Genomic DNA, 57,671 nt, shown 5'->3' with positions numbered 1-57,671 from the left:
TATTTTAAAAGAAGAAATTGGTAAAAAGCTATGCATGAAATATGGCGTTACTGGTTTTCCAACTTTTTTATTGATGAATTCTGATGGAAAAATAATTGACATTGCAGGTGGTTTTCATGACGTAGAGCAATTTACAACCTTGCTTCAAAATGCAAAAGCAGCGGCTAAAAAAGGAATCTTCAAAAAGTACAGTCCAGAAATTCAAGAAAAAGAGTATCCTGATTTTTACAAACAAGCCTATTTAGACGGAAAAAGAAACGTACCATTTGAAGTTATCGATACGTATTTGAAATCTGCAGCCGCTTCTGAAGAGGTTTCTTTTGTAATCATTACCGGATTAAGAGTAGGGAAACAATATGACGATCCATTTCTTTTTGCCAGTAAAAAATTAGCGACAGATTACGGAAAATGGAGCGTTAACAGCCATGTATTTACCATATTACAGCGTAAGAAAAAAGAGTTTGAAAAAAAGAATGATTTAAAAGGATTTACAGCATTAGTAAATGATTCAAAAGAACTGTACACGCCAGAAGAATTTACAAAATATTCAGGTATTTTATTGAAAGATTTCGGAGTAGAAAAAGTGGTAGTGAAACCAAATACGGCACAAAAGTAAACCGAAATGAAAAAGATAATCCTGTTTTTAATATTGATTTTTGGAAGCTCAATTTATGCTCAAAACAGTATTCAGAAATCTATTAAAACTTTCGAAAAAGCCTTTCAGAATAAAAGTTATGTTGAAATGAAAGATCTTCTAGCGCCGCAGTTTACTGTGGGCGTTGGAGATTCTTCTTCAAACGAATTTTATCTGAATGGTATTTTTAAAGCATTTCCAGCTTTAGATTCCATTCAGATTGGAAAATCTGTGGCGATTAAAAATGAAACTTTCGTCTTGGTAGATTTCTGTTTTAAAGGAAAGGAGAAAAAGCCGTCTCAAATTGTTTTCAATTCAGAAAATAAAATGCTATACGTGACTTTTTTTGATGGTTTGTATAAAGTGGATCGACACGCGCAAGTAAAAGAAGTAGCAAGTATTCCATTTGAAATTATCGAAAACGGAATCGCCATTAAAATAAAATTAAATAAAGCCGATCGCGAGTTTTTAATGCTTTTTGATACTGGCGCCGACGGAATGGCGCTCAATCCAGACAGCGCGTACAAAGCGGGAGTTGTGGTTACCAAAAGTAAATCGGCTTCTGTAGTTGGTGGAAGTCAGCAAGTGCAGTATTCGGCAGATAATACGATTTATATTGGCGATCAGGTTCTAAAAAATCAAGGCTTGGTTATTTTTCCGAAACATGGCGTTTACGACGGATTGTTTGGTGCGAATTTGCTTCGCAATTTTATCACTTCTGTCAATTTTGATACGATGACGATTGACTTGTACAATTTTGGAAATTTTACGTATTGGGGAAAAGCAAAGCCATTGGTTTTTGATTATAAATCGGGACTTCCGGTAGTAAAAATGAATCTGACTTTTGAAGATAAAAAAACAGTCGAAGGCAGTTTCACTTTTGATACTGGAGCGGGTTATGATTTAATTGCTTATGAACCTTTCAATCATAAAAATAATCTAGAGGCAAGCTTAAAAACCGAATATACGTCTGTGAATTACAGTCTGGGAAAACAAACTAAAATTGTAGGAGGAGCCATTCCAAATGTTGCTATAAATGGGAATAGTTTTCCAAACGTAACAATTGCTTTGCAGGAATATGACGAAGCTAATAAAAACTGGGCTTTCGCCGATGGTTCTCTCGGAATTGACTTGATCAGACGATTCAATTTTACAATTAATTTATTGGATAAAACCGTTTATCTCGAACCAAATAAAAGTTTCAAAAAAGCTTCTTCTATCTATTTAGGCGGACTTATTTTAGATTTTGACGAAAACCAGAATCTTCTAATAAAAAGAATTATCGATCAGCAGAATGAAGATTTGAAGAAAGTGAAAGTTGGCGCAAAAGTCACGCAAATCAATGATTTTGAAGCCAAAGATTTATTGAATTCTGAAAATCTTAAAAAGCTGAAAGAAACCAAAGAAAGCAAAGATTTTATTATAGAACAAGGCGATCAATCGATGCGAATTTCAATTTAAAATATCAATCCAAAAACAAAGAAACAATGAAAAAACACATTTTTTATTTCATTTTGACCTTTATCACGGTTCAAATGAGTTTTGCTGCAAACCTTTCAGAATATGCAGTAATTAAAGGGACAATTTCAATTCCAGATTTCAAGGCAAAAGAAGTTACGCTTTATAGTGTCGAAGAAGGAAAGCCAGCCGTTGCCGCTACCGCAAAAGTCAATTCGCTGGGGGAATTCGGCTTTATGACACCAGTTTCAGCTGCTGGCTTTTATTATATCGATTACGGACAATTTAAAAGTAGAAACCAATTAATCCGTTTGTATTTAGAACCAAAATTAGACATCAATCTTGTAATCAATAAAACGAATTATGTTTTGAGCGGGAAGAATGTCGGACAGAACGCTTTGGTACAAAAAGCAAATGAAATATACAACGATTTTGCGCCTTTCGCAAGATTGGGAGGAAATGAAACCTATGTAGAATTTTATCCCTTCATTGATAAAGGTGTGGCCAAAGCAGAAGAATTTTCGAAATCAATAAAAACGAAAGATGCTAACTTTAATAAGTTATTAAAATTGGCCGTTGCAACAGATGTTGAAGAATTGACTTATACTTTTTTTAGAATGCCAAGAACAGCATTTCCAGACAAAGACGATCGTCCAGCAGTAATCAAAACATGGCAGACAGACAAAAAGTTTACAGATCCAGATTTACTAAAATTGCAAAACGGCGTTTCTTTAATGTCAAATTATTTCTTTTATGTAACTATGAATTCTGGTGATGCGCCAAAACGTTTAGATTTAACTGAAGCAATTACCCATATTACAGATCCTGCTTTAAAAGATGTTTATTTACGTGATGCAGTTGCAAATTCAAGAATGAAAATTGAAGAATACGAAAAAATCGCACCAAGCATAAAACCGTTTATGATTTCTGATAATAGCAAAGCATTTTTGTTAGAATATGAAAAAGTATTGCATAAAAACGTTGGTCAGAAAGGATTAGATTTTACATATAAAGACATTAACGATAAAGCGGTTTCGTTTTCAGATTTTAAAGGTAAATTTGTTTACATCGATTTATGGGCAACTTGGTGCGAACCTTGTAAAGCAGAGATTCCTCACATGAAAAAAATCGAAGAAGATTATCACGGAAAAAATATTGTTTTTGTAAGCCTTTCGTTAGATAAACCAAAAGATGCTCAAAAATGGAAAGATTATGTTACCAAAGAACAATTAAAAGGAATTCAGTTAATGGCCGATAAAGATTTTGGTTCTGATGTGGCAAAAAATTATGATGTAAATGCCATTCCGAGATTTTTATTGTTTGATACAAAAGGAAACATTATCAATGCAGATGCACTTCGTCCTTCAAATCCAGAGTTGCGAGTGCAATTGGATAAATTATTGAAAGGTTAATTAATAGCTTTATGAAATACAGCAAAAAAATATCAGTTTTACTCCTTTTTATCGGAAGTTTAACTTTCGCGCAAGCGCAAAACTTTAAAGCAACAGATCCAATTGCAGTCAACCAAAAAATAAAAAAAGGAGTGCTGCCAAACGGAATGACATATTACATTTATCCGACAGATGTCAATAAAAATACGGCAAGTTATTATATCATTCAAAACGTTGGTTCAATTTTAGAAAACGACCAGCAGAAAGGTCTGGCGCATTTTCTGGAGCACATGGCGTTTAACGGAACGAAAAATTTTGAAGGAAAAGGAATCCTGAATACGCTTCAAAAACAAGGTGCTGTTTTCGGCAGAAATATCAACGCGTATACAAGCACAGACGAAACGGTTTACAACTTAGATAATATTCCGTCAAAAGATGGCGGAGTAGTAGATACCTGTTTACTGGTTTTGCACGATTGGTCTAATTTTTTATCTCTGACGAATGAAGAAATCGATGCCGAACGTGGTGTAATTACCGAAGAATGGCGTACGCGACAAAATGCTAGAGCTAGAATTTACAATCAGTTGGCGCCTTATTATTACAACAATTCGCTTTATGCAGACCGCATGCCGATTGGTGATATGGAAATCGTTAAAAACTTTAAATATCAGGTTTTAAAAGATTTTTATAAAGATTGGTATCGTCCAGATTTGCAGGCAATCGCAATTGTAGGAGATATTAACGCAGATGAAATTGAAGCCAAAATCAAAAAACTTTTTGCTGATATTCCGACACCAGTAAATCCTAAAAAACGTTTTGAAATTGCCATTCCAGAAAGAACAGAACCAATTTTTAAACTGGCTTTAGATAAAGAAATTTCGGCTTCAAATATTAGTTATATGATTCGCCATACGGCTGAAAAATCAACTAATACCTATGCCGAATTAGAAAAATCTACCCAAAGAAGCCTTGCTTTTTCTATCTTAAATAATCGTTTGGTAGAAATGGCGCAGAAACAAGAATGCCCATTTAAAAGTGCCTCAATTGGTTATCAAAACTATACTCGTTTGAATGATATCTGGATTTTGAACGTTTCTCCAAAACCAGAAAAACAAGCCGAAGCTTTTGCAATGGTGATGAATGAATGGGTTAGAGCTTATAAATTTGGTTTTTCTAAAGGAGAAATTGAAAGGGCTGTTGCAGAAAACATTTCGGGTTACGAAAATTATTTAGAAAAACTAAATGAGATTTCGCATAAGGATGTTATTGGAATGGTGAAAGATGATTACCTAAATCACGAAGTTATTTCCGATCCAAAAGCTGAATTTGAAATGGTAAAAAGCATTTTGAAAAATGTTGACACTAAAATTCTTCAAGAGCAAATCGGTAAATTATATACAGCACAAAATCGTGTTGTAGCGGTTACAGGTGTACAAAACGAGAATAATTTAACTCAGGAAAAAGCTTTTGATATTATTCAGAAAGCCGAAAACGATGCTTCGTTACAACCTTATGTGGATACTTTTGAAGGAAAAACACTTTTAGGAAATCTGAAAATCAATTCAGGAAAAATTATTTCAGAGAAAAAAGAAACAGCAATTGATGCTACCACTTTTGTATTGAGCAATGGCGTAAAAGTGCATTATAAATTTGCCGATAAAAATAAGAAGCAAGTAGATCTGAAAGGTGAAAGTTTTGGAGGATCTTCTCTGTATGAACCTCAAGATTTACCATCAGTTAGTCGCGCAACCGAATTAGCACTAATGTCTGGGGTGGGTGAGTTGTCAAATGTTGATTTGACAAAAGTTTTAAAAGGAAAAATTGCTGGCTCTTCTGTAGATGTAGGCTCGTTGAAAGAGACAGTTACGGCATGGGCAAATGCAAAAGATCTCGAAACAATGATGCAATTGGTTCATTTGCGTTTTGTGCAGCCAAGATTTGATAATCAGATGTATGCACTTATGAAGCAAAGATTAGAAAATTCACTTAAAAACAGAGCAAATGATATCAATGCAAAAATGGGAGACAGTTTAACAGATGTCGTTTATGGAAAAAACAACCCAAGAATACAGCCATTGAATCAAAAATTTATCGACGGTTTATCTTTTGATAAAATGAAAGCTTTCTATTTGGATCGTTTTGCAGATGTTTCAAACTTTGAATTTTATATTGTTGGAGATGTTACGCCAGAAGTTTTAAAACCTTTGTTAGAAAAATATATTGCGAGTATAAACGGAATTAAACGTAAAGAAAAGTTTAAAACAGAGATTCCGAAATGGACATCAAATAAAATTGATAGAGATGTTTTTATCAAAATGGAAACACCAAAAAGTTCTGTTCGTATTGCCTTTTTAAAAGATATTGCTTTTTCTCAAAGAAACAGAATCTTGGTTTCGTATTTAAGCGATGTGCTGACTTTGCGTTATACTGAAAGTCTTCGCGAAAAAGAAGGCGGAACTTACGGTGCACAAGTAAGAGGAACTATTGATAAACTTCCGATTTCTAAAGCAAATCTTCAGATTAATTTTGATTGCGATGCTGATAAAGTGGAACATTTACTGCCAATTGTGTATCAGGAAATTGATAAAATCAAAAAAGGAGAAATCGCTGCTGAAGACATTGAAAAAACAAGAACAAACTATTTGAAATCTAGAGAAGACAGCAAAAACTTCAATAGTTATAGCATGAACTTGATTTATAATTATTTTGAGAATGCTTACGATATGAATGACCCTGCAACTTATGTTGATATTGTAAAAAGCATCACAGCCAAAGATATTCAGGAATTTGCTAATTCATTTTTGAACAAAGCAGATTCTTATGAAGTAGTTTTTAAACCATTAAAATAATCTGACCCCTTTATTTACTAGAGTTTAATTTGTATTTCCCTATCAAATAGTTATTTTGAATTAGTAAGCAATTTAGTTTGTATAGCGGATTACTTAGAGGGTTGTTTTTTGCTATTCAACCCTCTTTTTAAAGATTTTCACCCATGAAAAAGAATATTTTTTTACTGGGCTTTTTCCTGCTGTTTTCCATATTCGTAAAGGCTCAGATATACAATCCCATAAAATGGAAAACCAGTGTCGAGAAAATTTCTGATACTGAATACGAATTGCAGGCAAAAGCCATTATAGAGTCAGGTTGGCATTTGTACAGCCAAGAAGTTGCAGACGGAGAGCCGATTCCAACGCGTTTTAATTTTATAAAAAGCGCAGATTTTCAGTTGACTGATGCTGTAAAAGAAGAAAAAGGAAAAACGGTTAATGATCCTGTCTTTAAAATGCAGATTAAGTTTTTTGAAAAAGAGACTACTTTTAGACAGCGTGTTAAAATACTTTCATCTAAACCTTTTAAAATCAAGGCTGAAGTTGAATTTATGGTTTGTAATGATGAAAACTGCCTTCCACCAAGTTCAGACGAATTGGAGTTTGCCGTTAGCTCTTCCGCGAAAGCGAAAACTTTAATAGAAACGGCAGCTAAAACAGAAGCTAAAACTGTTGAAATAGATTCTTCGGTTACCGAAATAAAAGAAAAAACAGAAGAAATTGTTCCTGCTGAAGCTGTAAAAACACCTCAGAAAGAAATCAAAAAAAGAGAACCAAAAACCGAATCTAGAAGTTTATGGACAATTTTTCTATTGTCTTTTTTCTCTGGATTTGCAGCATTATTAACACCTTGCGTTTTTCCGATGATTCCAATGACGGTGAGTTTTTTTACCAAACAAAGCAAAACCAAATCGCAGGGAATACGAAAAGCCGTTTTTTACGGAATTGCGATTATTGCCATTTATATCTTTTTGGGAGCTGTTGTAACTTGGATTTTTGGAGCAGATTCGCTTAATGCGCTTTCTACAAATGTTTGGTTCAATCTGGTGTTTTTTGTCCTTTTAATGATTTTTGCGTTTTCATTTTTGGGCGCATTCGAAATCATGCTTCCCAATGCATGGGCAAACAAAGTCGATTCGCAGGCTGATAGAGGTGGAATTGTCGGAATATTATTTATGGCTTTGGCGCTTGCAATTGTTTCCTTTTCTTGTACGGGCCAATTGTTGGCACTTTATTGGTCGAAGCTGCTTCACGAGGCGGAATTGCGCCCTTTGTCGGAATGTTTGGTTTTTCTCTGGCTTTGGCTTTGCCCTTTACTTTATTTGCCGCTTTTCCGGGTTGGCTCAATTCGCTTCCAAAATCGGGAGGATGGTTAAATTCGGTTAAAGTATTTTTGGGATTTCTTGAAATGGCTCTTGCTTTCAAATTCCTTTCCAATGCCGATTTGGTTCTGCAATTGCATTGGCTGGAAAGAGAAACTTTTTTAGCAATTTGGATTGCCATTTTTGGAACGCTGGCTTTTTATTTGTTCGGAAAAATTCAGTTGCCGCATGACAGTCCGGTTTCAAATATAAGCGTTGGAAGATTAGGATTAGGGGTTTTGGTTTTGGCTTTTACCATTTATCTGATTCCTGGTATTTGGGGCGCACCACTTAAAATGATCAGCGGTTTTCCTCCGCCGATGCATTACAGCGAAATTCCAAATGGATTGAATAATTCCAGTTCAAAAGAAATAACGCAAAATCTGCCAGAAGGAGCAGAACTTGTCCTCATAACATTATGGCTTTTACTGACTATGATTTAGGAATGCAATATGCCAAAAAAATCGGAAAACCAGTTATGATAGATTTCACAGGTCACGCGTGCGTAAATTGCCGTAAAATGGAGGACAATGTTTGGTCTGATGAAAAAGTGCAGAAGATCTTAAAAGGCGATTTGGTTTTAATTTCACTTTATGTAGACGATAAACGAGAACTGAATCCGCACGAACAGATTACCTCTAAACTGACAGGGAAAAAACTAAAATACATTGGTCAGAAATGGAGCGAATTTCAAACACTGACTTACAAAACCAATGCGCAACCATTTTATGTTTTGGTAGATCATAATGGAGAAACGCTAAATGAAACGTCTGCTTATAATCCAGATATCGAAGAATATTTGAACTGGCTTAAAAAAGGGGTTTCTAATTTTGAAAAAAGCTAAAGTTCAGGATTTGTACTTTATTTATAATTATGTTGTTAATCAAAAAGGGAATAGTTTACGAGCTATTCCCTTTTTTGTCCTAAGAATATTAAGAAAGTACTGTGTCTGGCAGGACACTAGTTTTTTGTGTAAAATTTAAAGTCAGCTGATCCAGATGTCCGAAGAAAAAAGTATCTAGAATTTCCTGAAAAACAGGATGTGCATTTTCTACCTGAACAAATAAACTCATAGAAGAATGCAGTTTTCTTGCGCCAAGTTCTCCTAAAATTCCTTCGGCAGACTTCTTTTTTAAGGTCAACAGCAATTTAGAGATCTCAATTAAATGTTTCGATAAAATCGGATGCTTTAAAAATTCAGTAGCTTCTTTAAGATCTGCAACGGCATAATATTCAGAAAGAGCACTTTTGCCAAGTCCTTTGATCTGCGGAAAAATGAACCACATCCAATGGGTTTCTTTTTTACCTTTTTTTATTTCAGATAATGCTGTCAGATAAAGTTTATTTTGCGCATCTAAAAATCGGGTCAAATCATTTTTTGCGTAAGTCATCTCTTGATTCTGTATTAAATGGTTAGTAAATCTAATTTGTTTAATCGGTAACACTTGTAATATATTTTTTTAAAGAATTGTATTAAATTTTTCGAACATCAAAATTAGAATGCTGATAGCCTTTTGAGTTATAGAATTGTAGTCGGTCTTTACATAATTCCGATAGGCCTGTAAGAATGCCTTGTTAATATAATTTTAAAGTTTTGAATGATTCTAAATTCTAATGTTATTTTAATGTTCTACAAAAAAAATGGCTCTAAATTGCGCGCTCAGAAAAATTATAATAAACGCCTTAAATCACTGGGGTTTTGAATCAAAACGATGTGATGCAATTAAACTTTTAGCCTTTTTTTAAAGTATGTTGAACAAAATTAAAAATAGCTTTTTATGTAAATGCCTTCAGGCATTGCTTGTCGGCTATTTTCTAATTAGCAGTTTAAATATTTCTAATAGTGTTGGAAGAATCTTAAGCGATAACGCTGAAACCTACACAGTAAAAGGCATTACCTGCAACTTTCTGAAAAAAATCTTCAAGTGTGATGGAATCCCAGAAGAACTGGACGACTACAAAACGAAAGACACTAAAACGGCCAAATTAGCAAAAGGCATTCCTTTAATGGAATATTTGATTTCATCAGAATCTTTGATGCCTAATTTTTGTTTTCTAATAGAATCAGAAGGGAAAAAATATATTGATAATACGATCTTTTCGTTTGGTTTTCATGGTAAAATAGACATACCGCCTCCAAGGGTGAATTCATAAATACTTGTTTTTTAAGGATTGGGATAAAAAATCTTAATCCAGAATTGCGGTTTTTGCCGTATATTTATTCTATGTAATAATCCTGTATTTATACTTAAATTCATGACACCATTTAAACGTTTTTATAACTTATTGCAGCTCGATAAGCGCGATGTGTATCAAATTATCTTCTATGCTGCATTTGCAGGGTTAGTCAATCTTTCTCTGCCTTTGGGAATCCAAGCTATTATTAATTTTATTCAAAGCGGACAGCTGAGCGTCTCATGGATTATTCTCGTGATTCTAGTGACGGTTGGTGTTGGTTTTGGCGGAGTTCTAACGATTTTGCAGTTGCGAATTGTAGAGAATCTGCAGCAGCGAATTTTTGTACGCTCTTCTTTTGAGTTTGCGTACAGAATGCCTTTAATAAAATTTAAAGAAATGTACTCGGAGTATGCTCCCGAAAAAGCCAATCGTTTTTTTGATACTTTAATGGTACAAAAAGGCACTGCAAAACTATTGCTTGATTTCTGCACCGCATTCCTTCAGGTTGGTCTGGGGATTATTCTATTGGTTCTTTATCATTCTTTCTTTATGGTAATTGGACTTTTATTTATCGTCATTTTATATGTCATTTTTAAATTTTCGTATAAAGACGGTCTCGAAACCAGTTTGAACGAATCAAAATTTAAATATAAAGTGGCAGCATGGCTTCAGGAAATTGCTAGAAATAGAGAAAGTTTCCGCAGAAAAGGAGCTTTTGAATATGCTTTGGAAAGAAATGACCAATACGCAACCAGCTACGTAAATTACCGTGAAAAGCACTTTCAGGTAATGAAGAAACAATATATTCAGCTGACTATTTTTAAAGTAATTGTTACTGCTGCCTTATTATCGATCGGTGGTTTTCTGGTAATTCACCACCAAATGAACATAGGGCAGTTTGTAGCAGCTGAAATCGTAATTGTATTATTAATCAACTCGGTAGAAAAAATCATCTTCGGATTAGAGTCTTTCTACGATGTATTGACTTCTGTTGAAAAAATTGGTCAGGTGACTGACATGGAAATTTCATGCATTCCTCAAACTTCAGATAAAACGGAAAAAGGAATCAATATTGAGACCGAAAGCATCAATTACCATTATCCAGAACACAACAAAAAATCACTGAAGAATATCAATTTAAAAATCTCTCAAGGAGAAAAAATTATTCTTACAGGAACAAATGGTGCAGGAAAAAGTACTTTGCTAAGATTGCTTTCGGGTGTTTTAGAACCAGAAAGCGGAGCGATGTACGTAACTGACAATTATATGAATCGTCTTAACGAAGATACATATAGAGCGCAGGCAGGGACATTCTTGCAAGGCGATACACTTTTTGCAGGAACAATTCGCGAGAATATTGTTTTTGGAAATGAAGAATTAAACAGCGATGATTTAAAATGGGCTTTAGATAATGTTGGCCTTACTCCATATATTAAAACTTTTGAAAACGGGTTGGAGAATCAAATTCATCCTGGAGGTCGTGAACTATCTGCTTCTGATGTTCAAAAAATTCTTTTGGCAAGAAGTATTGTGGGTAAACCGAATATCTTATTCTTAGAAGATCCAGTTGACAAAATGGACGATTTGACTTCGAGTAAAATTGTAGATTTTTTACTTTCTGAAGAAAATGACTGGACTGTTATTGTGACTTCTAAAAATGATATTTGGAAAAGCAAATGCAGTCGTATGATTACGATTGATGACGGAAAAATTATTAACGACATAAAGCTTTAATCATGCTCAACCTATCTAAAGATAACAACGTACTTATAACGCCGGGCAAATACAAATCGATTACAAGTGTTGCTCGTAGACCACATTACGCAATTTTAAATAAAGTCATAATCGGATTTTTGATTTTTGCTGTCTTATGCCTTTTCTTGCCTTGGACACAGAATATTTCAGGAACAGGTTCTGTAACTACTTTAAAACCAGATCAAAGACCACAGACTGTTCATAATGCCATTGCAGGACGTATAGAAAAATGGTTTGTAAAAGAAGGAGATTACGTAAAAAAAGGAGATACAATTCTTTTTATTTCGGAGATCAAAGAAGATTATCTAGATCCTAATTTGGTTAATAATACCAAACAGCAAGTAGATGCCAAAAAAATGGCAGTAGAATCGTATGGCGATAAAGTAAACTCTCTTGACGTGCAGGCGCAGTCGCTTAACACGGAAAGACAATTGAAATTGCAGCAAGCGCAAAACAAAATTCGTCAGTCACAATTGAAAATAAAAAGCGACAGTATGGATCTTGTAGCAGTAAAAACTCAGCTTCGAATTGCAAAAACACAATTTGACCGTTCGACAGCTTTAAACAAAGAAGGTCTTAAACCGCTGACTGATGTCGAGCAGAAAAGATTAAAACTGCAAGAGTCAGAAGCGTATGTGATTACGCAGGAAAATAAATTGTTAAGCAGCAAAAACGAATTGATAAATGCAAAAGTAGAAATCAATAGAATTACTGCTGAATATGCTGAAAAAATATCAAAATCAAGAAGCGATAAATTTACGGCTTTAAGTACGCAATACGATACAGAAGCTCAGGTAAATAAATTAGAGAACCAATATACTAATTACAGACTTAGAAACGGTTTGTATTATATTACAGCGCCACAGAGCGGTTATGTAAACCGAGCTTTACTGGCTGGTCTTGGAGAAACGATTAAAGAAGGAACTCCTGTTGTGAGCATTATGCCGTCTAAATATGATATTGCGGTAGAAACTTACGTAGATCCAATCGATTTGCCGCTGGTGCATCGAGGTGCAAAAGTTCGTGTTTGGTTTGACGGATGGCCTAGAATCGTATTTTCTGGATGGCCTGGATTGTCTTATGGAACTTACGGAGGTAAAGTTGTAGCGATAGAAAACTTTATAAGTCCGAACGGGAAATACAGAATTTTGGTCTCACCAGATGGAGAAGATCGCCACTGGCCAAAAGAATTGAGTATTGGTGCAGGTGCGCAAAGTATTGCATTGCTAGAAACCGTTTCGGTATGGTACGAGATTTGGCGAAACTTGAATGGTTTTCCGCCAAACTATTATAATTCAGGAGAAAAAGAAGATAAAGGAAAGGAGAAAAAGTAAAATGAGAAATCTTGTAAAATTGTTTTCTTTCTTAATACTATTTTGTTTTTCTACACTTCATAGCCAGAATTTTAATCAAGAGGAACTTACTTTTATCGAGTACTTGGGATATGTGAAAAAATATCATCCGTTGGTAAAACAAGCCAATCTTGAAGTGACAAATGCTCAGGCAAAATTGATGATGGCTCGAGGCGGATTTGATCCAAAATTGGAAGTAGATTACAATAAGAAAGAATTTAAAGGCACAGAATATTATTCGTTGTTAAACAGCAGTTTCAAAATTCCGACTTGGTATGGAATTGAAGTAAAAGCAGGTTTTGACGATACAAGTGGAGAATATTACAATCCGCAGAACAAAACTCCAGAAGCAGGTTTAACTTCGCTCGGAATTAATGTTGCTCTAGGACAGGGAATGTTTATTAACCAAAGAATGGCCGATGTTCGCGAAGGAAAACTTCAAGTAAAACTGAGCGATGCACAGCGAAAACTAAGAGCAATTGAAGTTTTATATCAAGCAAGTGAAGCTTATTTTGAATGGAGAAGAAGTTATAACGAAGCAGAATTGTATAAAAACTATTTAGGCTTTGCGAGCACTCGTTTTGAAGGGGTTAAAAAACTAATTGCAGCAGGAGATGCGCCAGCAATTGACAGCGTTGAAGCTAAAATAACCGTTCGAAACAGAGAATTGAATGTTGAAAATGGAAATTTGAAATTAGCGAAAGCGAAACTGAAATTGGCCAATTTTTTATGGATTGAAAATGTTCCGGTTGAATTGGGAGATTTGGTAAAACCAGAACAAAACCTAATTCAGACGATTGAGGAAACTTTAAAAACGGATGCCATGATGGTCGATGTTGAATCATTAGACTCTCATCCAAAAATTCAATCTTTAGAAACTAAAATGGATATTTTGGAAGTCAACCGCCAGCTGAAAGCCAATTCGTTGCTTCCGAAAATAAATGTGGGCTATAACTACATTTCAGAACCCAATTACTGGAATAATTTCAACGCCGATGATTATAAGTTTAATATCGATTTCAGTTTCCCGATTTTCTTAAGAAAAGAACGTGGAAGTTTAAAAATGGCTAAACTGAAAATTCAGGATATGCAATATGATATTGGACAGCAGCGATTGGAACTTAAAAATAAAATCAAAGCGCAGCAGACAGAAATTGCTTCGTTAAGAAAACAGAAAATCGTAATCGACAATCTTGTACAAGATTATATGACGATGCTGAATTCAGAAGAAAAATTATTCTCATTTGGCGAGAGTTCGATTTTCTTAATCAATTCGAGAGAAAATAATCTCGTAAGCGCAAAATTGTCGCAAATAAGTTTAGAGAATCAGTTTTATCTGTCGAATGCCGAATTGTACAAAATATTAGCAAATCCAGATTAATAATTTTCGATGTATAATCGAATAGTTGAAATGGCAGTGATTTAATATGTCGTTCCGCCGGAGCTTTTGAATTTAGGGACGTAGATTTAGTTATAAATATTTCGCTCTTCCAGAGCTGTAAAATGTCCCAGCGGGACGAAATATTTATAGGAATGTATTTTTGATTTATAAAATAGCCCTGTAAGGGCGAAAGATATTGTATGTACACAAAAATAACAGTCAGCTTTGTACCTGTCTGCATTATATTAATTTTTTCAGAATTTGAGTTAAAAAAGCTTTAGATATTTTCTAAAGCTTTTTTTATTTGGCAGAAATCTTTTAAAAAAGCGGTTTCAAATTATAACATGAAACCGCTTTTTAAAAAAGTTAAAAACTTCTTTATTTAAATTTGATAGACTTTCTTATTTTGAAGCCGTGTAATTTAAACTGACGAATTATGAGTTTATTAAAAAAGAGTTTCCTTTTATTCTGTTGCATCATTCTTTCTCAAGTTTTAAAAGCCCAAGACGCTCCTTACACAATGGGATTTATCCCAGCATCTATAAGTGAAGTTGATGTTGCTTTTCCTTTAATAGAAAAATGGAATTTGAGCGGCCAGGCAGATATGCAGCTCGTTACACAAGGCGCTTATACAAACGGAAATCCTTTTGAATACACACAACGAAAAGTAATACGACCTTGGATTATTTATTCTGGTTTTAAAAATATGAAGCTTTGGTTAGGATATGCACACAATCAGAAATATGCGATAGAAGAAGCGGGGAATTACAAAACTTTAGAAAATAGACTTATCGTAATGGGAACCTATACACAGGAAATGCCTAAAGGGTCTCTTTTTGAGCAAGTGCGTTTTGAAACCAAGTTTTTTGATGACAGAAATGGCAATCATCAAACAGTTCCCAGAATAAGAGCACGTTTTGGAGTTAATCATTATTTGAGACAAAGTAAGGAAAAACCAATTTTTTTGGCACCAAATATTGGGTATTACACAGAACTCATGCTAAAGTTTGCTTCTAAAGATTATGCCGACGAACATTTTGATATTTTCAGACTATCGGTTTATTATACTGCTGGAATTACCCCGAATATTCATTTTTTGGCAGGCGTAATAGGACAAATGCAGTTGCGTGCAAACGGAACTCAGTTTGACGTTTACTACGGGCCAATGGTTTCATTAAAATATAGCGTAAAACCAAAAGAACGCGAAACATTTGATAGTGTTGATGGGGGTGCAGATTAACCAAATTATTTCTGCAGATTTTAAAAGAGTTTATTTTGCTTAAAACTTATAATATTTAACTTTGGAACGTTATAAGAATAAACAAAATGAAACAAGCGATTATAAATGCTGTCGTACACACAGGAGAAGAAATAATAGAAAACGGAGTTGTAATTGTAGAAAACGGAACTATTATTTCAGTACAAAAAGAAATTCCAAACGATATCAAGACAATTGATTTAAAAGGAAATCACCTTGCGGCAGGATTTATAGATATCCAGATCAATGGCGGAGAAAAGTATTATTTCAGCCAGACACCAAACGAAGAAACCATTCAGGATATTTACGATGCCAGTATGAAATATGGCACAACGCATGTTTTACCTTGTTTAATATCTTCATCAAAAGAAACTATTTTAGAAGGAATTGAAGCGGTTCGCAATTACATGAAAAAGCATCAGAATGGTGTGATCGGAATGCATTTGGAAGGACCGATTTTTAAATCCGCAAAGGCGTGGAGCACATAGTATCGATCAGGTTCGAAAACCAACTGACGAAGAACTTCAAGAAATTATCAGCAAAGGAAAAGACGTTATAAAAGTCATTACCATAGCTCCAGAATGTTTTACAGAAAAACAGCTTACTATGCTGATCGAAAGCGGTATTACAATTTCGATCGGACATTCTACTATTACGCATAAAGAAGCCCAGCCTTATTTTGCAAAAGGAATTAATCTAGTTACACACTTGTTTAATGCCATGACACAATTCGGACATCGCGAACCGGGTTTGGTTGGAGCTGTTTTTGAAAACGAAGAAGTCTACGCTCCTGTTATTCTCGATGGAGTGCATTGTGATTATGCAGCAGCAAAAATAGCGTACAAACTAAAACAGGATAAATTCTTCTTAATTAGTGATGCTACCTTTTTAGGGCGTAAAGTAGCCAATTTTAAATGGGATAACTTTGACGCTCATTTGGTTGATGGTTTCTATAGAAATGATGATGGCAATCTTGCTGGTGCTTCAATCTCAATGACAGAAGCAGTGCAAAATGCCTATAATCATTTGAATGTTTCGGCAGATGAAGCTATAAAAATGGCGACTACAAGAGTGGCTGCTGCAATTGGCATGCAAAATAAAATAGGAAAAATACGTGCAGATTTTCCGGCAAGCTTTGTTGAGTTCAATTCTGATTTAACTGTAATCAAGACTTTAGATTTTAGGGAATAGAAACTTTAAAACCTGACCTTTAAGTATAGTAGTCGTTTATAAAAACTTACTATTAGTATATTTTATATTCATATTTTTCTTGCATTTAACTTGCTTATACAAAGTATATTGATAGTTTTGCACCATATTTAACCCCAAACCTACTTACTTACTGATGAGAAAAAACACTCACTTTTTCGTATTTGCCCTATTGGCAAGTATTATTTTTGGATGTAGTGACGATGGCGAAAACTACAAGCCAAATTACCTACCGAGCATAGATGCTTCGGCTTTACCAGCAGAAAATAAACCAATGACCATGTTTGAGGATAACGAAGATCCTTCTATTATGTACAATAAAGCAGATCGCTGGTTTAGAGTAAACGAACCGTTTCAAATTATTCAAAAAGGAAAAGATTCTGCACAAATTTCGCTTTATTCTCCAGTTGGATTGACGGACGTAAAAGTGTATGCTAAATTACCTAATTACGATAAAAAGTTTTTGCTTTATAGTTTTTCTAAAGTTCCTGCTTTTCACCGCTCTTTTCATAAAATTCCTTTGACAGAGCAAAAAAACGATTATTTGCTAGAAACTGGAAACACCGTAACAATCGATAAAATTGAAGGATTTTCATCTGGAGCGATCGAATTTTCTGTAGAATCAGATGATCCTTTGTTTAAAAAATTCAAAAAAATAAAATCAAATCATTTAGTTCAGTTTCATGACGGATACCATATTAATGAGCTGGGTAAATTTCTTCCGATGAATCCTGCATTGGCAAAAGAAGCAATTACCATGATTATTAATTATTCTTATGCTTTAAGCCATCCTATGTATTATGACACTTTTACCAATTTTGACAAATACAAACAAGAACAGGCAGCGACAGCAGGAACCGCTATAAACGGCGCATTAAACTGGCATGGAAATGCTGATGATGTAGAGGGTGTTTACGATTATTATTCTAAAGAAGAAATCGAAAAAATATATTGGAATTATCTAGATAAAAGAACCGTTTGGATGGCAATGGTTGGAGGAGATTCTGCTTGGGGCGGAGGAAATCTGGCATCGCAATGGGAATCGGGTTATGTAACTGGACATTGGGTTGGAGAAATGTCGGTTTGGTCTCACGAATATTCGCATCATATTGGTTTTAACCACAGCAGTAATTTGGCGAATAGCGGCGAAGGCGGCGGTCAGCAGGAAATGCTTACTCATTTTTATAAATACTTAATTTACTTAAATGATCTTCCGTTTACGGATCCAGACGTTTTAAAAACGTATTCAAAAACGGCTTACGTAAAAGGAACTTATAAGAAACCAGTATTTACTGTTAATCCTAAAAATCCATTTTTGCTCAAATATAAAGGCGAAGGAAAATGGAACTAAAATATAAACTACACATGAAACATATTCTGCCCCTAATTTTAGCAATTTGTTTGTTTACAAGTTGCAGTAAAGACGATCCAGCATCTAAAGATTATACCTATTATTATCCGACTGATGAAGCTTCTATTACAAACGAAAATATTCCAGGAAGCACAGAAGCATTTGATCCAAAAGGAATTACTATTGCAAATGAGAAATTGTATGTGATTAACGGAAATGTACTAGAGATTTTTAATGCTCTGACTTTAGAACATATTAAAACAATAAAAGAATATAAAAAAGGAAATACGACTATTGCGCTAACAAGTTTAACATCGGTTTCTGTTGATGCTGGCCGCATTTATGTTGGCAGTACAGAATCGAGATTATTTGTTTTTGATGAGATTACAAATGCTGGAATTAGTACTGTTGGAAATGGTCAGTGGTGGCAGACTTTTGTTCACGTTTTTGGCGTAGTAGCAAAAGACGGATTGGTGTTTGTAAAAGAAAAAGAAAAGAGCATAAAAGTTCTTGACGCTACTCAAATTACAGAAACAAGCGATTGGAATTTAAAGCCTATTGCAAAATTGAATACGCTAAACGGATATACAGAAGTATATTCATTGGATGTTTTTGATGGAAATTTGGTTGTAGGAGGAAGAGATGCCAAAAGCTATTTATACTATAATATTGCCAATATTAAAGCCAATGCCGCAGCTTCGTTAACCACTCCTATTGAGCCAGAAAAAGTGCAATTTGTAGACATTAAACCAGTTGCAGTATCTTTTAGCAAAGATTGGGCAGTTACTTCAGAAAATGTTGGAAGTGCCTCTTATTTAAAATTATATCCAAAAGACGAATTCATTAAAAAGAATTATAAAGCGGCTTTAAGCGTTTCTGATATTCTAGGGCAAAATGCTTTTGGAACTATTGTTGGAACAGCACAACTTGACGATCGTATTTTCTTATCTGATAATACCAATAAAAAAATCAGAGTAATAAAATTGAATAAGTCGGTAATTGCAGAACAGAACAACTAGTTTTTTTTAAATTCCAATACTTGAAATTTCAAATTCCAAAGAATAAAAATTCCAAATTCCAATCTCGAAGTCTCGGGCAAATTGGAATTTGGATTTTTTTTGAATTGAAATAAAATTTGGATTTTGAATTTAGATTTTGGAATTTCGATTCTCAAGATTGGAATTTGGAATTTGAAATATTGGAATTTTAAAAAAAAGCCTACTAGATTGATAGGGTAATAAAAGTTTTAACAATTTATAGCTTAAAATTGAAAATAACTATTTAAATTTGCACTCGCTATGAAGAAACAGAACCAGAAAATGAATAATTATTATCGTCGCAGTATGATGTGCTGTGGTGCTGTTATGGTGTTTATTGATCTGGCTTAATATATAAAATGATAAAATTTATTTCGAAAACGCCTTTCAACTCATTAATGGAAGGCTTTTTTGTTTTTTAAACTGTAAAGAATGATTGAATTAAAAAATGTAACCAAAACTTTTCATCAGAAAGACAGAATTGTAGCTGCTTTGTCTGATGTTTCTCTAAGGGTTCCTCAGGGGAAAATTTTTGGGGTAATTGGAACTTCCGGAGCAGGAAAAAGTACTTTGATTCGCTGTGTGAATTTGTTGGAAAGACCAACTTCTGGCGAAATTATCGTTGACGGAAAAGCTTTGATGCAGTTGTCAAATGCTGAATTGGCGATTGAAAGAAGACAAATCGGAATGATTTTTCAGCATTTCAATTTACTTTCTTCGAGAACGGTTTTTGAAAATGTGGCTTTTCCGCTAGAATTGGCTGGAACGCCAAAAACGGAAATCAAAACACGCGTTTTAGAATTATTGCAATTGGTTGGATTGGCAGAAAAAGCCAATGATTATCCAGCAAGTCTTTCGGGAGGACAAAAACAAAGAGTTGCCATTGCAAGAACTTTGGCTAATAATCCGAAAGTTTTACTGTGCGATGAAGCGACAAGCGCATTGGATCCTGCAACAACGAGATCGATTTTAAATTTACTGAAGGACATTAACAAACGTCTTAACATTACGGTTCTGCTGATCACACACCAAATGGAAGTGGTAAAATCGATTTGCGATGAAGTAGCGGTAATCAGTCACGGAAAATTAATCGAGCAGGGAAGTGTGGGCGAAATCTTTGCAGACCCAAAACATGAACTAACAAGAGAATTTATTTCTTCTTCGCTTCATATCGAAGTTCCGTCTGTTTATCAGGAAAAATTACAGAAAGAAGACAACGGAAATCTGAATCCGTTATTAAAACTGGAAATGACAGGAAAATCGGTTAACGAGCCTGTTATCTCAGAAGTTTCAAGACTTTTTGATACCGATTTCAAAATCGTTAGCGCGCAAATGGATCAGGCTGGCGAAGTAAATTTTGGTGTAATGCTGATTGAACTTTCAGGGAAACGCGAAAATTACGACGCAGCAATTCAATATTTTAATTCAAAACATATTAAAACAGAAATTATAGGTTATGTCTGATTCTCTTATAGATTTATTGTTAAAAGGAACATGGGAAACCATTGTTATGACTTTTGTATCGGGCTTTTTCGGTTTTTTGTTAGGACTTCCAACAGGAATTTTATTATTCTTAACTCGTAAAAACCAGATTCTGGAACAGCCAGTTTTAAACAGAACATTATCGGTTGTGGTAAACGTTTTTCGTTCTATTCCATTCATTATTTTAATCGTTTGGATGATTCCGTTTACACGTGCTATTGTCGGAACTTCTATTGGTGTGAGTGCCGCTTTGGTTCCGTTAAGTATTGGTGCAGCGCCGTTTATTGCCCGTTTGGTAGAAAATAGTTTGCTAGGTCTACCATCAGGATTAATCGAAGCAGCGAGAGCATTGGGTGCGACTCCTTTGCAAATTGTATACAAAGTATTATTGCCAGAAGCTTTGCCTTCTTTAATCAATGCAGCATCAATAACTTTAATTACCCTTGTCGGATATTCTGCAATGGGAGGAGCTGTTGGAGCAGGTGGTTTAGGACAAGTTGGGTATCAATACGGATATATTGGTTATGATGCCGTAACAATGAACTCGGTTTTGGCTTTATTGGTTATTTTGGTATTCGTAATTCAGTTTGCTGGAGACAGATTATCAAAACGATTCGATCATAGATAATCCTCAATTAACAATTAACAATTTACAATTAGAAATATATGAAACTTAATATTTTAAAAACGGCTGGAATTTTGGCTTTGGCGCTTGTTTTATCCAATTGCGGAAACAAAAAAAATAACGATCCTCATTTTATAAAAGTAGGTGTAGCTTCTGGTCCAGAACTAAAAGTGGCGGAAGCGGCTAAAAAAGTAGCTAAAGAAAAATACGGATTGGAAGTAGAACTAGTTTCTTTCAACGATTACGTGATTCCAAATGAAGCTTTAAGCCAAGGTGATATCGATGCAAATGCATTTCAGCACAAACCTTATTTAGACGAGCAATCGAAACAAAGAGGTTACAAATTAGCCATTATCGGAAATACATTTGTGTATCCAATTGCTGGGTATTCTAAAAAAATAAAAAGCCTTTCTGAATTGAAAAACGAAAGCACAATTATTATCCCAAATGATCCAACAAACGGTGGACGTTCTTTGTTGCTTTTACAGAAAAACGGATTATTGAAGTTGAAAGATGGTGTTGGTTTATTGCCAAAAGTAACAGACATTGTGAGTAATCCTAAAAACTTAAAAATCTTAGAATTAGAAGCACCTCAATTGCCTCGTGCCTTAGACGACCAAAATGTGTCTATTGCGATCATCAACAATACTTTTGCTTCTACAGCAGGATTGGTTCCATCTCGTGATGCTTTGTTTGTTGAAGACAAAGATTCTCCTTATGTAAATTTGGTGGTAAGCCGCGAAGACAATAAAAAAGAAGAAAAAGTAAAACAGTTTTTACAGGCTTTTCAATCTCCAGAAGTAGAAAAAGCTGCTGAACAAGAATTTAAAGGAGGAGCAGTTAAAGGCTGGTAATTTTTTTAAGTTAAAAGTTAAAAGTTAAAAGTTAAAAGTTAAAAGTTATGAGTTAGGAGTTATAATTTAGGAGTGTTGCCTAACTTATAATTCATAACTCATTTTTTTTGTACTATACGTACATTTATTCAAACATAGCCCGTGGTTTCAACCACGGGAATACGCGGTTAGTATAACCCTTAACCCTTAACCCTTAACCCTTAACCCTTAACCCTTAACAATTATATAAAACAATCTGTTGATTTTGTAATGCTTACGTTTTTTTATTGAATTAAATTAGAGTTCAATTTTTAAAACAAAAATTATGAGATCGATTTGGACAGGTTCGGTAAGTTTTGGATTGATTAACATTCCGATAAAAATGTTTTCGGCTGTAGAGGAAAGCAGTCTAGATATGGATATGTTGGATGCAAAAGATCATGCCAATATCAAATTTAAACGTGTTAATGAAAATACGGGCAAAGAAGTAGATTACGCCAATATAGTAAAAGGATATAATTTGGATGGCAAATATATTATTCTGGAAGATTCTGATTTTGAAGCCGCAGACGCCATTAAAACCAAAACAATCGATATTGAAAGTTTTGCTTTCGAAAAAGAAATCCAAAGTATTTATTACGAACAGCCGTATTATCTAGAACCCGATAAAGGCGCCATGAATGCCTACGGATTGCTTCGCGATGCACTTGAAGCTTCAGGAAAAGTGGGTATTACAAGATTTGTACTGCGAAACAAAGAAAGTTTGGCAATTTTAAAACCGTACAAAAATGTGATTGTTTTAAACCGAATTCGATTTGAACAGGAGATTAGAAGTACAGCAGAATTAAAATTGCCTCCAATGTCTAAAAAATCGACAAAAGAAATGGACATGGCCGAAAAACTAATCGATCAGCTAACGGAGAAATTTGATATTTCTGGCTTTAAAGACGAATATACCGCCAAGCTTTTGGATATCATTAAAAAGAAAGCCAAAGGAAAACCACAAAAAGCGGCTCCAAAACTAAAAGTCGTGCACAAACAAAGCGACGATTTAATGGAAATGCTGAAAGCAAGTCTGGAAAACAAAAAGAAAAAATCTTCTTAAACGTTTTGACTATTTTCTAGTTTGTGAATAATCTTTTTAATATTGGCACCTTTCGATAAAACAGGTTTCCATAAATCGCCTTTTTTCTCAAATCTTTTCAATACATTTTTAATGGTAAATTGCGACGGATGCAGTTTTTCAGTCACTTCACTCCATTCTAAAGGTGTAGAAACTGTTGCATCAGGTTTTGGACGAACAGAATACGGCGCTGCCAAGGTTTGTCCTCGTCGGTTTTGTAAAAAATCGATATACAGTTTATTTTTCCTTTTTTTGATGCTTCTGTCAATCGAAGTAATATCGGGCAGTCTGGAATGTACTTCTTTAGCAATTAATTCGGCTAAAATTTTAATAGAATCATAATCGTATTGCGCGCCAAGCGGAATGTAGATATGAAGCCCAGAAGCACCCGAAGTTTTGCATAAACATTCGGTTTCCAATTCGTCTAAAACTTCTTTTACAACCAAAGCAGTTTGAACCACTAGTTTAAAGTCGTCTTTTGCGGGATCTAAATCAATTACGAGCCAATCTGGATTCTGAATATGTTTGATGGTAGAATTCCACGGATTCATTTCGATACAGCCTAAATTGGCCATATAGAGTAGTGTTTCTTTATTATTGCAAATAAGATAATCAATGTTGGCATTGTTGGATTCTGAGAAGATTTTCTTGGTTTTAAGCCATTTCGGAATTTTATCGACATCAACATCTTTCTGATAAAAACTAGGAGAATCAATTCCGTTTGGGAAACGGTTCATCGATTCTGGCCGATCTTTTAAATACGGCAAAATCAATTCTGAAACCTCATTATAATATTGCACAATATCACCTTTAGTAATGCCATCTTTTGGAAAGTAAACTTTATTCTGATTGGTGAGATGTAAGGTCGTTTTACCAATTTTTAAATCGTAATCGTTCTCAGTTTTGTGTTTATTTGATTTTTCCATTTCAATTAAATTAGAACTCCCATTAACATCGTCTCTCAAATTGATTTTGCCATTTTCATTGATATTGCCATTGCCATTGCCATTAAAATTAACTTCCCCAGCTTTTTTATCAACCCTTAATCCTAGATAAACAGGATGTCGCAAATGCTGATCCTGCGTCCATTCGGAAAATTTTACCTGACAAACGACTTTTGGTTTTGCCCATTGAATGGGATCGCGCAAAGAGATTTTTTCGTCAAGCGGAGATTTTTCTATGAAGTAAGGCTCGAGTTGAGTATATAAATCTTTCAGTACAGCTTCGGTAAAACCCGTTCCGCATTTGCCAATATATTGCAGTTTTTTACCATTATATTGACCTAGAAGAAGCGCGCCAAAATACTTTCTCGAATTTTTAGGTTCGGTGATTCCGATAATTATGGCTTCTTCTTCGTTTGCTGTTTTTATTTTGAGCCAGTTTGTACTTCTTCTGTTTGCTGTATAAGTGCTATCGGCTCTTTTGGCAATTATACCTTCCGTTTTATTTTTAACCGCTTTCTCAAATTGTTTTATTCCGTCGCCAACGGTATGTTCAGAATAAAAAACATTCGAAAAAGGATATTTATTGAAGAGAATTTTCAGCAGTTCTTTTCGTTCCAAAAGCGATAATTCGGTAATCAGATTTCCATCCAAATTCAATAAATCAAAGACGTAATATTTGAGATTCCCAATTCCGGTTTTCATGTAATTTTGAAGCAGTTGGAAATCGGCTTTTCCTGCATCATTTTCCACCACAACTTCGCCATCCAAAACTACGTTATGATCTATTTGTTGTAATTCGTCAGCAATGGGTTTAAAATTATCAGTAAAAGAAAGTTCGTTTCTGCTGTACAAATCGACTTGTTGTGCATTAATAACGGCAATCGTCCTATAGCCATCGTATTTATTTTCGAAAACCCATTCATCATCATCAAATGGTTTTTCGTTTACACTGGCAAGCATGGGTTTTATAAACTCAGCTATTTCAACTTTCGGATTAGACTTTTTTTTTGCTGTTTTCTTCTCAACTGTTTTTTCTTCTGTTTTTGAAGAAAGTTTTTCAGATTTTGCTATCAGCTGTTCCAAACTTCTTTTAGAAATAACCGATTTATTTTTTTCTAAAATATCTGCAGTAGAAGCATACTTGTCATTTTTCTTGATTAAAAGCCAGGCATTTTCTTGTTTGCCGTGAAGCTTAACCAACGAAAATTCGCCTTTGAGTTTTTTTCCTTTTAAAACAAAACTCAAACGTCCTTTTTCTAAATCGCTTAATAATTGTTTTTCGTCCGAAGCTGTTTTTTCATCTGAAGTATACGTTCCATTATCCCAAACAATCACATTTCCTGCGCCGTAGTTTCCTTCTGGAATTGTACCTTCAAAATCTTTATAACTGTAGGGATGATCTTCTACCATCATCGCCAGGCGTTTTACTTCAGGATCCATTGACGGACCTTTGGGCACTGCCCAGCTTTTTAAAACGCCATCCATTTCTAACCTAAAATCGTAATGAAGATGCGATGCGGCATGTTTCTGCACGACAAAAATCAGTTCGTTTACCGATTTTTCCACTTTTCCTTTTGGTTCGCGGGTTTGTTTAAAATCTCTTTTTTGATTGTATTTAGACAGTGACATAAGCTTTCCGAAGTATTAAATGGTAAACAAAATATAGTAAAGCGCCGTTGCTGTGAAGGCAAAAATAATATGGGCAAAGAACAGCTGAATATAATAACCTTTAAAATCAATTGGGGGTTGATGATTGGTCATTTTAAATATAATAATCCAGCTGAGTATGCCAATTACACCACTGATAACTCCTAATATAAGAGCACTTAGTGGAGAAATTGGTAAAATATCCTTCACCCATACTATATAATATCCCATAACAAATAGAAAACCAATAATGTAATGTATCAGCCATCCTAAAATTTTTCTAGATTTTTCGGAGAGATTGATATTTGTTTTTTTTAAAGCAAAACTCAATAAAACAGGTTCTTTATACAATTCTCTAAAGTTTTTTGACATAACATAACTAAACCAAGTCATAGCTGATGTTGCCACAATAGTAATTATTAGTAATTGTATAGTGATGTAGATCATAAAAACCTTTTTGAATTAAACTCTATTTCAAAGTTACTTTTAAAAAGGTTTTTCCTGTTATAGGATTAAAATTCGTAATTATATAATTATCAGTGTTCTATACCTAGTTTAATGTGTGATTATTTCAAGACATTCGCTCAAAATAGAAACTGCTTTTTCCATTTCTTCCTTTTCCAAATTCCCAAATCCTAAACGGGTCGCAGTAAGATTTTTGGTCTGATATAAAATGGTCTTTGGCAGAAATAAACCCTGTTTAGAACATTCTTTTTGAAACTGAACCAGATTAAAATGATCGAGCCATTCTACCCAAATTGCCAATCCTCTTGGTGGCACTTTGAACTTGATTTTGCCTTTGAGTTTTTCATTTAGAATTGAGACAAAATAATCGCGTCGTTCTTTGTAGATTTTTTTATTTTTTTTAGAAAGGCGGTGCACTTCGCCTTCGGTAATCCATTCGGTAAGAACCTGTTCTTTTATAACATCAATTCGTGGTTCAAGAATGTTTTGATGCTTTTCGAGTTCTTTGATAAATTCCGCAGGCGCAGCCACAAAACCGTAACTGAATCCTGATGGCAATGATTTTCCGAAAGAACCAATATAAACCACTTTCTGATTGGAATCAAAAGCGGCCAAAGGCAAGACAGGATTGTTATCGTAATGAAACTCAAAATCGTAATCGTCTTCCAAAATCACAAATCCGTATTGATTGGCCAATTCTAAAACTTCGATTCTTTTTTTGGCACTAAGCGAAATAGTCGTCGGATAATGATAATTGGATGTTAAGTATAAAACCCTGATTTTTGTTGTTTCGCAAATTTCTTTTAAACGTTTGGTGTCAATTCCGTCTTCATTTACGGGAATAGAAATTATTTGTGCTCCAGTATTAGTTAGCGTCATGTTTGACATATAATATCCCGGCGAAGCTACGACGACTTTATCGCCTGGAGCAATAAGCACTTTTGTAACCAAATACAAAGCAATTTCGTGACTGCTTGTCGTAAGAAGATTTGAGGTCGAAATACGAATGCCTCGGGTAAGATTCAGATAATTAGAAAAATGAGTTTTAAAATTCGAATGCGAACGCAATTCTATCTGTTCGTAGGTTTTAGAGGTTTTTCGTCTTTTTAGTTTTGAAACGTATAATCTCGCCAGAACATCGGTTTGAACCAATCGTAAATCGGGCATTCCGTCATTAAATTGATAAGGCAAATTGCTAATTTCAATCGGACTTTCAAGAATAGTCGAACGCTGAAAACTAAAGCCAATATTATCTTGAGATACATTTTGTTCTTTCGAAAGAATAAAATCAACCTTGTTTTTTTGTTTTTGCTGTGATAAAATAAAAGTTCCTTTATTCGGAAGTGTTTCAATCCAGCCTTGCGATTCTAAATCCTGAAAGGCTTTGATTAAAGTGTTTCGGTTAACAGAAAGTACTTTACATAAAATTCTGGTACCGGGAAGTTTGGTGCCTTCGGGAAGAAAACCCGTTTGTATGGCTTTGATAAACTCAAAAACAAGCTGCAGATAAATAGCAGTGCTTTCTTCTGGTTTAAGCTGAATAAAGCTTTTAAAAGGAATTTCAACCGGACTATCCATAATTTATAAACTGACACTTTTTATTAGTACGGCAAGATACTGCTTTTCTAAAAATTTTTAGAAAAAAAGAAAAGGGATCTTACCTAAATAAGTGCTAGAACGATGACCAAATCAAACTATTAAGTCCGGCTGAAATATTTTTATTTTAATGAATAAAATGGAATTAACCCATTGGCTGAAATTAATCAAGCATTTAAGTGCGTCACTTTCTTTTGCGAAGTTTATGCTAATTACGGCGATTATATATCCTCAAAAACAATTCATTCCGTAGGAATGTTTCATCGGTAGAATTAAATTTGAATTGCGGTTATACGTTCCGTAGGAACGTTTGGTTGCTAAAACAGAACGCTGTTATATAAAATCAGGTGTTCCTCTGGAACACCATGCAAAATGACATATTCTTTTTCTACCGACCAGATATTCCTACGGAATATTAAATGGTAACTCGTTGTGGTAATTCATTATAATCTTAATTACACTTTAAAAATCAGTTTCTTTTTGTAGAAAATCCATAAAATGAACGACCAGAAAACAGCATACGATAAAGCATAAGCAAGTGACGCATTTAATGGGTTCTCAAAACAAGGAACTATTCCGTGATTATAGATGTAGGCTTGAAGCCCAATTTCTTCGCCGGCTTTTTCAGGATCGGCTACTTTTATGCCACTTAAAACTCTCGGAATTATTCCAGAAAAGAAAAATACAATCATCGGGTTTACACCCCAGATTAGGAATAATTTCGTCCATTTTTTATGTCCTTTAATATCAATGATATAATACAAAAGTGTTAAACATAGCGTTGCAATTCCGGCTGTGTACAAAACGTAAGAACTTGTCCAAAGCGATTTGTTAATAGGGAAGAAGATGTTCCAAATTAATCCTCCAATTACTAAAGCAGTTCCTGCAATGGCGGTCTTTTTTACGATTTCCATTTTATCCACAGATAAATTTAAGAGCTGACCAATGTACATGCCTAGAATTCCAGTTCCAATGGCTGGTAGAGTGCTCAAGATTCCTTCTGGATCCCAAGTCTTAGATGAAGCCCATAAATGTCCGTTTAAAAGGGTATCGTCTATCCAAGCGGCAAGATTGGTTCCTTTATCAAAATTGGCATGACCAAATCCAGGAACGGGAACAAATGCCATTACAAGCCAATATCCAACTAAAAGCGCTGCTAAAACCAAAAGCTGTGTCTTTAAATTAGTCTTTAAATACAAAATGGAAGTAAAGAAATACACAATCGCAATTCGCTGTAAAACGCCTGGAATTCTGGTGTCTTCAAAATGTTCAAGTCCGCTAAATGATAATGAAATAAGGATTAGAAACACACCAATGGCAAGAATGGTTTTGACTTTCATTGAAAAGTTTCCTAAAAGGGCATACGCAACCGCAAAAGCAATTATTAATCGCAATCCTAATAACGGAATTCCTTCTAAACCAAATAAATGAATTCTGCTGAAAACACTTAAAAACAATCCTAAACAGAAAATACGAAGCGATCGAACTAAAATTTTATTGAAAACACTTCCGTCAAAATGTTTTACAGGCATTGCAAACGGAATAGCCGTTCCCATAATAAAAACAAAAAACGGGAAAACTAGATCAGTAGGCGTGCAACCATGCCATTCGGCGTGTTCTAGGGGCGGATAAATAGATGACCAGCTTCCCGGATTATTGACAATCGTCATTAAGAGAATGGTAAATCCTCTAAAGACATCGAGTGAGGTTAAACGTTCTTTTGTCATTGGGTTTGTATTTTAGATGTTAGATTTTTTTTAAAGAAGAAAGAAGCAAGAGGAAAGATTTTTTATGCTCTTTGAGTTTGGAATTTGGGATTTAAAATTTGGAATTTTTATTTCATTATCGCGTCTTGAATGATCTGTTGGATTTCTTCTCTGATTTTTCCTTTGGCTAATTTATTTTCGTCATTTACTACTTCTGGATACGTTCTATTGGATAGAAAAACATACACAATTTCGGTTTCTGGATCTGCCCAAGCCATGTTTCCTGTAAATCCTGTGTGGCCGAAACTTGCTTCAGAAACACAGTCGCAGGTTGGCCCGCCTTTGTGCACTCTTTTATCAAATCCTAGTCCGCGCAGAACGCCTTGATCTTTGTAATAGCACGTATTAAAAGCATCAAAAGTCTGTGGAGAAAAATATTGAATACCGCCATAATTTCCTTTCTGCAGATAAAGCTGCATCATTTTGGCTACATCCATCGCATTAGAAAATATTCCTGCGTGACCTGCAACTCCGCCTTCCATTGCCGCGGCCATGTCGTGTACATACCCTTGAATAACTTGATGTCTGAAATAGTTATCAATTTCAGTTGGAGCAATATTGCTTTTATCAAATTTATCCAACGGATTATAAAGCGTATGCGTCATTCCTAGTGTACTGTAGAAATTTTCCTGACTCAACTCTTCTAGTTTTTTATGTGTTTTTCTTTCTAAATATTCTTTTAAAATGATAAAAGTAAAGTCGCTGTATTTGTATTCTTTTTTCAGAGCCACTGGACTTTCCGCAATAATTTTCATAATTGTATCATGATAATCATTTCGAATGTAAAGATTCTCGGCAACTTTTGTTGTAAAACCATTTTCAGCTGCTTTTCGATAGTATTTTTCAGAAGGTTGATTGTTGCTGTCTAAAGTTGCTTTGTAAAACGGAATCCATGCTTGAAGTCCTGCATAATGATTTAATAGATCTTTGAAAGTGATGTTTTCTTTGTTTGTTTTGGCAAAAAAAGGCAACATATCTTTCAGTTTGGTGTCTAGCTCTACTTTGTTTTTATCATACAATTGCATCACATTTGGCAATGTTGAAATCATTTTTGAAATTGAAGCTACATCGTATAAATCTGAATCGGTTACTTTCTTGCCGTTATCATAAGTTTGCGCTCCGTACGATTTCTGAAAAATAACATTTCCTTTTCGGGCAACTAAAACCTGCATTCCCGGTGCCATTTTACCATCAATTGCTTTTTGTGCCACAACGTCAATTTTGGATAGAATCGCCGGATTCATATTTACATTTTCTGGAGCTGTAAAAGCCAGACGATTTAGTTTTTCGGTCGTTAAACCATCATTTACATGGAAAGCATCATTTATAGAAACAGGCAATTTTCCTTTGGCTTCAATAGCACCAAAAAGCAATCCTGCCGAAACAACCTGACTAATATCTGAGTTTTGATACGAAACCACCAATCCTTCAATATCATCAAAATTGTTGATTGATAATAGCGAGTATGGTTTTGCAAAAATGTCCAAAATCAATTTGTTGTGTTTTGCAATTTCTTTCAACCAAAGCATTTCTTGTAATGTGAATTCTTGTTTTTCCCAAGCTTTGTTTACTTTATGATAGCTGATAATAACCTTGTCAAATTTTTTCAATTCTTTATTCAGACTGTCAAGATTGGTGTCTCTGACTTCTGTAATTTCAGTATATTTTTTTAGCGTAGAAACGAAAGAGCTATTGGTATCTTCACCCAATTTTATATAGGCGATTTTTTCGCTTAAATCTTTTATTGGTAGAATTTCTTTTTCGTTTTTTAGAACCGTAATAGCATTTTCATACAACTTATAATGCAAAGCATCATTTTGCGACGGATTCAAATCATTGTATAAATTGTTTAAATCAATCGGCTTGTATTTGTTCAGTCCTGCTTTGTATTTAAAATGAAGAATTTTTTTAACAGAATGTGCTAATCTTTCTTCAGTAATCACTTTTTCATTGTAAGCGGCTTCCAATTTCTGAAAAGCAACTGGTACATTTTCTGGACAAAGTAAAATATCGTTTCCTGCTAAAATAACAGCGATTTCTAGATCTCCACGAACCTTTAAAATTGGCAGCTCCTTTCATCGCCAGACCATCTGTGAAAATTAAGCCATTAAAACCTAATTCTTTTTGAAGCAAATTGGTAACCACATTATAAGAAGCCGAAGAAGGACAATTTGGCTGCGATTCTAAACTCGGAATATTAAGATGCGCCACCATAACAGAAGCCAAACCTTCGTCAAACAGTTTTTTGTACGGATAGAGTTCAACTAATTCCATTCGTTCTTTAGAAAAATTAACGGTAGGCAAGGCGTGGTGCGAATCGGTTGAAGTATCGCCATGTCCGGGAAAGTGTTTTCCGGTACAGAAAACGCCATTTCCTTGTATTCCTTTCATTAAGGCAAGAGCTTTTTCGGTTACATTAACTTTATCTTCGCCAAAAGAACGGTTTCCGATAATTGGGTTTTTCGGATTGGTATTAATATCTAAAACAGGGGCAAAATTGAAATGAACGCCGATTCGTTTGTTTTCGGCAGCCATATTTCTTCCCACATTTTCAATTAAACTTAAATCCTGAATAGCGCCCAAAGTCATATTCCAAGGATAACGATACGTTGAATCTAATCTCATGGCTAATCCCCATTCGGCATCGATTCCGATCATTAAAGGTACTTTTGCTTTTGACTGATATAAGTTGGTTAATTTCGCTTGACGAACTGGTCCGCCTTGAAAGAAAATAACGTTTCCTATTTTATAATCTTCAATCATTTTACTGATCTGGTTAACATGTACAGAATCTTTATTGGAATAGGCAGAAACCATAAACAATTGCCCGATTTTTTCCTGTACGGTCATTTTACTGTAAATGCTGTCAACCCAAGCGGTTTCTTTATCAGAATCTTTAAAGAAGTTTTTTTTCTCTGAAGTGTTTTTTGGTACGTAAACAACAGTGTCTTGTAAAGGAATATCCTTTTTATCATCTGCTGCACCATTATTTTTTTTGGATGCGCAATTGGTAATTAAAAATATAAAAGCGGCGTATAGACTGATTTTTATAAATGGATTTTTCATATCATTTTTTTAAGAATCAGTTTGAGTTTAATGCATTTAAATTCAAATTGATTCATCAATAGTATTAAGCTGAATTAGAAACTTATTTCTTTCTCACTGCGTGAACTGGTTATAAATAATCCTAAATAAGTAATTAATCCGTTTAGTATAATTAATTCATTATCAAAAACATATCCTGCAAATAAAACTTTAGAATATTCATTGATAAAATAAGTAAACAATGGAGAAAGCAAACAGATAAACGGAACCAGTTTGTCGTTTACATGTCTTGATTTTTGGAATAACCCAAAAGCGTATAATCCTAATAATCGAACCGTAAGTGTACGAAGCAACTTTAAAGATCATTCCTACGACTGAACTATCATTGATTGAGTTGAAAATTAGGATGATAAAAAAGATTAAAATGGAAAAACTGATATGCACTAAATGTCTAATTTTTACGGTGTTTTTCTTATGGCTGTTTTCTGCTTTGTCCATTCCTAAAAAGTCAACGCAAAATGAAGTTGTTAAGGCTGTTAGGGCAGAATCTGTAGTAGCAAAAGTGGCAGCAATAATTCCTAGTAAAAATACAATTGCAGGAATAAGTGCTAAATGATTTAATGCAATTTCAGGGAAAAGCAAATCGGTTCTTGGTTTTCCGGTAACTAAATCGGTTGGAACTGCAATTCCGTTTTTGTTTGCATAGATGTATAAAAGTGCTCCAACGCTCAAAAAGAAAATATTGATTACAACAAAGATTCCTGTAAAAGTGAACATGTTTTTTTGTGCTTCGCCAATGTTTTTACAGCTCAAGTTTTTTTGCATTAAATCTTGATCCAAACCTGTCATGGCAATGGTTACGAACATTCCGCCCAGAATTTGTTTTACAAAATGAAATTTACTTCCAAAGAAATCATCGAAGAAAAAGATCTTAGAATAATTACTGTTTTTCACTTCTTCAAAAGCAGTTATCGCACTTAAATCCATTCGGTCGCAAATGAAATAAATAGTAAGAAAAACAGAAGTTACAAGGAAAAAGGTTTGTAAAGTATCGGTAATAATAATCGTTTTTAGTCCGCCTCTGTAAGTGTAAGAAAAGATTAGTAGTAATGAAATTAAAACCGTAAACGCAAAAGGAACATGATAAAAATCGAATACAAAACGCTGTAAAACAATTACAACCAAATACAATCTGAAAGCAGAACTTATTGTGCGGCTAATTAAGAAAATAGAAGCTGCTGTTTTATAGCTGAAAAAGCCCATTCTTTGCTCAATATATCCATAAATAGAAGTCAGATTCATTCTATAATATAAAGGCAGTAAAAGCTTTGTAATGACAATAAAACCAAGTGCATTTCCTAATACAAACTGAAAATATTTAAATTGTTCACCGCTTGGTGCGCCAACTTCTCCAGGAACAGAAATAAAGGTTACTCCAGAAAGCGCTGTTCCGATCATTCCGAAAGCAACTAAATACCATTTTGAATTTTTATTGGCAGTAAAAAAGGCTTCATTTCCGCTGTCTTTTCTGCTGACTCTGTGCGATATATAGAATAATGTTCCGAAATAAATGATAATAAGGAGAAGGATGGTACTTGGTGTCATTTTATAGTTTTGGTGTTTTTTTGGTTTTTATAAATAATTCAAATCGAGAAGATTTTTTAATTGACCTAACAGATTTTATTCTGTTAGGTCGGTGTTAAAAACTCCAAAAAATGAATTTATTCAGCTTTTGAATTTGTATAAATCTATAAAAAGATTTTGATAGTGTGGTTTTAGTTTTCCTGATTTTTGTTGTGAGCTGAAAGTACAGCTCTAACGCTTTTATGTGTGTGCAGTAATTCTTCGGCAACATCATATTCAATGCCAAGTTCTTCCATAATCATCTTGATACCGCGTTTAACCAATTTTTCGTTAGACAGCTGCATATCAACCATTTTATTGCCTTTTACTTTTCCTAATTTGATCATTACCGAAGTTGAAATCATATTCAAAGTAAGTTTTTGAGCCGTTCCTGCTTTCATTCTTGTACTTCCTGTTAAGAATTCAGGCCTACAATTAACTCGATCGGATAATCAGCTTCTTGAGCAATAAGTCCGTTACTGATGCAAGAAATACTTCCTGTTTTAATGTTGTGTTCTTTAGCTTTTTTAAGCGCTCCTAAAACGTATGGCGTATTACCAGAAGCAGCAATTCCGATAATCATATCTAAACTTGAAATTTCAAACTTAGCCAAATCTTTCCATGCTTGTTCGGTGTCATCTTCTGCATTTTCTACCGCTTTTCTAATGGCAGTGTCTCCACCGGCAATGATTCCGATAATCATATCATGCGGAACACCAAAAGTTGGCGGACATTCAGATGCATCTAAAATTCCGATTCTCCCAGAAGTTCCAGCTCCGATATAAAATAATCTTCCGCCCAATTGCATTTTTTTTACAATGGCCTTAACCAGTTTTTCTATTTTAGGAATCTGCTCTTCAATAATATGCGGAACTTTTTTGTCTTCTGTATTAATGTTTGTAAGAAGTTCTTTCACGCTCATTTGATCCAAGTCTTTGTACAAAGATTCTTGTTCAGTTTCAGGATTTTTATTTTTCATTTTTCTTTTTTTTTGATTGTTGAAACCGAGATTTTTCTACTATCAGGCTTCTCTATTTTACATTAATAGTTTGATATTTTTATTAGAATAGAATTTAATTTTTAAAACATAGAAACACAGGTTTTGATTTTTGTTTAAAAAGGTAACCAATCTTTAAAAAGCAAACCAAAGAGAACTACATTTCTGCATAGCAATATATATGTGTGTGTTTATGCTAATGAAACGCTTTTGTGTAAGTCTATCAAAGTCTATGTTTCTATTGTTTAAAAAATTAAGTCTAAAGGAACTGAATTAGAAATATTATTTATAAATCAGGTATTTTGTTCGCATTTTTTTGAAAGCTTCTAGATCTTTCTGCCAAGTCTTTCTTATCTGAGCTTCAGAAACACCGCTTTCAATTTGCTGCTGTAGTTTTTTTGTTCCAGCCAGTTTGGTAAAAAATGCGTTGAAGAATTTTGTTTTGTCGCTGGTATTCTGGTACGCTTTAATAAGCCATTTCAATTCTAATTGTTTTAATTTTGGATATTGAGTTAAATCTTCTCCAAAACATTCTTTTCCATTGTATAAAGGATCTTTTGCGCCAAAATTGGGTTTCGGAGTAAAACTGAAATTGGTTTTGGTTAAATATGGAGAACCGTAGATTTGAAATTGTTTCTCAGTTCCGCGTCCCATACTTACGTTTGTTCCTTCAAAAAGACATAGACTTGCGTATAAATTTATAGACTGGTCATTTGGTAAATTCGGAGATGGTTTTACCAATAAACTATATGGCATTGTTCTGCTGTAATCTACACAAGGAATAACGGTTAGTTTACATTGAGCGCCCTCTTTGAGCCATTTTTCTCCATTTACCATTTGCGCATATTCACCAATTGTCATTCCGTGAAGGAGCGGAATAGGGTGCATACCGACAAAACTCGTAAATTCTTTTTCTAAAAGTGGTCCGTCTACAATTGAACCATTTGGATTTGGACGATCAAAAATAATAAGTTGAATATTGTTTTCTGCACAAGCTTCCATTACATAATGCAAAGAAGAAATGTAGGTATAGAATCGTGCTCCTACATCTTGCAGGTCAAAAATCATGACATCAATTCCAGATAACTGCGCTGGTTTTGGTTTTTTGTTGTCGCCATAAAGTGAAATAATCGGAAGACCTGTTTTCGGATCTTTTCCATCAACGATATGTTCACCGGCATCGGCTGTTCCTCTAAATCCGTGCTCGGGAGCAAAAATAGTCTGAACAGTAATTTTTTTCTCCAATAGAAAATCAACCACATGCGTTTTATCAGATAAAATTCCGGTTTGGTTGGTTACAATTCCAACTTTTTTATCTTTTAAAAGCGGTAAATATTTTTCGTAATTGTCTGCACCTGTTTTTATAACAGCGTTGTTAATTTCTGCTGAAATAACGTTTTTATCTGGCTGAATGGTTGCAGAATATGACGGGCTATAAAACAGAAATGCTGTAACAAAAGCACTTTTTGCTATAAATTTTATCATTTTAATACAGTTATTAGTTAGAGACAAAATGGACTAATAAAATTAAGATTTTATCGGAGTATATGAATGTTTTATGCAGATTTGGGGAATCTAAAAACTAACAAGATATAACCTGCATGAATCAGGAGTAATTTTTTATTTGGCTTTTTTATTGGTCACAATGTGTTTAAAAAGAGTGTTTTAAAATACTGCCTCCGAAAAGTCTCACGTCGGAGGCAGTTGTATTAGATGCGGTTTTTCAGTTTTACCGAATTACCAGCCTGGATTTTGTTTTAAATCGACACCTTGCGCTTTGTACAAATCAATGTCATTCGTTGGAATGTTCATTAAATAGTGCTTAGGTTCGAAAGTTCTTGTGCTTGCTGGGTATATTTTCACATATCCATTTCCGTCCACAACAGTTTGCGATCCAACTGGAGTTCCAATTCTAGCTCCTAAGTTCACGTCAGGGTTTTTGCTAGTGTCTAGGTAATCTCCTTTTTTCCAACGGTAAATATCAGCTTGTCTTAAAGTAGTCCAACTCATGAACTCAATTTGACGTTCACGACGAACTTCCCAGATTAACGGATTTACAACACCAGTTAATTGCTCTAAAGAAGAAGTTCTTCTTGGGTCGTTAATCTGAACACCATTTGCGGAAGCATTTACTCCGTCAGTAGTTAATGGAGCAATTCCTGCACGTGCACGAACTTTATTGATCGATAAATCAAGATCGCTGTTGGTTGCTGTTCCTAACTCAGCGCAAGCCTCAGCATAATTTAAGTATACTTCGCTTAAAGTAAATAACGGAGCGTCTGTGTAGTTACGTCCTCCAGTAGTTACATCTGGACCTGTTGTAGCAGGGTTGTTGTACAATTCAAATACATAACCAGACATAGAAACCAAAGCAGTTGTACCAAAAGGTTTTCCTTTGTAGCCGTAGTTAGCAGGATTAACCGTTTTACCAAAACGAGGATCTCTGTTAGCAAATGTTTTAGCAGCCGTATCGTCACCAGTATATTGGCTGTTTCCAGCTTGCTGAATAGGTAATCCGTTTGTCGTTACGTAGCTATCAGCTGCCCATTTTGTTAAACCATACTGAATGGTTGAAGTATTCGTATAGTTTTGAAGAGAGTGCATTAATACGTTTGTTAAGTAACGTTTTGCCAATATCACTTCAGTATTTCCAAGTAATTCAACTGAATTGTAAAGTCCTTTCCAATCTGCATTCAATTTGTAGCTTGGATTGTTCATGATCATCAATGAAGCTGCTTTTGCTTTGTTTAAGTAAGCGCTTCCATCTTGTCCTAAATGGTATTTTCTGTATGTCCCTTCGTAAAGACAAGCATTGCTTAAAGCTGCGTAAGCAGTGTATTTATTTGCTGTAACGTTTTTATCATCGCTAACCAACATTAAGTCTGCAGCTTCTTGCAATTCTGCAATTACTTTGTCCATAATTTCGGCTCTTGGTTTTGCAGGAGCATAAACTTCTGCGTCACCTTGAGCTAAATATTGATCAGTATACGGCACATCACCAAATTTTTGCACTAAACGGAAATACGTATAAGCTCTAAAAAATTTAGCAACTCCAATATAGTGGTTCTTTTTCTCCGTAGACATACTTACTGTTGGTACTTTTTCCAGCATCAAGTTACAACGACGGATAAGCGTGTAATATTCATTCCAAGAATAAAGATTCGTAGTTGCAGCTGTAACCGGCATTTGATAGAAAGTAAAGGCAGACAAGTTATCATCTACTCTATAATCACTTCCATGATAGTAAAAGAAAGAAAGTCCAATTGTAGTTCCGTTTCCATAACCATAAAAAGTATCATAATTAAGCCATGAAAAGGTTTTTACGTTATCTTCTGACTGCCAAAAGTTATCGTTTGTAAATTTATCTGCAGGATCATCAGTAAGATAATCTGAACAGCTAACTGCGCTTCCTGCAAGTAAAGCAGTAGCAAACATTAGCAGAAACTTAGATTTTATATTATATTTTTTCATTGTAAGAGTTTTGAATAGTTAGAGATTAGAAAGAGATATCAACACCAACTGACCATGTTTTTGTGTAAGGATAAGCTCTTCCCCAGAAAACTTCTGTTTCGTCGATTTCAGGATCTACAGGAAGACGTTTGTCTGCCCAAGTCGCAATATTTTCACCAGAAGTATATAATCTTACTTTTTCTAATCCTGCTTTTTTCACAAGAGCTACTGGCAAATTATATCCGATAGTAAAGTTTTTTAGACGGAAATAAGACATGTCTAACAAATATCTTGTCGAAGTAACAAAGTTGTTCTGACCTTGAGTACCTGACCCAAAAGTATTTGCTTCGTTACCATAGTATGGATTTGGGAAATAAGCATCTGTGTTTTCTGGAGTCCAGTAATCTGCTTGGTTGGCGTACATTTGCTGAGGCGCACGGAAGAAAGGCAATACAGCATCTGAAGCAGCCCAGTAATCACGTTTTCCAACTCCTTGGAAGAAAGTAGAAATATCAAATCCGCGGAATTTACCACCTAATGTAATACCGTATCTGTAACGAGGAGTTGAGTTACCAATTTTTTTCAAATCTCCATGATCATCAGCAGTTCCAGCTCCACGAGTAATAGCGCCATCTCCATCTATATCTACGTAGTGAACGTCTCCAGCCCCATATTTAAAGTTTCCACCCATTGTTTTAGAGTAGTCAACACCATTTACCGTTTTTCCGTTATTCGTAATTACGTCATCAGCCTGTAAAAGTCTGTCACTAGTTAATCCCCAGATTTGGCCAATTTCGTAACCATCATAATAAGGTTTTGTATCTGGAGTAACTAAAGCTAATAGTTTAGAAGTGTTATTCCATTTTGTAATAACCGATTTAGAATCAGATAAAGCAAGATCAACAAAAACAGAAGCCGTTTCGCTTAAATTTTTATTAAAGTTTAATGAAAGCTCCCAACCTTGAGTTCTCATGTTTCCAGAGTTAGTTTGTGCAGAAGTCTGTCCAAATGAACCCGGAAGTGTTATACCTGGAGCAAGCATTCCTTTTGTATCACGCTGGTACCAGTCAAAAGAAGCACCAAGCATATCAAATATTTTAACATCGATACCCACATCTTTTGTCATTACTTTTTCCCAAGTTAATGCAGGATCTACGTTTGTTGGTAAGTTTGTAGAAGGTGGAAGAGTAGCACCACTATTTACCCAAGAAGGATTTTTAGCTGTCATGATCGATAAGAAAGCATTGTTTCCAACATTTTGGTTACCGATTGATCCGATAGAACCACGCAATTTAAGATCGTTTAACCATCCGCGAGTTCCTTCCATAAATTTCTCGTTCACAATTTTGTATCCTACAGAAGCAGAAGGGAAGAATCCCCATTGTTCGTTAGTTGGAAATCTTGATGAACCATCATAACGAGCATTAAGCTCTACTAAATAAATTCCGTTGTAATCATAATTCACACGTCCAAAGAAACCTGCAATTGAGTATTCTGTTTCTGTTGGGTTTAAATCTGTGTTTGCAGCTCCAGAAACAAATTGTTCTCCTACTGCAAGGTTAAATTCTGGTTTAGATTTGTCCAAAAGCGTATTTCTTCTTGCATAGTTGCGAGATAAATTTTGCCATTCTGAGTTGAAACCAGCTAAGAATTTGAAATTATGCTTGTCAAATTGTTTTTTATAGTTACCATAAATGTTTACCACATTTGTAGTTGACTCTTGTTTTGATTGTCCAACAAAATCATTTCCTGTTTCAAGAGTTGCAGGAGTAGCAGTCTGAATTGTAGTAGCATCGTATGGCATTGCAGACCAGCTATCCCATGCTAAGAATTTACCACCATTTTGTTTTCTGTTGTAGTAATCGTTTACACTGCTTACCTCAGTGATAAGGTTTAAATCTTTTGTAATATCCGCTGTAAATCTAGCGCTTAACCTTGTATTGCGTTTATTGTTTTCGTTTCTAGAAGCATTAGATAAATATCCTCCAGCTGTACGGAAATTGTATCCTCTGTAAGTTCCAAAATTCGGGAAATATTGCCCCCAACGTAGCGCATAACCAAAGTAACCTCCGTAACCTGTGTCATCGGTTCCAGAACCTCCATAATAGTTAAAAGGCTGATCGTAAGAACTGTTGATTGTCATTACTTTGAAATCTCCAGTAAGCCAATCTGCTAGTTTTGTCGTGAAACCTAAGTTGATGTTGATTCTTTGTCTTTTTTCCTGATTTACTCTTAACATACCATCTTGGTTGGTCAATCCGAACGAAGCAAAGAATGAACTTTTATCACCTAAATTTCCTTGAGCAGAAACATTGTGCGTTGTTTGTAACGCATTACTGGCATACAATTCTTTATTTGCATCCCAAACTCTATAAAAATAAGGAACACCATTTTTTATTTCCCAATCTTCTCCATAAACCATCTCATTACTGGTACGATTGTTTGCATATTTTTGTTTCCAGTTTTTAATTCCGTCTAATAAAATGCTGTAGTTCTGACCAAAAATCTCTGGAGTAGAACCATCCGTTCTTGTTCCTGCAGCGATCAATCCTGGAATTTCTTCTGTTGGATCTAAGAATTTAAGTGTAGAAATTGGATTTACAAAAGCAGTATTTGCTGAATACGAAAATCTCACTTTTCCTTCGCCTGTTTTTCCGCTTTTTGTAGTAATAAGAACAACACCAAACGCAGCACGAGCACCATAAATAGATGCAGAAGCCGCATCTTTAAGTACAGACATCGTTGCGATATCATTTGGGTTAATCAATGATAAGTCGGTAGGAACACCGTCAACTAATATTAAAGGATCGTCTGAACCATTAATTGTACCCGCTCCACGAATGTTGATTTTTGCGGCACGGTTAATATTTCCTGAGTTAAAATTAATGTTTACACCCGGAGTAGTACCTTGTAAAGCTCTACTAACATCAGTTAAAGGTCTGCTTCCAATTGTTTTAGCAACATCAATATTGGCAACAGCTCCTGTTAAGTTCGTTTTTTTCTGAGAAGCAAAACCTACAACAACAACTTCGTCTAATTTCGAAGTGCTTTCTATAAGACCAACATTTATTTTCTGTTGGCTTTCCACTTTAATTGATTGAGTTTCATAACCCATATAACTAAAGCTTAGAGTTCGTCCCGGCGCTACAGAAATGCTGTAGTTTCCATCAAAGTCAGTGGTTGTGCCATTATTTGTTCCTTGAATAACGACGCTGACTCCTGGAATTGGAATTCCGTCTGCTTTGCTTTTTACTGTTCCAGTAACTGTTTTTGCTTGTCCAAATGCTGCTTGAATGCACAAAAACAACACTGAAATAAAGAGTAACTTTTTCATGATTAATCTGGTTTTTTATGGTTGTTGTTGAGCAAATATATTTATTTATTGCATATAAATGCGTTATTTTGAATTTTTTTTCTAAAAATAATTTAAAAAACGCAAAATAACGCAAGTTTTGATAAAAAATAACTATTGATTTTGTTTTTAAAATCTTACTAATGCATGATTTTGCAGTTTTTGGGCTCTTTTCTGATATAGAATGAAATATTTGATATATTTGTGATGAATTTTAACTTTTATAAAAAAAATGCTGAAAGCCGAGAGACATAAATACATAATGACTAAACTTATTGAAGACCAAAAAGTTGTTACAACAGATTTAGCTTTGGCTCTCGATTTGTCTGAAGATACCATAAGAAGAGATTTGAACGAATTGGATAGCAGAAAGCAGTTAGAGAAAGTATACGGCGGCGCCGTTCAAGTTAAAGAGAAACCAGCAAATGTATTTGATATTGCCATAACTGCAGAAGAACAGAAAAAGCAAATCGTAACAAAAGCATTGTCTCTTCTTCATGACGATCAGGTTATTATAATGAGTGGAGGAAGCACTAATTTGGTTTTTGCAAAGTTAATTCCGGCCGATTTGAAAGCTACAATATATACGTATAGTTTACCAATAGCCATGCAGTTGTCTCAGCATCCTAATATCGATTTGATTTTTATTGGCGGAAAAATGCAGAAAAACGCAATGGTAACAATAGGTATGGATGTGATTCAGGTGGTTTCTAAAATTAAAGCCGATATTTGTTTCATTGGTGCCAGCAGTATTAATATCAAACAAGGACTTACAGAAGTAGGTTACGAAATCTCAATTGTAAAAAAAGCAATGATAGAAGCTTCTGATAGAGTGGTTTCGATGTTTGCTTCCAATAAATTAAATACCAAAATGCCTCATGGCGTTTGCGATCTTACCCAGCTGGATACTATTGTAACAGAATTAGATCCAGAAGATGAAAAATTAGATGAATATAGAAAATCTGGAGTCTTTATCTTATAATGTTAAACTTATATAAGATAGTTTTTGCGTTTTGTTGCGTTATTTGAAATTTATTATGTTAAAAAACGCAAAATAATGTATTTATATGCTTTTTGTATCTATATTTGTTAAAACTAATTTTATTAGTCAAATATATTTATGAAAATCATTCCTTCGTTTGCTTACCATTTCTGTGCTGTATTTGAGGAAGTTAGAAGCTTCTAAATAGGAACTTTAATAAATATTGAATTCTAATAAAATTTAGAATGTATTGTTTTTGCGAATAGCTTTTTTAGCGAAGTGCAGGAATAAAACATCTATTAAAGAACCAAAAGCAACAGAACCAATTAAATGTCCGATTCTCTCCAACTACAAGAATTAGAAACTTCACTAGAAGGAACTCTTTTTTATGATGACCTTCATAAAAAAATATATGCCACAGATGCCTCTGCTTATCGAATTATGCCTCTTGCCGTGGCGATTCCGAAATCAGAAAATGATATTGTAAATATTATTCGGTTTGCTTCCAAAAATAAAATTTCAATAACGCCCAGAACAGCAGGAACCTCTTTGGCGGGACAAACTATTGGAAGCGGAATCATTGTCGATGTTTCGAAACATTTTAATAAAATTGTTTCTTTTGATCCTAAAAAGAAAACCATAACGGTTCAGCCCGGAGTAATTCGTGATGAACTGAATTTATATCTAAAACCACACGGATTATTTTTTTCACCAACAACATCCACAACCAATCGATGTATGATTGGCGGAATGGTTGGAAATAATTCGTCGGGAACAACTTCAATTCGTTATGGTGTTACCCGAGATAAAATTGTAGAAATAAAAGCCGTTTTAAGTGACGGAACTACAGCGGTATTTAAAGATTTAACTTCTGAAGAATTTATTGAGAAAACAAAAGGAGATTCTTTAGAAAATAAAATTTATAAAACGATTTACGAAGAACTTTCGAATAAAGAAAATCAGGAAGAAATCTTAAAAGAATTTCCAAAACCAGAAATTCACAGACGAAATACAGGTTATGCAATTGATGTTTTGCTGAAATCGAAGCTTTTTTCGGGAACAGAAGATACCATCAATTTAGGAAAACTCCTTTGCGGAAGTGAAGGAACGTTGGCCTTTACGACAGAAATCACTTTAAAAGTAGACGATCTGCCACCAGTAAACAATATTATGGTTGTGGCACATTTTCATACCATTCAAGAAAGCTTGGAAGCCGTTGTCACTGCCATGAAACATCATTTGTACACTTGCGAAATGATGGATGACACGATTTTAGATTGCACCAAAACCAATAGAGAACAGGCTAAAAACCGATTTTTTATTGTAGGCGAACCAAAAGCAGTGATTATGCTCGAAGTTGGATCGCACATTAGTATGGAAGATGCCGAAATGCAGGCCGATGCTTTGATTAAAGATCTTCAAATTAATGGTTTCGGATATGCCTTGCCCAAAATTTACGGAACCGATATTGACAAAGTAAACGAGGTAAGAAAAGCAGGTCTCGGACTTTTAGGAAGTATTGTTGGAGATGATAAAGCTGCCGATTCTATTGAAGATACAGCGGTTGAACTAAGTGATCTCCCAAATTATATTGCCGATTTTGCAGCGATGATGGAAAGACACGGACAAAGTGCCATTTATTATGCGCATGCTGGAGCGGGAGAGCTGCATTTGCGTCCGAAGATAAACTTGAAGACAAAAGAAGGATTGCATCAATTCAGAAATTTATCTACTGAAGTAGCGCATCTGGTAAAAAAATATAGAGGTTCGTTAAGCGGTGAACATGGCGACGGAATCTTAAGAGGCGAGTTTCTGCCTTTTATGATTGGCGATAAAAACTACGAACTGCTAAAACGAGTTAAAAAAGCATTTGATCCCAATACGATTTTGAATGTTGGGAAAATTGTAAATGCTTCTAAAATGGATGAGAACCTTCGTTTTGAAGCAGGAAGAGAAGAACCGGAAATAAAAACGATTCAGGATTTCTCGGATAGCTTAGGGGTTTTACGTGCTGCCGAAAAATGTAACGGTTCGGGTGATTGCCGAAAAATGCCATCAGCGGGCGGAACTTTATGTCCGAGTTATCGTGCCACAAGAAACGAAAAAGATACAACGCGTGCACGTGCCAACGCTTTACGAGAATATCTAACGAATTCGGAAAAAGAAAATAAATTTGACTACGAAGAATTGTATAAGGTTTTTGAATTGTGTGTAAGCTGTAAAGCCTGCGCGAGCGAATGTCCGAGTAACGTAGACGTAGCGACATTAAAAGCTGAATTTTTATACCAATACCAAAAAGCAAATGGTTTTTCTTTTCGAAATAAAATCTTTGCTTTCAATTCAAAATTGAATGAATTGGGAAGTATTGCGCCCTCCGTTACCAATTGGGCATCCAACCTTTCTTTCGTTAAAAAACGTATGGGAATTGCGCCTGAAAGACAAGTGCCGTTACTGGCTCCAAAGACATTTAGAAAATGGTACGAAAAGAACAAAAAGGGTAATACAAACAGCTCTTTTGAGAATGGAAGCGTTTATCTTTTTTGTGATGAATTTACCAATTATTACGATGTTTCAGTCGGAATCGATGCGTACGAACTCTTAACAGAGTTAGGTTACAACGTAATTATAATCGATCATGAAGAAAGCGGAAGAGCCTTTATCTCAAAAGGTTTTCTGGAAGAAGCGCAGGAAATTGCCAATAAAAACATCAATACCTTTAAAAATATAATTTCTGAAAACACGCCTTTAATCGGGATTGAACCTTCGGCCATATTGACTTTCAGAGACGAATATCTCCGATTGGCTGCAGACAAAGAAAGTGCGGAGAAATTAGCTAAAAATACTTTTACGGTCGAAGAGTTTTTCAAAAGAGAAATTGGAAACGGAAAAATTCACGCTGATCAATTTTCTGAGAAAGAGAAAAATATCAAAATTCATGGGCATTGCCATCAAAAATCATTGAGTAGTGTAGAAGCTTCTTTTGCGATGCTGAATATTCCAAAAAATAACACGGTTACGATTTATAATTCTGGCTGTTGCGGAATGGCGGGTTCATTTGGATATGAAAAAGAACATTACGAAATCAGTATGAAGATGGGTGAAGATACTTTGTTTCCGAAAATCAGGGCAACAGAACCTTCAACAGAAATTGCAGCCGCGGGAACCAGCTGCCGCCATCAGATTTTTGACGGAACGAGCAGAAAGGCCGTGCATCCCGTAACCATTTTAAAAGATTGTTTGAAATAATTTTTTGTATTTTCCCAGTGCTTTTCAAAAATATTATTTTATAAAAACATCGATTATGAAAAAAACAATTTACACTTTCTTTCTTCTTTTTATAGCCTTTGCAGTCCAAGCGGCGAAGGTTGACACTTTGCAAATTTTTAGTCCTTCGATGCAGAAGAACATTAAAACTTGTGTTGTGGTTCCAGAGAATTATAAAAAGAGCAAAAAATCATTTCCTGTGGTTTACTTGCTTCATGGCTATAGCGGAAATTATGGTTCTTGGGCGAAAGATTTTAAAGAACTAGGAAAACAAGTAGATCAATACGGATTTATAGTGGTTGGTGTAGATGGAAATTATTCAAGCTGGTATTTTGACAGTCCGATCGATCCGAGTTTTAAATATGAAACTTATGTGGTAAAAGAACTAGTCCCGTTTATTGATAAACAGTACAGAACAATTGCAGACCGTAAAGCAAGAGCCATTTCAGGTTTAAGTATGGGCGGACATGGCGCTTTGTATTTGTCATTCAAACATCAAGATGTATTTGGCGCTGCAGGAAGTATGAGCGGAGGGGTAGATTTTCGTCCGTTTCCTGAAAATTGGGATATCAAAAAACGATTAGGTTCCAATTACAGAATTCCCAGAAAACTGGAATCAGAATACCGTGACCAATATGCTGGACTTGGTAAAAGACAATAAACTAAAACTGATTATTGATTGCGGAGTTGATGATTTCTTTATGAAAGTAAACAGAGAACTGCATGCAAAAATGTTGGATCTAAAAATAAATCACGATTATATCGAACGCCCAGGCGAACATAATCTTAAATACTGGGAGAATTCTTTAAAATATCAGCTGCTGTTTTTTCATGATTTCTTCAACGAAAACATAAAAACAAAGTAACGTTAAGTGCATTGCGAACTACCGATAATTTGTAATGCATAAATTTTGGTTGGTTATCCTAACAGGTTTTCAAAACCTGTTAGGTATTTTTTTGCCAATCTAAATTAGAAAGATTTTTTTAAGTTTTCTTCTTTACTCTATGAGATTGCTCGCAAAGTCGCAGAGGCGCAAAGAATATTCAAAAGACTTAAAAAAAGAAAAATTTTGCGCTTTTGCGACTTTGCGAGATTAAAAAATAATGATTGAAAAGAAACTTTTGCGAACATAGCGTAAACCACTGCGCCCTTTGCGGTTAAAATTTTCTGCCAACAATATTATACTAACTACCTAAAATAATAATTTATGAAAAGCCTAAAAATTATGATTTTGGTATTGCTGATTCAGACCAAAATATTCAGTCAGCAGTCTCCAAAAAGAGAAATGCGAGCCACTTGGATTTCTACCGTAGAAAATATCGACTGGCCTTCTAAACCAGGATTATCAGATAAAGAAATGAAGAACGAAATGATTGCCATTTTGGATAATCTACGTTCTTACAATATGAATACTGTAATTTTTCAAATTCGCCCAACGGCCGATGCGTATTACAAATCGACCAAAGAACCAGCGTCGCATTGGATAACCGGAACTCAAGGCGTTGCGCCAGGTTTTGATCCGTTGCAGATGATGATTGACGAAGCAGGAAAACGCGGAATGAACGTTCATGTGTGGCTTAATCCGTATCGTGTTCAAAAAGATACGGTAAGAGATGTGCTTTCAAAAAATCATTTATATTTTAAAAGACCAGACCTTTTCCTGACGTACGGAAAAACGAGATATTTTAATCCGGGTTTAAAAGAAACCAGAGATTTTGTGGCTTCTGTTGTGGGCGAAATTGTTCGTAAATATGATATTCAGGCCGTGCATATGGATGATTATTTTTATCCGTATAAAATTGAAGGGCAGGAGTTTCCAGATGAAAAAGCATTTGCCAAAGAACCGCGCCAGTTTAAAGACAAAGACGATTGGAGAAGAGACAATGTCGATTTAATCATCAAACAAATTAGAGATACCATTATCGCTAATAAACCAGAAGTCGAATTCGGAATTTCGCCATTTGGAGTTTGGAGAAATATAGCCAAAGATTCACAAGGTTCTAATACAAAAGCAGGAGCAACCAATTATGATGATTTGTATGCGAATATCTTAAAATGGCAAAAAGAAAACTGGATTGATTATGTAACACCTCAAATCTATTGGCACATTGGTTTTGACAGAGCCAATTTTGAAGTTTTGGCAAAATGGTGGGCAGAACATAAATATGGAGCAAATGTTTATGTGGGTCATGGCGATTACAAAATTTCAACTACTGCTAAAGAACCAGAATGGAGAAGTCCAGATCAAATTGTAAAACAGATTGAAATGATTCGTAAAATGCCTCAAATTGAGGGTTCGATGCATTTTACTGCTTCTACTTTCCTAAAAAAGGGAGATACGCTTAGACAGCCTCTTCTTCAAAAAGAATACAAATACATTGCTTTAACGCCAGAAGCAAACAGAATTACCAGATTAAAACCTGAAGTGCCAACAAATGCAGTAATTGCTAAAAAAGGTGACAAAGCAGTTTTAACTTGGAAAGCGACATTAAACGACAAAAAATATGTGATCTACAGATTTCCAAAAGGGAAAATTACTGATTTCTCAAATCCTCAGAATATTTATTATGTGACAACGGCTCTAAAACTAGAAGTGCCAAACCCAGATTTGGAAAACTACGTTTATGCGCTCACCGCTTTGAGTCAGACCCAGACAGAAAGCAGTCCGATTGAATTTTCAATAAAATAAAATATAAAAAGAAATGAGAAAAAGTATTCTTCTACTAGCCATATTTGTAAGTTCACTTAGTTTTGTACAAGCCCAAAAATTAGACATAATACCAAAACCTGTATCCGTTCAGCAAAGTGCGGGACAGTTTGTTTTTCCTTCACCATTAAAAATGGTTGTAGACAAAAAACTAAAAAATAGCGTCGATTATATCACTGCAGATTTTTCAAAAAATACTGGAATTACCCCAATTGTTTCCATTGGAAAAAAACACGGAAAAAATAATATTTCATTTTTAGTAGATAAGAAATTGGATCTTCCAAATGAAGGTTATCAATTAGAAATAAACGAAAAAGGAATTTTCGTAAAAGGAAAAACGGATAAAGGTGTTTTAAACGGATTCCAGACTTTACTGCAAATTTGCTCTGCAAAAGAAGTCAAAAAAGGAGCTCTTCCGTTTGTGAAAATTGAAGATTATCCTCGTTTTGACTGGCGCGGAATGATGCTCGATTGTTCACGACAATTCTTCGATAAACAAACCGTAAAAAATTATATCGATTGGTTGGCTGCTCATAAAATGAATGTTTTTCACTGGCATTTAACTGATGATAACGGCTGGAGAATCGAAATAAAATCGATGCCCGATTTAACTCTAAAAGGAGCTTGGAGAGCTGTCCAGGCGAAGTTTTGCTTCCATCTTATGGTTCTGGAGACAAACGTTACGGAGGTTTTTATACACAAGAAGATATTAAAGAAGTCGTGGCTTATGCAGCAAATCGCGGTATTTCTGTAATGCCAGAAATCGAAATTCCGGGACATTCACGTGCTGTAACGGCTTCGTATCCAGAAGTGGGCTGCGCGATAACGCAGGAACTAAAAAGTGTTCAGGGCGAAGTAAAAAATGTTTGGTGTGTAGGACGCGAAGAAAATTATGATCTTCTGGATTCGATTATTAGAGAAGTATCTGGATTGTTTCCTTTTGAATATATTCATATTGCGGGAGACGAAGTGAATCGCGCGAATTGGGAACATTGTCCAAAATGTCAAGCTTTGATGGCAAAAGAAGGATTTACGGACAGTTTTCAACTTCAGAATTATTTCTTTAGAAGAGTTCAAAAAATTGTAGATAAATACCATAAAAAAACGGATGGATGGAATGAAATCCTGAAAGGAGGAGAAATCAATCCAAATACGCTGATTTCTGCTTGGCAGGGAATTAGTTACGGAATTGAATCGGCTAAAAAAGGATACAAAACCATCATGATGCCGGGACAATTTCTGTATTTTGATATGGCGCAATCTGAAACGGAACGAGGTCATCGCTGGGCTGCAATTACTGATACAAAAAGAGCGTATTCATTCGAACCAATTCCTGATGCTGATTTAACACCAGAAGAACAAAAAAATATAATTGGAGTTCAAGGTGCTTTGTGGAGCGAATATTTGGATCGTCCTGCAAGAATTATGGAATACCAAAGTTATCCGAGAATCAGTGCGTTGTCTGAAATTGGATGGTCTAAAAAAGAAGATAAAAACTGGGATGATTTTTATGGAAGATTAACCAATAGCCATTTAAAAAGATTGGCAGATATGGGAATTGCATTTAGAGATTTTCCTCCAACGGCAATTTATAAAAACGGAACGATTACCGTAACGTCGCCTTATGAAGGTGCTATTGTACGATTTGATAAAGACGGAAATGAGCCAACGAGACAATCGCCTTTGTACACAGGATCAATTCAAACCAAAGATTATGAGCATTATATGTTTAGAGTTTTCTTCAATGAAACTTCGGCAAGTCCAGTTGTAAAAGTGGAGAAATTGCCTGTTGCAACTTGGAATACTTCAAAAGCTGAAGTTTTGACTATTTCTGAAAACATTTCGGAACATGTTGATAAAAAAGGCATTTGGTATCTGACATTTAATCCAACTGATGACGGAGCAAACGGAACAATCAAAAATGTTTCGCTTTTTGAAAATGATAAATTAGTGCAGACGTATGCAGACGAAAAAGGGTTAAAATCAAAACCTCGTTTGAGATTTCTGATTGAAAATTATAATGAAAAAAATACCTATAGATTAGATTTTACGGTAGAAAATAAAGAGGAGAAAAAGTCTGCTGCAAATGTAAAATTCAATTGTTCGCCTTATCAGGAACCAGGAGTGAAAGTAACTTCTTCGATGGAAGAAAATCCGAAGTTTCCAATTTCGAATCTGCAAGATTATAATGAAGAATCGTATTTGCGTACCGATGTCGCATGTAAAGAGGGCGACTGGATTTTATATACTTTTACCAATCCTGTAACATCTTCTAAAATTGATGTTTTAACTGGAATTCCACATCATCCGAGATTTATCATTAATAATGGTTTTGTGGAGTTTTCATATAATGGAACTGATTTTATAAAAGGCGATAATTTTGATTACGGAAACGCATCCATTTATCCGAAACAGCCTGTAAAAGCGGTTAGAATACAAATTACAGGAACCAATAACGAGCCTTTGATGGCAGGCCAGGACTTAAAAATTAATCCATAGACTATGAAAAATATTGGTATCAAAATTATAATTGTTTCCTTGATTTTCTTAGGAATAAATGGCTATTCTCAGGAAAACTCAAAACAACCAGATGGTTTAGAACGAAATAAAGTTTACATTGATTCAATGATGACAAATGCTCTGGAAAAAGGCTTTTTCCCAGGAGCACAAATTATCGTAGGTACTGGAGATTTTAATCTGATTTCCAAAAATTATGGTTATCATGATTATACTAAAAAGCAATTAGTAAAATCAGATGACGTTTTTGATCTGGCTTCGATGTCTAAAGTTTTAGGAGCGACATTGGTAACGATGCGTTTGGTTGGAGATGGAAAAATTAAATTGACAGATCAAGTTGGCGAAATTGTTCCGTTTTATAAAAATACAGCAATTTCAGATTTAACACTTTTTGAGTTGTTAACGCATACTTCTGGATTAACACCAAGTATCACTTTTTATCAAGCATTGCTTTCTACACCAGATAATTCGCCTTTTTTGAGCAATCAAAAATCAGAGCAATATGTTGAACCTTTTGATAATATGTATGTGAACAAAAACATTGTTTACGATTCTAAATATTTGGTTTTTGAACCAAAAGAAAATTGGGTTCAGATTTATAAAAACATGTGGCTCAATCCAGAATTTTATCCGTCGGTTTATGAAAGGATTGCGAAGGCCAATACAAATCCGAGAGGGAAATATCTTTACAGCGATTTAAATTTGCTTTTGGTGAAACAAATGATAGAAACCAAAACGGGAAAAAAACTCGATCAGTTCACAAATGAAATTTATACCGAATTAGGCATTTCAAAAATTGGATATAATCCTTTAAAATGGACTTCGATCGAAAACGTAATGCCGACTGAAGTAGATAATTTCTTCAGAAAAGATACTGTAAAAGGTTATGTGCACGATGAATCGGCAGCGATTTTTGGAGGCGTTTCTGGAAATGCAGGTTTATTTGCCAACGCAGAATCGATTGCCGTTATCTGCAAAATGTTAATGAACAACGGAAATTACAAAGGCAAACAGATTCTAAAAGCAAATGTCGTAAAAGAGTTTACAGATTCGCCACTTGCGAAAGAGGGAATTTATAGAGGTTTAGGTTTTGATAAAAGAAAAACAGACGAGTTTTTTACAAAAGACGATTTTGGACATACGGGTTTCACAGGAACTTTTTTCTTTATGAATAGAAATACTAATAGATTTTTAATCATTCTAACCAATCGAGTTAACCCAACAAGAACAAACCGATTAATGTATAAAGACGATTTTAGTACGAAAATCTGGAGACAGATTAATAAATATTAAAAAGTTTTTTAGCCACAGATTAAAAGGATTAAAATGATTTTTGTGTTTTGACACAAAATCTAAAATTTTTTCTCGCAGATTCCGCAGATTTAGGAGATTTTATTATTAAAATTATCTGCTAAATCTGCGGAATCTGCGAGAGTCAAAAATCATTTTAATCCTTTTAATCTGTGGCAAAATAAAAGAATAATTACCATGAAAAATATAATAATTTGCATACTAATTTCAGCAGTTTCTTTTGCGCAGCAAATAAAAACAGGAGCTGAGAATTCTGAAAAATATTTGCCATTATTAAAAGGCAAAACCGTTGGAATCGTAACCAATCAAACGGGAATTATCAATAAAGAAAAACACTTAGTCGATTTTTTAGTAGAACAAAAAGTAAAAATCAAAACCATTTTTGCGCCAGAACACGGTTTTAGAGGAACGGCAGATGCGGGCGAACATGTATCGGACGAAATAGATTCTAAAACAGGGTTATCCATTACTTCATTATACGGAAAAAACAATAAGCCGACACCAGAGCAATTAAAAGGAATCGATATTATTATTTTTGATTTGCAGGATGTTGGAACGCGATTATACACGTATGTTTCTACAATGCACCGCATTATGGAAGCCTGCGCTGAGAACAATGTTCCACTGATTGTACTGGATCGTCCCAATCCGAATATCGCGATTGTCGACGGTCCGGTTTTGGACATTGCTTTTAAAAGCGGTATCGGAATGCATCCAACGCCTTTATTGCACGGAATGACTTTGGGCGAAGAAGCCAAAATGATCAACGGACAGAAATGGCTGAAAGACGGAATTCAATGTAAGTTGACCATAATTCCGTGTTCGAATTATACCAGAAAAAGTACCTATAGTCTTCCAGTACGACCTTCGCCAAATTTACCAAACGATCAATCGATTAATTTATATGTGAGTTTATGCCTTTTTGAAGGAACCAATGTGAGCATGGGACGCGGAACTGAAAAGCAATTTCAGATTTACGGTTCACCTTATCTTCCAAAAAGTGATTTTGCTTTTACTCCAAAACCTAATTTTGGCGATAAAGATCCTTTGTATAAAGGCGTGGAATGTAACGGAGAAGATTTATCTGCAATTCCAAAAATAAACCGATTAGAAATAAAATGGCTTATTAAAGCCTATCAGACCACTTCTGATAAATCGAAGTTTTTTGACAAAAGAAAATTTGCCATTCGTGCTGGAAATGAAAAATTGCAACAGCAGATCGAAGCCGGAATTTCGGAAGAAGAAATTAGAAACAGCTGGAAAGAAGGTGTGGCAGCATTTAAAAAAATGCGTGCTAAATATTTGATTTATAAGTAATATCTCTCAGATTTACTTAGATTTTTGTAAAATAGATCATTTATTCATCCGGACTAGTTATAATTATAAAACTGGTATGCTTTATTGGTACGGTAAGAAACTACTTTTGCCAAAAAAATAGTAAACCAAAATGAAAAAGATCTATTTTGCTGTCTTTACAGTAATTTGTACCAATTTTTACGCACAGACAAAGAACGATTCCATCAACCAAATGGATGAAGTTATTATTAATGAAGGCCGTTTTAATACACCCATTTCTAAACAAAACAGAAATGTATATGTTATCTCGAGCGAAACCATTAAAAAACTGCCAGGAAGAACATTGCAAGAAGTGTTGCAATATGCCAACGGTGTAGACATCAGACAAAGAGACCATTTGGAACTCAAGCCGACATTAGTGTTGACGGTGGAAGTTTTGAGCAAACTGTTGTTTTGCTAAACGGAGCAAAAGTAATCGACTCGCAAACTGCCCATAATATGTTGAATCTTCCTCTTCCGGTTGAAGCAATTGAAAGAATAGAAGTAGTTCGTGGTTCAGCTGCGAGAATTTACGGAATTAACAGTTTAACTGGAGCAATTAATATTATTACCAAAAAACCAACCGATTCTGGTTTTATGGTAAGCACTTATGCAGGTTCTAATTTCGAAAAAGATACGCAAGATACAGGAGATACTTTTTACGGTACAGGAATTCAGGCTGGAGCTGTTTTAGGTAAAGAAAAACAACAGCATTTAATCTTCGCTTCGCATGATAAAAGCAACGGTTACCGTTACAATACCGCATTCGAAAACAACAAAATTTTCTATCAAGGAAATGTGCAAATCAATGATAAAAACGAAATTTTAGGTTCTGCAGGTTATATCAATAACGGATTTGGTGCAAACGGATTTTACGCAGCGCCTGGAGATAAAAATTCAACCGAAATTGTTCAGACTACATTTGCCAACATTCAGTCCAATCATCAAATTACGGACAGTTGGAAACTAATGCCGAGAGTTACTTACAGATACAATTATGATGATTACCGTTATTTAGGAAACTCGAATTTGGCTGTTGGAAGAAGTCAGCATTATACCAATTCTATTGCGGGAGAGTTGAACTCCACCGTTAAATTATCTAAAGGAGAAATTGGTTTTGGAGCTGAGTTTAGAAACGAAAACATTCACTCTTCAAACATTGGAGATCACGATCGCGAAAATGTTGGATTGTATGCCGAATACAGAACGAATTTTACTGAAAAACTTGATGTAAATATCGGAACATATTTAAACTATAATTCAGATTACAAATGGCAGATTTATCCAGGAATCGATGCAAGTTATGCCATTACAGATGCATTTAAAATTATTGGAAATTTGGGAACAAGCCAAAGAATTCCTTCGTTTACCGATTTATACTTGAAACAGACAGGAAATGTTGGAAACCCAGATTTGGATTCAGAAAATGCTTTTCAAAGTGAAGTAGGATTCAAGTACAACAAAAGAGCTTTGAGCTTTAATGCGAATTATTTCTACAGAAAAATAGACAACTATATCGACTGGATGCGTAATCTTACAACGCAGCCGTGGCAAAGTCAAAACACAGGAGATTTGAACACCAACGGTATCAATTTGCGTGGAACTTATAGATTCGATTTCTCTAAAGATTCTAGATTGAACATCCTTTTAGGATACACTTATTTAGATTCTGAATTTAAAACAGCGCGTACAGAAACGTATTCAAAATATTCCATTTCTTCATTAAAGCATCAAATTACCAACACCATAGATTATCAGTTTAAAAACTTATCTGTGATGTTTGCAACTCGTTTTAACGAAAGAATTACAGGACCTTCTTACTGGGTAAATGATTTTAGAGTAAGTCAGTCAATTAATAAATTCACCATTTTCTTAGATGGACAAAATATCTTTAATGCAACGTATTATGAAGTAGGAGCAGTGCCGCTGCCTTCTAGATGGTTTACATTGGGAGTGAAATTAGTTACTTTTTAAATTACTTGATTTAGGAAATTAGATTTTTGTAAAAAGCCTGTAAATATTACGTTTACAGGCTATTCTTCTTTAACCAAAGATTGACATCATCAAACATCTGTTTACTTACGGTATGGCCTTCTTCGTACGAATGAAAATTTGGGTTTAAGTTTTTTGTTTTTAGAAAATCAGAAGCGTCGACGGCATATTGATAATTTAAAACGGCATCTTGTTTTCCGTGCGAAATGAAGATTTTAAGATTGTCAAGACATTTTTCATCGGCCATAAACGGTTTTATTTCGGGCAAAAGTCTTCCGCTCATTACAGCAATTCCTTTTACTTTTTCTGGAGCAGTAAGCGCAACACTGTAACTCATAATTCCGCCTTGGCTAAATCCCATTAAATAAACTTCATCTGGATTAAAGTTAATTTCAGATTTTAAATCACTAATAAAATCAATCAGCATTAATCTTGAATTTTCTGCTTGTTCAGCATTTATTTGAGGTTTTCCAGTAGAAAAATCTACCTGAAACCAAGCAAAACTATTTGGGCCAAAGTTAACGGGCCGCGCGCAGAAACTACGACAAAGTTATCTGGCAATTCGGGAGCAAACGAAAAGAGATTTTGTTCGTTTCCGCCAACGCCATGAAGCAAAATTACCAAAGGCGGATTTGCCGTTTTTATTTTTGGTTCTCTAATTAAATAATGCAGTTTAGTTTTTTCTTTGGTTGAATTCATAATTGTAAAACTGAAAATTGATAGGGTAATAAGGACAGCAAATGCTATCCCAAAAGGCCTTTTTATACTCATGCTTTGTCTATTTTTACAGACATCATATTGAGTGATCCTGCAACAAGTTCGTCATTGAAAACAGTTGCTTTTTCGTCTTTTTCTTGAAGCGATAAAATGTACAATAATGGAAGATAATGTTCTGGCGTTGGAACCGCCAATTCAAATTCTCTACCCTGTTTATCAAACTGAATAAGCGATTTATGGTCATTGTCCAAAATCATGCTTTTCATTTTTTCATTTGCAATATGCGCCCATTCGAAGGCATAACCAGGAACCATCATTTTGTCCCATGCCGCAAGACGTAAGTTGTGAACCGTATTTCCGCTTCCGACAATAAGAACGCCTTTTCGGCGTAAAGCAGCCAATTCTTTTCCTAATTCATAATGATAAGAAGCAGGTTGCGTATAATCGATACTCATTTCGATAATCGGAATATCGGCGTTTGGATAAAGAAATTTTACAACCGTCCAGCATCCATCGTGCCAATCCCCAGGTATTGTCTAAACCAACCGAAGTTGAAGTAATCAGTTTTTGTGTTTCCAAAGCCAATTCTGGACTTCCAGGCGCAGGATATTGCACGTCGAAAAGTGCTTGCGGAAAACCTCCAAAATCATGAATAGTGGGCGGTTTTTGCATTGCGGTTACAAAAGTTCCTTTGGTTTCCCAAT

At 34.8% G+C, this 57,671-nt stretch carries 38 protein-coding genes and 5 pseudogenes (2 of these 43 cut by a window edge); 29 read left to right on the top strand and 14 right to left on the bottom strand.

The annotated features are described in order from the left end of the window. From ACPWTF_RS06070 to ACPWTF_RS06050, 5 genes and pseudogenes are all read left to right on the top strand, one after another. A protein-coding gene (locus ACPWTF_RS06070) for a thioredoxin family protein (RefSeq protein WP_427874812.1) crosses the window boundary here: on the top strand, positions 1 to 616 show its 3' portion. It extends 254 nt beyond the left edge of the window; 616 of the gene's 870 nt are visible here — the last part of the coding sequence; its start codon lies beyond the left edge, outside the window; it ends in the stop codon at positions 614 to 616. A gap of 6 nt (positions 617 to 622) precedes the next feature. Continuing rightward, entirely contained in the window at positions 623 to 2,095 is a 1,473-nt protein-coding gene (locus ACPWTF_RS06065; RefSeq protein ID WP_427874811.1) for a retropepsin-like aspartic protease, read from the top strand. A 26-nt stretch (positions 2,096 to 2,121) separates the two neighbouring features. Then, positions 2,122 to 3,504 (top strand): TlpA family protein disulfide reductase, encoded by a 1,383-nt coding sequence (locus ACPWTF_RS06060; protein ID WP_427874810.1) that lies wholly within the window; start codon positions 2,122 to 2,124, stop codon positions 3,502 to 3,504. A gap of 11 nt (positions 3,505 to 3,515) precedes the next feature. After that, positions 3,516 to 6,332 (top strand): M16 family metallopeptidase, encoded by a 2,817-nt coding sequence (locus ACPWTF_RS06055; RefSeq protein ID WP_427874809.1) that lies wholly within the window; start codon positions 3,516 to 3,518, stop codon positions 6,330 to 6,332. A 143-nt stretch (positions 6,333 to 6,475) separates the two neighbouring features. Then, positions 6,476 to 8,516: pseudogene (locus ACPWTF_RS06050) on the top strand (cytochrome c biogenesis protein CcdA). Between the two features lie 88 nt (positions 8,517 to 8,604). Here ACPWTF_RS06050 and ACPWTF_RS06045 read toward each other — a convergent pair. After that, a complete protein-coding gene (locus ACPWTF_RS06045) occupies positions 8,605 to 9,063 on the bottom strand; it encodes a DUF1810 domain-containing protein (RefSeq protein WP_320492222.1) in 459 nt (152 codons plus the stop codon). Between the two features lie 358 nt (positions 9,064 to 9,421). Between ACPWTF_RS06045 and ACPWTF_RS06040 the strand changes: the two genes are divergently transcribed. From ACPWTF_RS06040 to ACPWTF_RS05980, 13 genes are all read left to right on the top strand, one after another. After that, the gene (locus ACPWTF_RS06040) at positions 9,422 to 9,826 is read left to right on the top strand and encodes a hypothetical protein (RefSeq protein WP_248727751.1); all 405 of its coding nucleotides are present in this window, start codon (positions 9,422 to 9,424) and stop codon (positions 9,824 to 9,826) included. 102 nt (positions 9,827 to 9,928) lie between these two features. Then, positions 9,929 to 11,584 (top strand): peptidase domain-containing ABC transporter, encoded by a 1,656-nt coding sequence (locus tag ACPWTF_RS06035; protein WP_427874808.1) that lies wholly within the window; start codon positions 9,929 to 9,931, stop codon positions 11,582 to 11,584. Between the two features lie 2 nt (positions 11,585 to 11,586). After that, positions 11,587 to 12,939: an HlyD family secretion protein gene (locus ACPWTF_RS06030; RefSeq protein ID WP_250836970.1), complete on the top strand. Its 1,353-nt coding sequence runs from the start codon at positions 11,587 to 11,589 to the stop codon at positions 12,937 to 12,939. A gap of 1 nt (position 12,940) precedes the next feature. Continuing rightward, positions 12,941 to 14,338 (top strand): TolC family protein, encoded by a 1,398-nt coding sequence (locus ACPWTF_RS06025; RefSeq protein WP_427874807.1) that lies wholly within the window; start codon positions 12,941 to 12,943, stop codon positions 14,336 to 14,338. Between the two features lie 436 nt (positions 14,339 to 14,774). Next, on the top strand, positions 14,775 to 15,578 hold the full coding sequence (locus ACPWTF_RS06020; protein ID WP_427874806.1) for a DUF2490 domain-containing protein: 804 nt from the start codon (positions 14,775 to 14,777) through the stop codon (positions 15,576 to 15,578). 86 nt (positions 15,579 to 15,664) lie between these two features. Further along, positions 15,665 to 16,084, top strand: a complete 420-nt coding sequence (locus ACPWTF_RS06015) for a hypothetical protein (protein WP_427874805.1) — start codon at positions 15,665 to 15,667, stop codon at positions 16,082 to 16,084. Beyond that, the gene (locus ACPWTF_RS06010; RefSeq protein ID WP_427875736.1) at positions 16,038 to 16,787 is read left to right on the top strand and encodes an N-acetylglucosamine-6-phosphate deacetylase; all 750 of its coding nucleotides are present in this window, start codon (positions 16,038 to 16,040) and stop codon (positions 16,785 to 16,787) included. The genes ACPWTF_RS06015 and ACPWTF_RS06010 overlap by 47 nt, the downstream gene beginning before the upstream one ends. Positions 16,788 to 16,941: 154 nt before the next feature. Further along, positions 16,942 to 18,156 carry a hypothetical protein gene (locus ACPWTF_RS06005; protein ID WP_427874804.1) on the top strand — a complete coding sequence of 405 codons (1,215 nt, stop codon included), beginning with the start codon at positions 16,942 to 16,944 and terminating at the stop codon, positions 18,154 to 18,156. Continuing rightward, positions 18,147 to 19,175 carry a hypothetical protein gene (locus tag ACPWTF_RS06000; protein ID WP_427874803.1) on the top strand — a complete coding sequence of 343 codons (1,029 nt, stop codon included), beginning with the start codon at positions 18,147 to 18,149 and terminating at the stop codon, positions 19,173 to 19,175. The genes ACPWTF_RS06005 and ACPWTF_RS06000 overlap by 10 nt, the downstream gene beginning before the upstream one ends. A gap of 450 nt (positions 19,176 to 19,625) precedes the next feature. Continuing rightward, positions 19,626 to 20,657, top strand: coding sequence for a methionine ABC transporter ATP-binding protein MetN (metN, locus tag ACPWTF_RS05995; RefSeq protein WP_320492218.1), 1,032 nt, complete (start codon positions 19,626 to 19,628; stop codon positions 20,655 to 20,657). Then, complete coding sequence (locus ACPWTF_RS05990; RefSeq protein ID WP_095929005.1) at positions 20,650 to 21,303, top strand: methionine ABC transporter permease MetI; 654 nt, start codon at positions 20,650 to 20,652, stop codon at positions 21,301 to 21,303. Before metN ends, ACPWTF_RS05990 begins: the two co-directional genes overlap by 8 nt. 38 nt (positions 21,304 to 21,341) lie before the next feature. Further along, positions 21,342 to 22,154: a methionine ABC transporter substrate-binding lipoprotein MetQ gene (gene metQ / locus ACPWTF_RS05985; protein ID WP_427874802.1), complete on the top strand. Its 813-nt coding sequence runs from the start codon at positions 21,342 to 21,344 to the stop codon at positions 22,152 to 22,154. Between the two features lie 304 nt (positions 22,155 to 22,458). After that, entirely contained in the window at positions 22,459 to 23,238 is a 780-nt protein-coding gene (locus ACPWTF_RS05980; RefSeq protein ID WP_427874801.1) for a Ku protein, read from the top strand. Here ACPWTF_RS05980 and ligD read toward each other — a convergent pair. From ligD to ACPWTF_RS05930, 10 genes and pseudogenes are all read right to left on the bottom strand, one after another. Further along, positions 23,235 to 25,829, bottom strand: a complete 2,595-nt coding sequence (gene ligD, locus ACPWTF_RS05975; RefSeq protein ID WP_427874800.1) for a DNA ligase D — start codon at positions 25,827 to 25,829, stop codon at positions 23,235 to 23,237. The genes ACPWTF_RS05980 and ligD overlap by 4 nt on opposite strands. Before the next feature lie 15 nt (positions 25,830 to 25,844). Then, the gene (locus ACPWTF_RS05970) at positions 25,845 to 26,294 is read right to left on the bottom strand and encodes a hypothetical protein (RefSeq protein WP_427874799.1); all 450 of its coding nucleotides are present in this window, start codon (positions 26,292 to 26,294) and stop codon (positions 25,845 to 25,847) included. 108 nt (positions 26,295 to 26,402) lie between these two features. Then, positions 26,403 to 27,890, bottom strand: a complete 1,488-nt coding sequence (locus ACPWTF_RS05965) for a PLP-dependent aminotransferase family protein (RefSeq protein ID WP_427874798.1) — start codon at positions 27,888 to 27,890, stop codon at positions 26,403 to 26,405. Between the two features lie 473 nt (positions 27,891 to 28,363). Further along, a complete protein-coding gene (locus ACPWTF_RS05960; RefSeq protein ID WP_427874797.1) occupies positions 28,364 to 29,635 on the bottom strand; it encodes an acyltransferase family protein in 1,272 nt (423 codons plus the stop codon). Between the two features lie 107 nt (positions 29,636 to 29,742). Then, positions 29,743 to 32,740, bottom strand: a pseudogene (locus ACPWTF_RS05955) (glycoside hydrolase family 3 N-terminal domain-containing protein). A gap of 74 nt (positions 32,741 to 32,814) precedes the next feature. Continuing rightward, a pseudogene (locus tag ACPWTF_RS05950) lies at positions 32,815 to 34,324 on the bottom strand (sodium:solute symporter). A gap of 170 nt (positions 34,325 to 34,494) precedes the next feature. Next, positions 34,495 to 35,321: pseudogene (gene murQ / locus ACPWTF_RS05945) on the bottom strand (N-acetylmuramic acid 6-phosphate etherase). A gap of 300 nt (positions 35,322 to 35,621) precedes the next feature. Continuing rightward, positions 35,622 to 36,824: an exo-beta-N-acetylmuramidase NamZ family protein gene (locus tag ACPWTF_RS05940; RefSeq protein WP_427874796.1), complete on the bottom strand. Its 1,203-nt coding sequence runs from the start codon at positions 36,822 to 36,824 to the stop codon at positions 35,622 to 35,624. Between the two features lie 252 nt (positions 36,825 to 37,076). After that, the gene (locus ACPWTF_RS05935) at positions 37,077 to 38,810 is read right to left on the bottom strand and encodes a RagB/SusD family nutrient uptake outer membrane protein (protein ID WP_427874795.1); all 1,734 of its coding nucleotides are present in this window, start codon (positions 38,808 to 38,810) and stop codon (positions 37,077 to 37,079) included. A gap of 25 nt (positions 38,811 to 38,835) precedes the next feature. Further along, the gene (locus ACPWTF_RS05930; protein ID WP_427874794.1) at positions 38,836 to 42,123 is read right to left on the bottom strand and encodes a SusC/RagA family TonB-linked outer membrane protein; all 3,288 of its coding nucleotides are present in this window, start codon (positions 42,121 to 42,123) and stop codon (positions 38,836 to 38,838) included. Between the two features lie 250 nt (positions 42,124 to 42,373). Here ACPWTF_RS05930 and ACPWTF_RS05925 point away from each other — a divergent pair, with 250 nt between their 5' ends. From ACPWTF_RS05925 to ACPWTF_RS05875, 11 genes are all read left to right on the top strand, one after another. After that, complete coding sequence (locus ACPWTF_RS05925) at positions 42,374 to 43,123, top strand: DeoR/GlpR family DNA-binding transcription regulator (protein WP_095929098.1); 750 nt, start codon at positions 42,374 to 42,376, stop codon at positions 43,121 to 43,123. Between the two features lie 330 nt (positions 43,124 to 43,453). Then, positions 43,454 to 46,369, top strand: a complete 2,916-nt coding sequence (locus tag ACPWTF_RS05920; RefSeq protein ID WP_427874793.1) for an FAD-binding and (Fe-S)-binding domain-containing protein — start codon at positions 43,454 to 43,456, stop codon at positions 46,367 to 46,369. Between the two features lie 55 nt (positions 46,370 to 46,424). Continuing rightward, a complete protein-coding gene (locus ACPWTF_RS05915; RefSeq protein WP_427874792.1) occupies positions 46,425 to 47,048 on the top strand; it encodes an alpha/beta hydrolase in 624 nt (207 codons plus the stop codon). Further along, positions 47,023 to 47,253, top strand: coding sequence for a hypothetical protein (locus ACPWTF_RS05910; protein WP_427874791.1), 231 nt, complete (start codon positions 47,023 to 47,025; stop codon positions 47,251 to 47,253). The genes ACPWTF_RS05915 and ACPWTF_RS05910 overlap by 26 nt, the downstream gene beginning before the upstream one ends. Before the next feature lie 342 nt (positions 47,254 to 47,595). Then, a complete protein-coding gene (locus ACPWTF_RS05905) occupies positions 47,596 to 49,077 on the top strand; it encodes a glycoside hydrolase family 10 protein (RefSeq protein ID WP_427874789.1) in 1,482 nt (493 codons plus the stop codon). Positions 49,078 to 49,090: 13 nt separating this feature from the next. Beyond that, positions 49,091 to 49,849: a family 20 glycosylhydrolase gene (locus ACPWTF_RS05900; RefSeq protein ID WP_427874788.1), complete on the top strand. Its 759-nt coding sequence runs from the start codon at positions 49,091 to 49,093 to the stop codon at positions 49,847 to 49,849. Beyond that, on the top strand, positions 49,816 to 51,594 hold the full coding sequence (locus tag ACPWTF_RS05895) for a beta-N-acetylhexosaminidase (RefSeq protein ID WP_427875735.1): 1,779 nt from the start codon (positions 49,816 to 49,818) through the stop codon (positions 51,592 to 51,594). The genes ACPWTF_RS05900 and ACPWTF_RS05895 overlap by 34 nt, the downstream gene beginning before the upstream one ends. 3 nt (positions 51,595 to 51,597) lie before the next feature. Continuing rightward, positions 51,598 to 52,905, top strand: a complete 1,308-nt coding sequence (locus ACPWTF_RS05890; protein ID WP_427874787.1) for a serine hydrolase domain-containing protein — start codon at positions 51,598 to 51,600, stop codon at positions 52,903 to 52,905. A 195-nt stretch (positions 52,906 to 53,100) separates the two neighbouring features. Further along, positions 53,101 to 54,240: an exo-beta-N-acetylmuramidase NamZ family protein gene (locus tag ACPWTF_RS05885; RefSeq protein ID WP_427874786.1), complete on the top strand. Its 1,140-nt coding sequence runs from the start codon at positions 53,101 to 53,103 to the stop codon at positions 54,238 to 54,240. Between the two features lie 130 nt (positions 54,241 to 54,370). Continuing rightward, positions 54,371 to 54,679 (top strand): hypothetical protein, encoded by a 309-nt coding sequence (locus ACPWTF_RS05880; RefSeq protein WP_427874785.1) that lies wholly within the window; start codon positions 54,371 to 54,373, stop codon positions 54,677 to 54,679. Next, positions 54,562 to 56,232, top strand: a complete 1,671-nt coding sequence (locus tag ACPWTF_RS05875) for a TonB-dependent receptor plug domain-containing protein (RefSeq protein WP_427875734.1) — start codon at positions 54,562 to 54,564, stop codon at positions 56,230 to 56,232. The genes ACPWTF_RS05880 and ACPWTF_RS05875 overlap by 118 nt, the downstream gene beginning before the upstream one ends. 52 nt (positions 56,233 to 56,284) lie before the next feature. On the opposite strand, the gene ACPWTF_RS05870 is transcribed toward ACPWTF_RS05875, so the two are convergent. The 3 genes and pseudogenes from ACPWTF_RS05870 to ygiD all read right to left on the bottom strand — a co-directional run. After that, positions 56,285 to 56,710 carry an alpha/beta hydrolase gene (locus ACPWTF_RS05870; protein ID WP_427875733.1) on the bottom strand — a complete coding sequence of 142 codons (426 nt, stop codon included), beginning with the start codon at positions 56,708 to 56,710 and terminating at the stop codon, positions 56,285 to 56,287. Between the two features lie 23 nt (positions 56,711 to 56,733). Continuing rightward, positions 56,734 to 56,949 (bottom strand): hypothetical protein, encoded by a 216-nt coding sequence (locus ACPWTF_RS05865; RefSeq protein ID WP_427874784.1) that lies wholly within the window; start codon positions 56,947 to 56,949, stop codon positions 56,734 to 56,736. Between the two features lie 68 nt (positions 56,950 to 57,017). Continuing rightward, positions 57,018 to 57,671, bottom strand: a pseudogene (gene ygiD / locus ACPWTF_RS05860) (4,5-DOPA dioxygenase extradiol); it runs 181 nt beyond the window's last position.

Source organism: Flavobacterium sp. MMS24-S5 (genome assembly GCF_050320125.1).
In the GTDB taxonomy this organism is placed as follows: Bacteria; Bacteroidota; Bacteroidia; order Flavobacteriales; family Flavobacteriaceae; genus Flavobacterium; species Flavobacterium tyrosinilyticum.
The sequence above is the reverse complement of the archived record's forward strand: the minus strand, read 5'-3'. Positions and strand labels throughout refer to the sequence as shown.

Excerpts from the sequence above, each read along its gene's own strand:
- ACPWTF_RS05915 (WP_427874792.1), top strand. The coding sequence starts at position 46,425 with ATGAAAAAAACAATTTACACTTTCTTTCTTCTTTTTATAGCCTTTGCA.
- ACPWTF_RS05930 (WP_427874794.1), bottom strand. The coding sequence starts at position 42,123 with ATGAAAAAGTTACTCTTTATTTCAGTGTTGTTTTTGTGCATTCAAGCA.
- ACPWTF_RS05905 (WP_427874789.1), top strand. The coding sequence starts at position 47,596 with ATGAAAAGCCTAAAAATTATGATTTTGGTATTGCTGATTCAGACCAAA.
- ACPWTF_RS06015 (WP_427874805.1), top strand. The coding sequence starts at position 15,665 with ATGAAACAAGCGATTATAAATGCTGTCGTACACACAGGAGAAGAAATA.
- ACPWTF_RS05940 (WP_427874796.1), bottom strand. The coding sequence starts at position 36,824 with ATGATAAAATTTATAGCAAAAAGTGCTTTTGTTACAGCATTTCTGTTT.
- ACPWTF_RS06020 (WP_427874806.1), top strand. The coding sequence starts at position 14,775 with ATGAGTTTATTAAAAAAGAGTTTCCTTTTATTCTGTTGCATCATTCTT.
- ACPWTF_RS05960 (WP_427874797.1), bottom strand. The coding sequence starts at position 29,635 with ATGACAAAAGAACGTTTAACCTCACTCGATGTCTTTAGAGGATTTACC.
- ACPWTF_RS06060 (WP_427874810.1), top strand. The coding sequence starts at position 2,122 with ATGAAAAAACACATTTTTTATTTCATTTTGACCTTTATCACGGTTCAA.
- metN (WP_320492218.1), top strand. The coding sequence starts at position 19,626 with ATGATTGAATTAAAAAATGTAACCAAAACTTTTCATCAGAAAGACAGA.
- ligD (WP_427874800.1), bottom strand. The coding sequence starts at position 25,829 with ATGTCACTGTCTAAATACAATCAAAAAAGAGATTTTAAACAAACCCGC.
- ACPWTF_RS05965 (WP_427874798.1), bottom strand. The coding sequence starts at position 27,890 with ATGGATAGTCCGGTTGAAATTCCTTTTAAAAGCTTTATTCAGCTTAAA.
- ACPWTF_RS05910 (WP_427874791.1), top strand. The coding sequence starts at position 47,023 with ATGCTGGACTTGGTAAAAGACAATAAACTAAAACTGATTATTGATTGC.
- ACPWTF_RS05970 (WP_427874799.1), bottom strand. The coding sequence starts at position 26,294 with ATGATCTACATCACTATACAATTACTAATAATTACTATTGTGGCAACA.
- ACPWTF_RS05925 (WP_095929098.1), top strand. The coding sequence starts at position 42,374 with ATGCTGAAAGCCGAGAGACATAAATACATAATGACTAAACTTATTGAA.
- ACPWTF_RS06035 (WP_427874808.1), top strand. The coding sequence starts at position 9,929 with ATGACACCATTTAAACGTTTTTATAACTTATTGCAGCTCGATAAGCGC.
- ACPWTF_RS06040 (WP_248727751.1), top strand. The coding sequence starts at position 9,422 with ATGTTGAACAAAATTAAAAATAGCTTTTTATGTAAATGCCTTCAGGCA.
- ACPWTF_RS06045 (WP_320492222.1), bottom strand. The coding sequence starts at position 9,063 with ATGACTTACGCAAAAAATGATTTGACCCGATTTTTAGATGCGCAAAAT.
- ACPWTF_RS05890 (WP_427874787.1), top strand. The coding sequence starts at position 51,598 with ATGAAAAATATTGGTATCAAAATTATAATTGTTTCCTTGATTTTCTTA.
- ACPWTF_RS06030 (WP_250836970.1), top strand. The coding sequence starts at position 11,587 with ATGCTCAACCTATCTAAAGATAACAACGTACTTATAACGCCGGGCAAA.
- ACPWTF_RS05935 (WP_427874795.1), bottom strand. The coding sequence starts at position 38,810 with ATGAAAAAATATAATATAAAATCTAAGTTTCTGCTAATGTTTGCTACT.
- ACPWTF_RS06025 (WP_427874807.1), top strand. The coding sequence starts at position 12,941 with ATGAGAAATCTTGTAAAATTGTTTTCTTTCTTAATACTATTTTGTTTT.
- ACPWTF_RS06005 (WP_427874804.1), top strand. The coding sequence starts at position 16,942 with ATGAGAAAAAACACTCACTTTTTCGTATTTGCCCTATTGGCAAGTATT.
- ACPWTF_RS06055 (WP_427874809.1), top strand. The coding sequence starts at position 3,516 with ATGAAATACAGCAAAAAAATATCAGTTTTACTCCTTTTTATCGGAAGT.
- ACPWTF_RS05865 (WP_427874784.1), bottom strand. The coding sequence starts at position 56,949 with ATGAATTCAACCAAAGAAAAAACTAAACTGCATTATTTAATTAGAGAA.
- ACPWTF_RS05990 (WP_095929005.1), top strand. The coding sequence starts at position 20,650 with ATGTCTGATTCTCTTATAGATTTATTGTTAAAAGGAACATGGGAAACC.
- ACPWTF_RS06000 (WP_427874803.1), top strand. The coding sequence starts at position 18,147 with ATGGAACTAAAATATAAACTACACATGAAACATATTCTGCCCCTAATT.
- ACPWTF_RS06065 (WP_427874811.1), top strand. The coding sequence starts at position 623 with ATGAAAAAGATAATCCTGTTTTTAATATTGATTTTTGGAAGCTCAATT.
- ACPWTF_RS05900 (WP_427874788.1), top strand. The coding sequence starts at position 49,091 with ATGAGAAAAAGTATTCTTCTACTAGCCATATTTGTAAGTTCACTTAGT.
- ACPWTF_RS05880 (WP_427874785.1), top strand. The coding sequence starts at position 54,371 with ATGAAAAAGATCTATTTTGCTGTCTTTACAGTAATTTGTACCAATTTT.
- ACPWTF_RS05980 (WP_427874801.1), top strand. The coding sequence starts at position 22,459 with ATGAGATCGATTTGGACAGGTTCGGTAAGTTTTGGATTGATTAACATT.
- ACPWTF_RS05885 (WP_427874786.1), top strand. The coding sequence starts at position 53,101 with ATGAAAAATATAATAATTTGCATACTAATTTCAGCAGTTTCTTTTGCG.
- metQ (WP_427874802.1), top strand. The coding sequence starts at position 21,342 with ATGAAACTTAATATTTTAAAAACGGCTGGAATTTTGGCTTTGGCGCTT.
- ACPWTF_RS05920 (WP_427874793.1), top strand. The coding sequence starts at position 43,454 with ATGTCCGATTCTCTCCAACTACAAGAATTAGAAACTTCACTAGAAGGA.